The 57,671-nt window shown below is 37.0% G+C and carries 52 protein-coding genes, 1 pseudogene and 1 other annotated feature (1 of these 54 running past the window's edge); of the genes and pseudogenes, 16 read left to right on the top strand and 37 right to left on the bottom strand.

The features are described from left to right. The 3 genes from thiI to ezrA all read right to left on the bottom strand — a co-directional run. Positions 1-407, bottom strand: the start of a protein-coding gene (gene thiI, locus DVJ99_RS03515) for a tRNA uracil 4-sulfurtransferase ThiI (RefSeq protein ID WP_114603161.1). 817 nt of this gene lie to the left of the window's left edge; the window shows 407 of its 1,224 coding nt (coding positions 1-407); the start codon lies at positions 405-407; the stop codon falls past the left edge of the window. Then, the gene (locus tag DVJ99_RS03510; RefSeq protein WP_114603160.1) at positions 404-1,543 is read right to left on the bottom strand and encodes a cysteine desulfurase family protein; all 1,140 of its coding nucleotides are present in this window, start codon (positions 1,541-1,543) and stop codon (positions 404-406) included. Before DVJ99_RS03510 ends, thiI begins: the two co-directional genes overlap by 4 nt. A gap of 138 nt (positions 1,544-1,681) precedes the next feature. After that, positions 1,682-3,385, bottom strand: a complete 1,704-nt coding sequence (gene ezrA, locus DVJ99_RS03505) for a septation ring formation regulator EzrA (protein ID WP_114603159.1) — start codon at positions 3,383-3,385, stop codon at positions 1,682-1,684. A 173-nt stretch (positions 3,386-3,558) separates the two neighbouring features. Between ezrA and DVJ99_RS03500 the strand changes: the two genes are divergently transcribed. From DVJ99_RS03500 to DVJ99_RS03485, 4 genes are all read left to right on the top strand, one after another. Next, positions 3,559-4,032: a GAF domain-containing protein gene (locus DVJ99_RS03500; protein ID WP_114603158.1), complete on the top strand. Its 474-nt coding sequence runs from the start codon at positions 3,559-3,561 to the stop codon at positions 4,030-4,032. Between the two features lie 243 nt (positions 4,033-4,275). Then, positions 4,276-4,881 carry a 30S ribosomal protein S4 gene (rpsD, locus tag DVJ99_RS03495; protein WP_114603157.1) on the top strand — a complete coding sequence of 202 codons (606 nt, stop codon included), beginning with the start codon at positions 4,276-4,278 and terminating at the stop codon, positions 4,879-4,881. 332 nt (positions 4,882-5,213) lie between these two features. Then, the gene (locus DVJ99_RS03490; RefSeq protein ID WP_114603156.1) at positions 5,214-5,789 is read left to right on the top strand and encodes an Ltp family lipoprotein; all 576 of its coding nucleotides are present in this window, start codon (positions 5,214-5,216) and stop codon (positions 5,787-5,789) included. 205 nt (positions 5,790-5,994) lie between these two features. Continuing rightward, positions 5,995-6,459 carry a hypothetical protein gene (locus tag DVJ99_RS03485; RefSeq protein ID WP_114603155.1) on the top strand — a complete coding sequence of 155 codons (465 nt, stop codon included), beginning with the start codon at positions 5,995-5,997 and terminating at the stop codon, positions 6,457-6,459. Between the two features lie 80 nt (positions 6,460-6,539). Here the strand turns inward: DVJ99_RS03485 and DVJ99_RS13095 are convergent, their stop codons facing one another. Next, entirely contained in the window at positions 6,540-6,680 is a 141-nt protein-coding gene (locus tag DVJ99_RS13095; RefSeq protein WP_162912132.1) for a hypothetical protein, read from the bottom strand. Positions 6,681-6,784: 104 nt separating this feature from the next. After that, positions 6,785-7,534, bottom strand: coding sequence for a glycerophosphodiester phosphodiesterase (locus DVJ99_RS03480; protein ID WP_114603154.1), 750 nt, complete (start codon positions 7,532-7,534; stop codon positions 6,785-6,787). A 70-nt stretch (positions 7,535-7,604) separates the two neighbouring features. Here DVJ99_RS03480 and DVJ99_RS03475 point away from each other — a divergent pair, with 70 nt between their 5' ends. The 3 genes from DVJ99_RS03475 to serA all read left to right on the top strand — a co-directional run bounded on the left by DVJ99_RS03475 (position 7,605) and on the right by serA (position 10,966). Continuing rightward, positions 7,605-8,045, top strand: coding sequence for an SACOL1771 family peroxiredoxin (locus tag DVJ99_RS03475; RefSeq protein WP_105993047.1), 441 nt, complete (start codon positions 7,605-7,607; stop codon positions 8,043-8,045). Positions 8,046-8,223: 178 nt separating this feature from the next. Continuing rightward, entirely contained in the window at positions 8,224-9,381 is a 1,158-nt protein-coding gene (locus DVJ99_RS03470; RefSeq protein WP_114603153.1) for a pyridoxal-phosphate-dependent aminotransferase family protein, read from the top strand. After that, on the top strand, positions 9,374-10,966 hold the full coding sequence (serA, locus tag DVJ99_RS03465; RefSeq protein WP_114603152.1) for a phosphoglycerate dehydrogenase: 1,593 nt from the start codon (positions 9,374-9,376) through the stop codon (positions 10,964-10,966). The genes DVJ99_RS03470 and serA overlap by 8 nt, the downstream gene beginning before the upstream one ends. Positions 10,967-11,050: 84 nt before the next feature. Here the strand turns inward: serA and DVJ99_RS03460 are convergent, their stop codons facing one another. The 3 genes from DVJ99_RS03460 to DVJ99_RS03450 all read right to left on the bottom strand — a co-directional run bounded on the left by DVJ99_RS03460 (position 11,051) and on the right by DVJ99_RS03450 (position 14,475). Then, positions 11,051-12,172, bottom strand: a complete 1,122-nt coding sequence (locus tag DVJ99_RS03460; protein ID WP_114603151.1) for an HAD family hydrolase — start codon at positions 12,170-12,172, stop codon at positions 11,051-11,053. A 111-nt stretch (positions 12,173-12,283) separates the two neighbouring features. After that, on the bottom strand, positions 12,284-13,753 hold the full coding sequence (nagE, locus tag DVJ99_RS03455) for an N-acetylglucosamine-specific PTS transporter subunit IIBC (protein ID WP_114603150.1): 1,470 nt from the start codon (positions 13,751-13,753) through the stop codon (positions 12,284-12,286). Positions 13,754-13,863: 110 nt separating this feature from the next. Further along, on the bottom strand, positions 13,864-14,475 hold the full coding sequence (locus DVJ99_RS03450) for a lysophospholipid acyltransferase family protein (RefSeq protein ID WP_114603149.1): 612 nt from the start codon (positions 14,473-14,475) through the stop codon (positions 13,864-13,866). Positions 14,476-14,674: 199 nt separating this feature from the next. Between DVJ99_RS03450 and DVJ99_RS03445 the strand changes: the two genes are divergently transcribed. Beyond that, positions 14,675-15,856, top strand: coding sequence for a S1C family serine protease (locus tag DVJ99_RS03445; RefSeq protein WP_114603148.1), 1,182 nt, complete (start codon positions 14,675-14,677; stop codon positions 15,854-15,856). Positions 15,857-15,925: 69 nt separating this feature from the next. Here the strand turns inward: DVJ99_RS03445 and tyrS are convergent, their stop codons facing one another. Next, the gene (gene tyrS, locus DVJ99_RS03440; RefSeq protein WP_114603147.1) at positions 15,926-17,188 is read right to left on the bottom strand and encodes a tyrosine--tRNA ligase; all 1,263 of its coding nucleotides are present in this window, start codon (positions 17,186-17,188) and stop codon (positions 15,926-15,928) included. A gap of 363 nt (positions 17,189-17,551) precedes the next feature. Here tyrS and DVJ99_RS03435 point away from each other — a divergent pair, with 363 nt between their 5' ends. Beyond that, positions 17,552-18,457: a biosynthetic peptidoglycan transglycosylase gene (locus tag DVJ99_RS03435; protein ID WP_114603146.1), complete on the top strand. Its 906-nt coding sequence runs from the start codon at positions 17,552-17,554 to the stop codon at positions 18,455-18,457. A gap of 66 nt (positions 18,458-18,523) precedes the next feature. Here DVJ99_RS03435 and DVJ99_RS03430 read toward each other — a convergent pair whose 3' ends face one another. Beyond that, positions 18,524-20,191: a formate--tetrahydrofolate ligase gene (locus DVJ99_RS03430; protein WP_114603145.1), complete on the bottom strand. Its 1,668-nt coding sequence runs from the start codon at positions 20,189-20,191 to the stop codon at positions 18,524-18,526. A 382-nt stretch (positions 20,192-20,573) separates the two neighbouring features. Next, a complete protein-coding gene (gene acsA / locus DVJ99_RS03425) occupies positions 20,574-22,289 on the bottom strand; it encodes an acetate--CoA ligase (protein ID WP_114603144.1) in 1,716 nt (571 codons plus the stop codon). A gap of 213 nt (positions 22,290-22,502) precedes the next feature. On the opposite strand from acsA, the gene DVJ99_RS03420 reads away from it, so the two are divergent. Both DVJ99_RS03420 and DVJ99_RS03415 read left to right on the top strand, forming a co-directional pair. Next, on the top strand, positions 22,503-23,135 hold the full coding sequence (locus DVJ99_RS03420) for a GNAT family N-acetyltransferase (protein WP_114603143.1): 633 nt from the start codon (positions 22,503-22,505) through the stop codon (positions 23,133-23,135). A gap of 13 nt (positions 23,136-23,148) precedes the next feature. Then, positions 23,149-24,303: an acetoin utilization protein AcuC gene (locus tag DVJ99_RS03415; RefSeq protein WP_114603142.1), complete on the top strand. Its 1,155-nt coding sequence runs from the start codon at positions 23,149-23,151 to the stop codon at positions 24,301-24,303. A gap of 72 nt (positions 24,304-24,375) precedes the next feature. On the opposite strand, the gene ccpA is transcribed toward DVJ99_RS03415, so the two are convergent. From ccpA to DVJ99_RS03365, 10 genes are all read right to left on the bottom strand, one after another. Further along, on the bottom strand, positions 24,376-25,365 hold the full coding sequence (gene ccpA, locus DVJ99_RS03410; RefSeq protein ID WP_114603141.1) for a catabolite control protein A: 990 nt from the start codon (positions 25,363-25,365) through the stop codon (positions 24,376-24,378). A gap of 207 nt (positions 25,366-25,572) precedes the next feature. Next, positions 25,573-26,661, bottom strand: coding sequence for a bifunctional 3-deoxy-7-phosphoheptulonate synthase/chorismate mutase (locus DVJ99_RS03405; protein ID WP_114603140.1), 1,089 nt, complete (start codon positions 26,659-26,661; stop codon positions 25,573-25,575). Between the two features lie 230 nt (positions 26,662-26,891). Then, positions 26,892-28,052 (bottom strand): hypothetical protein, encoded by a 1,161-nt coding sequence (locus tag DVJ99_RS03400; RefSeq protein ID WP_114603139.1) that lies wholly within the window; start codon positions 28,050-28,052, stop codon positions 26,892-26,894. 126 nt (positions 28,053-28,178) lie between these two features. Then, positions 28,179-28,619: a DUF948 domain-containing protein gene (locus DVJ99_RS03395; protein WP_105992532.1), complete on the bottom strand. Its 441-nt coding sequence runs from the start codon at positions 28,617-28,619 to the stop codon at positions 28,179-28,181. Positions 28,620-28,689: 70 nt separating this feature from the next. Further along, complete coding sequence (gene murC / locus DVJ99_RS03390) at positions 28,690-30,003, bottom strand: UDP-N-acetylmuramate--L-alanine ligase (RefSeq protein ID WP_114603138.1); 1,314 nt, start codon at positions 30,001-30,003, stop codon at positions 28,690-28,692. Positions 30,004-30,021: 18 nt separating this feature from the next. Next, positions 30,022-33,657, bottom strand: coding sequence for a DNA translocase FtsK (locus DVJ99_RS03385; protein ID WP_114603137.1), 3,636 nt, complete (start codon positions 33,655-33,657; stop codon positions 30,022-30,024). Between the two features lie 23 nt (positions 33,658-33,680). After that, the gene (ytpR, locus tag DVJ99_RS03380; protein ID WP_114603136.1) at positions 33,681-34,280 is read right to left on the bottom strand and encodes a YtpR family tRNA-binding protein; all 600 of its coding nucleotides are present in this window, start codon (positions 34,278-34,280) and stop codon (positions 33,681-33,683) included. A 12-nt stretch (positions 34,281-34,292) separates the two neighbouring features. Beyond that, a complete protein-coding gene (locus DVJ99_RS03375) occupies positions 34,293-35,159 on the bottom strand; it encodes a DUF1444 domain-containing protein (protein ID WP_105992528.1) in 867 nt (288 codons plus the stop codon). Between the two features lie 93 nt (positions 35,160-35,252). After that, on the bottom strand, positions 35,253-35,561 hold the full coding sequence (locus DVJ99_RS03370) for a thioredoxin family protein (protein WP_114603135.1): 309 nt from the start codon (positions 35,559-35,561) through the stop codon (positions 35,253-35,255). A 25-nt stretch (positions 35,562-35,586) separates the two neighbouring features. Then, on the bottom strand, positions 35,587-36,663 hold the full coding sequence (locus DVJ99_RS03365) for a M42 family metallopeptidase (protein ID WP_114603134.1): 1,077 nt from the start codon (positions 36,661-36,663) through the stop codon (positions 35,587-35,589). 84 nt (positions 36,664-36,747) lie between these two features. Between DVJ99_RS03365 and DVJ99_RS03360 the strand changes: the two genes are divergently transcribed. Continuing rightward, positions 36,748-37,059, top strand: a complete 312-nt coding sequence (locus DVJ99_RS03360) for a hypothetical protein (RefSeq protein ID WP_105992525.1) — start codon at positions 36,748-36,750, stop codon at positions 37,057-37,059. A 103-nt stretch (positions 37,060-37,162) separates the two neighbouring features. Here the strand turns inward: DVJ99_RS03360 and DVJ99_RS03355 are convergent, their stop codons facing one another. From DVJ99_RS03355 to DVJ99_RS03320, 8 genes are all read right to left on the bottom strand, one after another. Further along, on the bottom strand, positions 37,163-37,987 hold the full coding sequence (locus DVJ99_RS03355) for a YtnP family quorum-quenching lactonase (protein ID WP_114603133.1): 825 nt from the start codon (positions 37,985-37,987) through the stop codon (positions 37,163-37,165). 107 nt (positions 37,988-38,094) lie between these two features. After that, a complete protein-coding gene (gene trmB, locus DVJ99_RS03350; protein ID WP_114603132.1) occupies positions 38,095-38,733 on the bottom strand; it encodes a tRNA (guanosine(46)-N7)-methyltransferase TrmB in 639 nt (212 codons plus the stop codon). Positions 38,734-38,746: 13 nt separating this feature from the next. Continuing rightward, positions 38,747-39,538, bottom strand: coding sequence for a phosphotransferase family protein (locus DVJ99_RS03345; protein WP_162912131.1), 792 nt, complete (start codon positions 39,536-39,538; stop codon positions 38,747-38,749). A 269-nt stretch (positions 39,539-39,807) separates the two neighbouring features. After that, positions 39,808-40,656 carry a D-amino-acid transaminase gene (gene dat, locus DVJ99_RS03340; protein ID WP_105992521.1) on the bottom strand — a complete coding sequence of 283 codons (849 nt, stop codon included), beginning with the start codon at positions 40,654-40,656 and terminating at the stop codon, positions 39,808-39,810. A gap of 2 nt (positions 40,657-40,658) precedes the next feature. Next, the gene (gene pepV, locus DVJ99_RS03335; RefSeq protein WP_114603131.1) at positions 40,659-42,068 is read right to left on the bottom strand and encodes a dipeptidase PepV; all 1,410 of its coding nucleotides are present in this window, start codon (positions 42,066-42,068) and stop codon (positions 40,659-40,661) included. Between the two features lie 201 nt (positions 42,069-42,269). Next, entirely contained in the window at positions 42,270-42,686 is a 417-nt protein-coding gene (locus DVJ99_RS03330; protein ID WP_114603130.1) for a YtxH domain-containing protein, read from the bottom strand. Positions 42,687-42,714: 28 nt separating this feature from the next. Next, positions 42,715-43,410, bottom strand: a complete 696-nt coding sequence (locus DVJ99_RS03325) for a pseudouridine synthase (protein WP_114603129.1) — start codon at positions 43,408-43,410, stop codon at positions 42,715-42,717. Further along, positions 43,410-45,044, bottom strand: coding sequence for a putative polysaccharide biosynthesis protein (locus DVJ99_RS03320; protein WP_114603128.1), 1,635 nt, complete (start codon positions 45,042-45,044; stop codon positions 43,410-43,412). The genes DVJ99_RS03325 and DVJ99_RS03320 overlap by 1 nt, the downstream gene beginning before the upstream one ends. A 263-nt stretch (positions 45,045-45,307) precedes the next feature. On the opposite strand from DVJ99_RS03320, the gene DVJ99_RS03315 reads away from it, so the two are divergent. Further along, positions 45,308-46,573 carry a BaiN/RdsA family NAD(P)/FAD-dependent oxidoreductase gene (locus DVJ99_RS03315; RefSeq protein ID WP_114603127.1) on the top strand — a complete coding sequence of 422 codons (1,266 nt, stop codon included), beginning with the start codon at positions 45,308-45,310 and terminating at the stop codon, positions 46,571-46,573. A gap of 78 nt (positions 46,574-46,651) precedes the next feature. On the opposite strand, the gene DVJ99_RS03310 is transcribed toward DVJ99_RS03315, so the two are convergent. From DVJ99_RS03310 to DVJ99_RS03295, 4 genes are all read right to left on the bottom strand, one after another. Next, positions 46,652-46,969, bottom strand: coding sequence for a rhodanese-like domain-containing protein (locus DVJ99_RS03310; protein WP_114603126.1), 318 nt, complete (start codon positions 46,967-46,969; stop codon positions 46,652-46,654). Between the two features lie 20 nt (positions 46,970-46,989). Next, a complete protein-coding gene (gene leuS / locus DVJ99_RS03305) occupies positions 46,990-49,404 on the bottom strand; it encodes a leucine--tRNA ligase (RefSeq protein WP_114603125.1) in 2,415 nt (804 codons plus the stop codon). A gap of 51 nt (positions 49,405-49,455) precedes the next feature. Beyond that, positions 49,456-49,642, bottom strand: a binding site (T-box leader). 51 nt (positions 49,643-49,693) lie between these two features. After that, positions 49,694-50,410 (bottom strand): sugar transferase, encoded by a 717-nt coding sequence (locus DVJ99_RS03300; protein ID WP_114603124.1) that lies wholly within the window; start codon positions 50,408-50,410, stop codon positions 49,694-49,696. Positions 50,411-50,555: 145 nt separating this feature from the next. Beyond that, positions 50,556-51,734, bottom strand: coding sequence for an MDR family MFS transporter (locus DVJ99_RS03295; protein ID WP_114603123.1), 1,179 nt, complete (start codon positions 51,732-51,734; stop codon positions 50,556-50,558). 271 nt (positions 51,735-52,005) lie between these two features. Between DVJ99_RS03295 and mnmL the strand changes: the two genes are divergently transcribed. Both mnmL and mnmM read left to right on the top strand, forming a co-directional pair. Beyond that, positions 52,006-52,968 (top strand): tRNA modification radical SAM protein MnmL/YtqA, encoded by a 963-nt coding sequence (gene mnmL / locus DVJ99_RS03290; protein ID WP_114603122.1) that lies wholly within the window; start codon positions 52,006-52,008, stop codon positions 52,966-52,968. Continuing rightward, on the top strand, positions 52,965-53,522 hold the full coding sequence (gene mnmM, locus DVJ99_RS03285; RefSeq protein WP_114603121.1) for a tRNA 5-(aminomethyl)-2-thiouridylate-methyltransferase MnmM: 558 nt from the start codon (positions 52,965-52,967) through the stop codon (positions 53,520-53,522). Before mnmL ends, mnmM begins: the two co-directional genes overlap by 4 nt. 90 nt (positions 53,523-53,612) lie before the next feature. Here mnmM and DVJ99_RS03280 read toward each other — a convergent pair whose 3' ends face one another. Together DVJ99_RS03280 and DVJ99_RS03275 are read right to left on the bottom strand one after the other, a co-directional pair. Further along, positions 53,613-54,569 (bottom strand): L-lactate dehydrogenase, encoded by a 957-nt coding sequence (locus DVJ99_RS03280; RefSeq protein ID WP_114603120.1) that lies wholly within the window; start codon positions 54,567-54,569, stop codon positions 53,613-53,615. Positions 54,570-54,749: 180 nt separating this feature from the next. Next, complete coding sequence (locus DVJ99_RS03275) at positions 54,750-55,580, bottom strand: alpha/beta fold hydrolase (RefSeq protein WP_114603119.1); 831 nt, start codon at positions 55,578-55,580, stop codon at positions 54,750-54,752. A 265-nt stretch (positions 55,581-55,845) separates the two neighbouring features. Between DVJ99_RS03275 and DVJ99_RS03270 the strand changes: the two genes are divergently transcribed. Further along, entirely contained in the window at positions 55,846-56,835 is a 990-nt protein-coding gene (locus DVJ99_RS03270) for a proline dehydrogenase family protein (protein WP_114603118.1), read from the top strand. A 164-nt stretch (positions 56,836-56,999) separates the two neighbouring features. Here DVJ99_RS03270 and DVJ99_RS03265 read toward each other — a convergent pair whose 3' ends face one another. Both DVJ99_RS03265 and DVJ99_RS13460 read right to left on the bottom strand, forming a co-directional pair. Further along, positions 57,000-57,380 carry a transposase gene (locus tag DVJ99_RS03265; protein WP_114603117.1) on the bottom strand — a complete coding sequence of 127 codons (381 nt, stop codon included), beginning with the start codon at positions 57,378-57,380 and terminating at the stop codon, positions 57,000-57,002. Next, a pseudogene (locus tag DVJ99_RS13460) lies at positions 57,377-57,671 on the bottom strand (IS30 family transposase); the annotation flags it as partial. The gene DVJ99_RS03265 and the pseudogene DVJ99_RS13460, both read right to left, overlap by 4 nt.

Here is a 57,671-nt window from a genome sequence, read left to right as displayed (position 1 = left end):
TTGCTTTCTAATACAGCACCGCCTAAAATTCGCTGTAATTGGTAAGTATCATATGGATACTGTTTATCAGAACGTTTCACATCGATTTTAAATGAATCGCCTTCATCATAAGCTTTTGCAAATTCGCTTGCTTGCGCTTTTGCATGTTCTAAATCTTTGTCTAATTTCATAACAGGACTGATAGATTTTACACCGAAGACTTTGCTGATACGCTGCATAATTTCTTCGATATCCGCTTCCGGCGTAACTTCTATATACATTCTGTCTCTGTTCGCTTTAACGTGATAGCCTTGAAGCGGCATTAACGCTTGTTTCACATTAGAACGAAGTTTATTCACAAACATTTTACGGTTGGCACCTTTAAGCGTCAATTCGCCGTAACGCACTAAAATATGATCATAGATCATTTCTTCAACAACTCCTTCATTTCTTCATATACTGCTTTAAAAGCTGCTTTAAATCCTTTGATATCCTCTTCTGTCGTCACAGCACCCATTGATATACGAATACTGCCTTCTATTCTTGATTCACTAATACCCATAGACAGCAAGACTTCATTCAAATGTCCGCGTTTTGATGAACATGCACTTGTAGTAGATAACATGACATCTTGCTTAGAAAAGGCATTGACTAATACTTCACCTTTTACACCGTCAAAACCGACATTTAAAATATGAGGTGCACTGGTATCCGGAGAATTCACTTTCACACCTGGATAATCATTGAAAAATCGGCGCAATTGCTGATTCCATTCTGTTAAACGCTGGTGTAAATCATCTTGTTGATGTATCGCATGCTTCAAAGCTTTAACAATCGCAATATCTATCGGTAAATTAACTGTACCGCTTCTCAATCCATATTCTTGGCCTCCGCCATGGATCACAGGTTCTAAATTATGGATATTATGCACGAGCAACAAACCTTGGCCTTTTAAACCATTGAATTTATGCCCGCTGAAACTCATGCTGTCGATACCTTTGAATGTTAAAGGTATTTTACCAATGGCTTGCACAGCATCAACATGAAAATGCGCTTTAGGATATGCTTCTAAAATTTCAGCCATTTCCGCAATCGGTTGAATTTGTCCCGTAATATTATTCACGTGCATACACGTAACTAATCCAACATTCGAATTCATCAAACTTTCAAAATGTTCAAGATCGATTTTGCCTTCCTTCGTCACATTCACATAACGCAGTTTAAATCCTTCTGTTTCCAAATGACGCATTACCTCTAATACAGATGGATGTTCAAGCACTGAAACAATAATTTCATCAGCATACGGTTTGCGGTTGTACGCTGCACCTTTTAACGCCATATTATTAGATTCCGTAGCGCCGCTTGTAAAAATAATATCGTATCTGTCTTCAAGATTCAGTATTTGATTAATCTGTGCTTTGGCTTGATTTAACAATTGCTCTGCTTGCAAGCCGGCTTGGTGCGGACTATTCGGATTAAAATATAAATTCTGATTCACTTTGACATAAGTATCCAGTACATCTTGTGCTGGTCGAGTTGTCGCCGCATTATCTAAATAAATCACTTTTATGTCACTTCCACTTATTTGATTCTCTCTTTTTGAGTCTTTTCTTCCAATTTTAATATTTTACCACATCTGACTAAATTCTCAATATGCAAAAAAAGACAAGAACAACGAATGTCCTTGTCTTTTGTATAACACTTATATTTTGCTTTGAGATACAACTTCATCCTCAATGCGTTGAGAAATGCCAGGATCGACTGAATCTAAAGCTTGCTCTGCAATTTCAATCGCACGTTTGTAGCGGTTATTCTTGAATAAGCGTTCTGCTTCATTCAAGCTCTTATCAATGCTGCTGTCGTCTTTACGGTAACGGTTGCCGTATTGGATAAGTTTTTCAGCAAGCACTGCATTCACTAAAACGTCCATCGCTTCATTTTCAAAGTTGTTCATGTGAAGTACGACTTTTGTCACTTTATCTTTAAGATGTTTGACATTAATCGGTCGTTGATCAAACTGTGCATTGATTTCACGTACTTCATGATCAATTTCATTCTTCATGATAATGAAACGTTCAGGTACGCTTGTTAAGTTAGAAGCTAATAACTTACGATAAATCTCTTCTTTTTTGCTTTGAACACGTAGAAGATTATCTTCAGCTTCCGCTTCATCTTCACGTAATTGAATTAAGTGGTTTTGTAATTTTTCTTGTTTATCATTAATTACTTTGACATGTTCTTCAATATACGCAAGATTATCTTGTACTTCGCTGTAGCGTACAGCAGATTTTGCCATTTCTCTTAAAATTTCATCGTAAACTGAAATCAAGTTTTGAATTTCATTTTCGAATTGACGTACATTTTGAACATCTGTTTCATTGATGTAGTAATTTTCACGTACATATTCGATTTCTGTTTGTAATGTATAATTGGTATCTTTCGCACGGAATAAATCATTCGTAATGACTTCTTTCGTTTCATCCACTTTGTTTTTAGATTTTACTTCATGCTCGATTAAATCATACATTTCATCCAACTGATCATTGATAGCGATGAGCTTATCATTCGCTTCTTCTAATTCCAAACGGCTGATCATCGGTTCAACGAAGCTTAATTCTGTTTTCATAGATTGAAGATTGCTGTCGACTTTAACATGATCTAAGTCGTACCCTTCGACTTTCAAGTCGCGGCAACCGTATTTCAAATCTTGGAATTGCCCTGGAAGTTCTTTTTGTGCTTCGCGAATCAATTCAGGGATTTCTTTCATATCTTTTTGCAGATAATTGATATCTTCGTTGAGTGTTTTAATATGCTCATGCGCTTGTTTGTAGTTCCCCTCTTCTCTTAGTTCTGTGTACTTAACAAGCTCAGGTTCGAATGATTCAATTTCTTTTTCAAGCGGTGCAGCTGCTTCGCCGAATTGGTGTCGGTTAGCCAGCACATCACGCTTCATTTCACGATATGAAACTTTGCTGTCTTCAAACAAGCGATCGCTTTCTTTATGAAGCGCCAAGATATCCTCAACTTCATCACCTAGTTGTGCATGGCGTTCTTCATAACGATCTAATAATGCGTTCGCATCATCTAATTCAGTTTGAGCAGCAGTAAATTTGAATTTATCGAAATATTCGTCAGCATTATGAATTTTCTCTTCAACCGGACTTAAATTATCATTAGTATTCTTTAATGATTCGCGCTTTAAGCGGTCATATTCTTGTTGTGTTTCACCCTGCAGGGTTAAATCGTCCAACGCTTTCAGACGATCATCTAGTGTTAGTTTCTCAACCTCTATCTTGCGCTCTTCGGTTTTTTCGACCACCTGACGTTTTGAAGAACGGAGATAGAACATGATACCGACAATTATAAGTGCAATAACTATAATTGCTAAAATGATATACAATGCCATTGTTTTCTCCTCCTATTTAATCACTTCTCATTATAGCGTAATTTTGGGTCGCATTAAAATAAAAATATTAAGTTTCTTTATACAAACTTTGATGAAAGTACTCTAAATTGAAGTTTCTTAATAGAACATATTATAATATGGAAAATGCAAGAGAGAAAAGAGGTCAATTATATATGGGCAGCAATACTACAAATTACAACACCATTCTTCAGCAATTAGAAGGCTTGAATGCGGATGAACGCTATTTGATTACTTTATTAAGCAACACATCTGCTTTATTAAATGAAAATTTATCTGATATCAATTGGATTGGTTTCTATCTTATGGAAGACGGCCAGCTTATTTTAGGTCCTTTCCAAGGCCGTCCTGCTTGTACCCCTATCCAATTAGGCAGCGGCGTATGCGGTACTTCAGCACAAAAAGATATTGTTCAGCGTGTAGATGATGTACATGCTTTCCCTGGTCATATTGCATGCGATGCACGCAGCCAATCTGAAATTGTTATTCCGCTGCATCAAGACAATAAAGTCATCGGATTATTGGATATTGATGCACCGATCAAGTCGCGCTTCTCACAAGAAGATGAAGATGGCTTGATTCAATTAATGAAAGTATTAGAAAAACAAATTGCACAAACAGTGAAATAATTATTTATATGAAGAAAAAGAGATAAAAGCTTGACTTTATCTGCCAGAATGGTAGAATATTCTTTGTGTGAATTAACGAAAGTAGCAGTTGTATATTATTAGGCGCTATGTTATTCCCGATGCGGACGTGCCGTGTAACCGGAGCTATGAGGCGAGGACACATAAAATAACATATCTTAATAAGTATACAACACTCTTTTTTGTTTTTTCATAACAATTAAAAACAAAAGGAGGAGTCTTAACATGGCTCGATTCAGAGGTTCAAACTGGAAAAAATCTCGTCGTTTAGGTATCTCATTAAGCGGTACTGGTAAAGAATTAGAAAAACGCCCTTACGCACCAGGTCAACATGGTCCTAACCAAAGAAAAAAATTATCAGAATATGCAATTCAATTACGTGAAAAACAAAAATTACGTTACTTATATGGCGTAACTGAAAGACAATTCCACAATACATTCCTTATTGCTGGTAAACAATCTGGTGTACACGGTGAAAACTTCATGCGTTTATTAGCACGTCGTTTAGACGCTGTTGTATATGCTTTAGGTTTAGCACGTACACGTCGTCAAGCACGTCAATTAGTAAACCACGGTCACATCGAAGTTGATGGTGCTCGCGTAGACATCCCATCATACACTTTAAAACCAGGTCAAGTGATCTCAGTTAGAGAAAAATCTCAAAAACTAGATATCATTGCTGAATCTGTAGAAATCAACAACTTCGTACCAGAATACTTAGAATTCGACGAAGAAAAATTAACAGGTACTTTCGTACGCGTTCCAGAACGCAGCGAATTACCAGCTGAAATCAACGAACAACTTATCGTTGAGTACTACTCAGGTAAATAATAGATCTATTATTTCAATACTGCATTCCTTGTTTTCAAGGATGCAGTATTTTTTTGTTTTCTCCCCTTTTTACTAAAACTTTATCCCTCACCTACTATAATTACTACCAATACTCCATTGGCTATAAAAATCAATCTTTAAAAATATTTCCGACTAGAAAGCGGGTTGAAGATTTTTATTGCATTTAACTTTTGCTAGATTATATAATAAATTAGTAAAATGTTTAATACAATCAAATCCACATACATTAGAAGAACAGTATATATTTTGAACTTTTACTTACCTACTGTTTGTTGATTCGAGATTAATTACATCTAAGGAAGTGACATCGTATGTTTACAACATTATTATTAGTTTTTTGGTTAACAGCTTCTGTAGCCTTTTTAGTACTACTCACCCTCATGATTATTAAAATATCCCAAAATAAAAAGTATAAAGTTTTCTTATTCACCTCCATCGCTACTTTTATCATTGGCTTAATCTGCTTTATTGCAATGATTAATGTAGTACCAAAAGAAGAGGCTTCGATTAACAGTACCAGAAATACACAACCAAAAGTAGTAACTAATTCACCAAATAAGAAACAAGAAAGTAAAGTACCTCGTGAATATATCGCTGCCTTAAAAACTGCTGAAAGCTATAAACGTTCTGTTCCAATGTCTAAAAAAGGATTATACGAACAACTAACATCTGAAAATGGCAATAAATTCCCTGAAGCTGCTGCTAAATATGCAATGGAACATGTAACAATTGATTATAAAGAAAATGCAGTAAAAAGCGCAAAAAGTTATGCTAAAAATCTACATCTTTCTGACGCTGAGATTTTAGAACAGTTACAATCTGAAAATGGAGAAAAATACACTCCAGAAGAAGCAAAATACGGTGTAGAACATATGAATGATAAATAAATCGATCTATCTTTTCAATACTGCATGCCTTATTTTCAAGGATGCAGTATTTTTTTGTTTTCTCCCCTTTTTACTACAACTTTATCCCTTACCTTCTAACATTCAACATGTGTCCATTTATTCCATTTTTATATTGCGAAAAGCCTAGTTTTATCGTTGTTATTACTGCATAATAAAACTATTAAGGTAAGGGAGAAAATAATCATTGAAGAATTGGCTGAAAAATAATAGATTCATTATGATACTTGTTGCGTTGTATATCACCGGAGGGTTTTTATTATTGCCGAGTTTGGGAGACTATTTTAATAAAAGTTATTTTGATCACTCCATACTAAAAGTCATTATAGATTCATTTATGGCTAATGTTGGATTTGCGTTGTCGCTATCACTTGGTATTTCTTTCGTACTATCTGTCTTCGTCATGACTTATCAGTATTTTAAGAATGATAACGTAGAAAATGTTATTAAAGAATTTGCATTTGTAGTAGTTGTTATTAACGTTTATGTATTCATTTGCACTTTAGCTTTGCTTTCAATCACAACTGATAATGGTGAAGCCATTTTTGCACTATTTGGATTCATCTACGGATTTACAAAGTACTTGCCTTGGGCTTACAATCTCATCAATAATTACTTTAAAAAACAACCTCTCCAAGCGGATAAAAAATAAGGGCGTTTGAATCACACAAACACCCTTTTTCTTTATCCGATTTGATTGTATTTTCATCAGTATATACAAACCGGTTGATCTTATTTAGTTTTTTGCGCTTTTTTTCTTTTGACTACTCTATAAATAGCAACACCAATAATCACAGCAATCCAATTTATCAGTTCTTTTTTGTCGATTTCTCGGATACGCTTTATTGGATGAATATCAAAATTTAGTTTCATAAATAATCGAGGAAAGCCTGTTGCTGATGACAGTCATGATGTTCCCTCTTGCCTTCCCTTCTGCATTTTAGATAATTTAATTATACAGTTGCGTCGTTTCCATTTCAATCTAAATCAAAGTAGTAGTTCGGACCATCTGTAATTATACCGTCTACCCCATCAATGATTAATTTCCGTATATCATTAATGTCGTTAACTGTATACGGCATTACTTCTAATTTATGAATATGCGCTCTTTCAACAAATTTTTTGTTGACCAATTCGAAATTCGGGTTCGCATAATCACAAAACTTAGCCAATTTGTTAAAGTTCGGCATTCTAAATAGATATTTCTTCTTGCTCAGTAGCACGCCTAATTTAAATTTGTTTGTTAACTGTGCTATTTTTTGAATACTTTTATCATCAAACGATTGAATAATTGTTTTTTCTGCATCTAAACGATTTTCTTCTATTTCTTTTAGCAGTAATTCTTCGATATTTGGATATTTGCTCGGCTTTTTGATTTCAATTAATAGTGTTGTTTTATAGGGTTTTACAAGTTGCGCCACTTCCTTAAATGTCATAATACGTGCACCCGCAAATGTACTGTCTTTCCATGAACCGAAATCATAGCTTTTTAATTCATCTAGCGTATAATCTTTTACATAACCTGATCCATTAGAGGTTCTATCTATTTTATCATCATGGATAACAACAAGTTGCTGATCTTTAGTTAAATGCACATCGATTTCAAGCATATCTATATGTGCACTGAGTGCTGCTTTATATGCTAATAAGGTATTTTCGGGATAATCGATTGAAAATCCGCGATGTGCAATGACTTGCAGGTCTTCGCTTGGGATTACTTTTTCCATGGTATTCACCCTTTATCAATTTTTAGTTTCAGAATTAATCTATCATATTCAAAACGGAGGTCAAAGAAATATGACAAACCACGATTTTATAGTTACGACGCAATGGAGCGGCGGCAGAGATGAAGTCGGACTTGCTAAAGGCGATGTGATTAATGAATCTATTTCTATTCCTTCATCGCTCGGCGGTGTCGGAGAAGGAACCAACCCAGATGAAATGCTGGTAGCAGCAGCTTCATCTTGTTATATTATTTCGCTTGCTGCGACGCTTGAACGTGCACATTTCAACGACATTTCTATTAACCAGGAATCGGTTGGAACAGCCTCTTTAACCAATGGTAAATTTAAAATGGAGCAAATCAAACATCAACCTAAAATCTCAGTAGAAGCGTCACAAAAAGAAGCGCTTGAAAAGAGATTAGATAAACTTTTAAAAATCGCAGATAACAATTGCATGATTTCTAACTCTATTCGCGGTAATGTCGACATCAAGATTGAACCATACATTTTATAATCTTCTACCCAACTTTTTGAGTTGGGTAATTATTTTTAGTATTTTTTCTTTAAAAACGCTTACAATTCATATATTTTGTTAAATTATCGTAAAATCAGTGAAATAACACTGAAATACCCTTTCTTATTTTCAGAATATTTGATAAAATTAAGAAATCTTACGTTAGGGGGAAATCTATATGTATCATCATCCATTGTTATTAACACCCGGACCAACTCCAATTCCTGAACGCATTCAACGCGTCATTCAAGAACCGATGATTGGTCACCGCACAAAAGAATTTGAAGCTATTGCTGAAAAAGCTTATAAAGGGCTGCAACCTGTTTTCGGTTCCAAAAATGAAGTCATGATCTTTACATCCAGCGGTACAAGCGCACTTGAAGCAAGTATGGTCAATATCTTAAATCCAGATGACCATGTGGCTGTCATTGTTTCGGGAGCGTTCGGCAATCGCTACAAACAAATTGCTCAAACATACTTCCACAACGTTCATGTCTTTGATGTCCCGTGGGGAGAAGCAGTTGATGTGAATGCCTTTATTGATTTCTTAAAATCACTGCCAGAACAAGTGACTGCAGTTTATAGTCAATATTGCGAAACATCTACATCTGTACTCCACCCTATTCATGAATTAGGTCATGCATTGCACGAAAATTATCCGGAAACTTATTTTGTCGTTGACGGCGTAAGTTGTGTCGGTGCTGTAGATGCTGACTTAGAACGCGATCATATCGATGTATTGGTTTCAGGAAGCCAAAAAGCAATTATGCTGCCGCCAGGATTGGCATTTGCAGCGTATTCAGACCGTGCTAAAGCACGATTTGCTGAAGTCGAAACACCGCGTTTCTATTTAGATTTTAATAAATACATTGCTTCAGCAGAAAACAATTCAACACCATTCACACCGAATGTCAGCCTTTATAAAGGCGTTGCTGCGTATGCAGATTTTGTTGCTGAACAAGGTTTTGAGAATGTAATTCAACGTCATTATGTTATCAGAGACGGTTTAAGAGCTGCATTAAAAGCTTTAGACTTGCCTTTACTTGTTAAAGACGAATATGCATCTCCTACAGTAACAGCATTTGTACCGACTTCACCTACTGAAGTTTCAACAATTAAAAATGAATTACTTAACCGTTTCAACATCACAATCGCCGGCGGACAAGGCAAATTAAAAGGCCAAATCCTTCGTATCGGTCATTTAGGACAAATCGATACAGCTGATATTTTACAATGTGTCAGCGCACTTGAAATTATCCTTTCTGAATTACGTCACGAATCATATGTCGGAAAAGGAACTACAGCATACTTAGAGGTGGTAAAAGCATATGTATAAAATTCTAGTATCTGATCCAATCGCAAAAGACGGTTTGCAAACACTTTTAGATGATCCAGACTTTGAAGTCGATATTGATACAGGATATTCACCTGAAGCTTTAATCGATAAAATCAAAGACTATGATGGACTTATTGTACGAAGCCAAACGCAAGTAACGCCTGAAGTCATTGAAGCGGCTGACAACTTGAAAATTATTGCACGTGCCGGTGTCGGCGTAGACAATATTGATCGCGACGCAGCCACAAAACGCGGTGTGTTAGTAATCAATGCCCCTGACGGCAATACCATTTCAGCAACAGAACATTCAATGGCTATGATTTTAGCTATGGCACGTCAAATTCCAGATGCCAACCAATCACTTAAAGCAGGAAAATGGAACCGCTCATCATTCAAAGGTACAGAATTATACCATAAAACATTAGGTATCATCGGTACAGGACGTATCGGTTTAGGTGTAGCTAAACGCGCTAAAAGCTTCGGTATGAAAATCATTGCTTTCGATCCTTATTTAACAGCTGAAAAAGCAAAAGAATTAGATATTGAACGTGCAACAGTAGAAGAAATCGCACAAAATGCAGACTTCGTGACTGTGCATACACCGTTGACACCGAAAACAAAAGGTATGATCGGCAAAGAATTCTTTGCTCAAGCTAAACCTAACCTTCAAATTATCAACGTAGCACGCGGAGGCATCATTGATGAAGAAGCCTTGATTGAAGCATTAGATAAAGGTTTGATTGCACGTGCAGCCATTGATGTATTCGAAAATGAACCTGCTACAGATTCACCTTTGACAAAACACGATAAAATCGTTGTGACACCGCACTTAGGTGCATCTACTGTTGAAGCACAAGAAAAAGTAGCCGTATCCGTTTCGAATGAAATTGAAGAATTCTTCCATACCGGCAATGTGCGCCATGCTGTCAATGCACCGAAAATGATTTTCGGAGAAGAAGCGGAAGAACTTCAAGAATACTTGAACCTTTGCGACATGGTCGGCAAAGTATGTATTCAATTATTAGGCAAAGCACCGCGTGAATTAAAAATCAAATTCAGCGGGGAATTGGTTAAAGAAGATACAAACATTTTGACACGTACAATCGCTAAAGGTATTTTATCTCAAGACTTAGGCGATCGTGTCAACTTAGTCAATGCCCTCTTCCTTCTTAACGAACAAAATGTAGTTTACAATGTTGAAAAAGATGCGAAGTCTCGTTCTTTCAGCAACTACATTGAATTAACAATGGTCAACAGAGATCGTAAAGTTACTGTCGGCGCAACTGTCTTAAACGGTTATGGTGCACGTATTGTTCAAATCAATGACTACCCTGTTGATTTCAAACCTGAAAAATATCAACTTGTTATCCATCACCAAGACCGTCCTGGTATTGTAGGACGTACAGGTCAAATTTTAGGCGAATATGATATTAACATTGCCTCAATGCACTTAGGCCGTACAACTCAAGGCGGTAATGCAATGATGATTATCTCTGTAGATATGCCTGTCTCAGAAGAAGTTATTGATGCACTATACAAAATCGATGGATTTGAATCTATTCAATTCGTTGACTTAAACAAATAAAATTATAAAAGCAACACATAAATAAAGACCAGCTGACTCAGATTCTAATATCTAAGGTTGCTGGTCGTTTTATTTCGGTGTATTTTATAATAAGATTTTACGAATATCTAAGACATTATCAACAATATAATCTGCATGATGCGCTTCAAGCTCTGATTGCGCTGCTTTTCCTTTTAAACCTGTCAGCGTACCGATAAATGTAGCACCTGTTGTTTCTGCACTGAATAAGTCTGCGAGAGAGTCTCCTACTATGTATATCTCTTCATCTCGGAATACTTGATCTTGCTGCTGTGCATAGTTTTGGTACTGGTCTAGCTGATTACCGTTGTATGCTGCAATATAGCAAAACGGATTCGGTTTGCCTAAAGGTTTTAATTCAGGGAACTGTTCTTCAGCTTTCAATACTTCAGAAGCTGACACGATATGCGATTCATCAAAGTACTTTAAGAAGCCTTTGTCTTCAAACGGTACGAGTGTTTCTGTTCTAGGACGGCCAGTAGCTACTGCTAGTTTATAACCCGCTTCTTCTAAATCTTTCAACAAGACCTGAATTTCTTTTGCATCAGCCAATTCTTCTTCTTGATAAATATAGCCTGTTTTAAAATCGCTTCTCGGTGTTTTTTCTTCTACTTTTCGATATAAACGATGGCCTAAATACCATTCTTGGAAGACCTCTTGTGAAATTTCCCATAAAGGACTGCGGATTTCAAACAGCTCTGTATGTTCTGTATCTAACTGTTCTGCCGCATAATTGCGCAAATCACGATAAATTTGAGTTTTACCAGATTCCGCATTTTCAATAAAATGCAGCGGCTTGATAAAATCAACCTGCTGTTTTGAAACTAAATCTCCAACCTCTTGAAGCGTGACATCTGTAAAAGGATGTGCTGTTAAAAATGCTTCTCTGTCTTCTGCTGAGAGTGTTTTAAGCAAATCAATCAAATGGATTGATAACACAATAAACAACATATCCCAGTTGGAATTCAATCCGCGCGACTTCATCGCATTCAAAATCTGATCTTGTTCAAACACAACTTGACGAATAAGATTAATTTCACTGTCATTAATCGTGTTGAATTTAACTGACGGCATCAACTTCAAGAAATGCTGGCTCATCAACATTTCATAGACAGTCAAAGCAGATACGTCAAAACATCTTTCCTCACTTAAAAATACACCATCAACATCAAATAATACTGCTTTCATTTCTCCACCTACTTCGGAAAATTCAGAATAATTAATATTATACAAATTTATACACAAATAAGCAATAGAGCGAAAGCACACTCTAAAGAATGCTTCCGCTCTTTAAGTCTATCATGACTCCATTTGTTTCTCTACTTCATCCGCAACTTGTTGCACATGTGTCCCTATAATAACTTGGACATTATGTTTACCGCTTGTAGTTACACCAGCTGCGCCTGCTTGCTTGATTTGATTCTTATTCAGCTTTTCAATGTCATCCACTTCTAATCGAAGTCTGGTTGCACAATTAGTTAACGTAGTAATATTTTCTTTTCCGCCTAATCCATCAATAATTTGTGCAGACATTGCAGAATACTTTCCTGCCGGCTTCGCTGAATTCTCATCAGATTCAGAAGGATCTGCGACAGGGTCTGCAATTTCTTCATCACCGCGGCCTGGTGTATTCAAGTTAAAGATTTGAATCGCAGCTCTGAAGACTACATAGTAAATCACAAAGAACACGATTCCTTGAACCATTAACATCAACGGATAATTCGACACAGGATTGACGAGTGATAATAGGAAATCAATCAGTCCTGCACTAAATGAGAATCCTGCTGTCCAATGGAATAATGCTGCAATAAAGAGTGATAAACCTGTTAATAAGGCATGAATCACAAATAATACTGGTGCCGCAAACATAAAGGCAAATTCAATCGGTTCAGTCACACCTACAAAGAATGCTGAAATTGAGCCTGCTAACATTAAACCAGCTACACGTTTCTTTTGTTTTGAAACAGCTGTTTGATACATAGCTAAGGCTGCTGCCGGTACACCAAACATCATGACTGGGAAGAATCCTGCCATGTAACGGCCTGTAATTCCTTTAATAGCGCCATCGCCTGACTGGAATTTAGCAATATCATTTATACCTCCTAAATCAAACCAAAAGACAGCATTTAATGCGTGATGCAAACCTGTCGGAATCAGCAAACGATTAAATACACCATATAAAAAGGCTCCAAATGGACCAAAATTAATAATCCATTTACCGAAAGCTACAATGCCATCATAAACGAATGGCCATACGAAAAATAAAACAAGAGACAACAATACTGATAAAAATGCTGTCATAATCGGAACTAAACGCTTACCGCTGAAGAACGATAATGCAGTCGGCAATTCTGTAGCACTGAATTTGTTATAACAGAATGCTGCAATTAAACCGATTAATAATCCGACAAATACGTTTTGGTTATTCATTTGATCAAAACCGATGTTGATTGCGTCCTCTTTGATACGCAGAATACCTGCAAGCTTTTCTGGTTTTAATACTGATGTTACGACAAAGTAGCCGACAACTGCTGCTAAAGCAACAGAGCCGTCATTCTTCTTCGCCATTCCTAAAGCAACACCGATTGCAAAGAGTAAACCGAGCTGTTCTAAAACAGCCAAACCGCATTGGAAGATGAACTCTGCCACAGTCGGTGCTGTGTTCATTGCTTTTAAGACGTTAGCAATTCCGATAATAATGGCAGCTGCTGGCAATACAGCAACCGGCAGCATTAAAGAACGCCCTAAGCGTTGTAAAAAGTTATACATATGCTTATCCTTCTTTCTCTCTATGGATCTATAAATAACGGCATGAAAAAGAGATAAAGCCAGATGACTTTATGGTTTCTCTTTATTTCATCTCACTTTATCTCCGTACATTACTTAGGCAAATGCTTTAATTCTTCTTGAAGTGCTCTTGTGCGTTTTGTAAGCTCTTGCGTAATATAATCAACTTTTTCATGACGTTTTTTCAAATGTTCAGGTAAAGCGGCAGTATCAATCGGTTCGCCGAAGATAATTTTCGCTTTTCCAGTTACCATACCTAAAATTTTGTCTGGTCCTTCATAAGCAGCTGGTACAATCGGTACTTTTGCCATCATTGCAATCGTTGCAGCACCACGTTTCAATGGTGTTTCTTCTGCAGTACGATGCCCTGCTGGGAACATGCCGATCGTTTTGTTTTTCTTCAATAAATTCACCGGTGTTTTAATCGTACTCGGACCTGGGTTTTCACGATCAACCGGGAAGGCATTTAATGATTTTAAAAAGCTGCCGAACGCTTTATTATAGAACAATTCTTTTTTAGCCATATAATGAATTTGGTTAGGATACATTGCCATGCCAAGCATTATAACTTCGTTGTAACTCTCATGGTTGCATGTCACGACATAACGATTAAGCTGCGGTACATTTTCTTTACCGTATACCTTAAGCGAATGACTCAGCTTTACAATGATTCCGTATAGAATACTACTGATAAATTTATACATTGGGTCACCTACTCAATTGTTTATTTAACTATCCAAAGTTTATCACTTCCAACCTCTGTCAACAAGCCTATTTCAGTGCATTATATATGTCAGACAGTTCAGATTTTGTTATGTTTTATATTGCATACATAGCAAAATGCTAGAAAATATTAACAAAACATATGATAATAATAGAAAGAAACATTCTGGGAGGAATTCAATGACTGAATACTATAATGAAAATCAAGAACGACGTCAACAGCCGCCTAGAAGGTCATTCCCTTGGCTGCGCGTCATTTTACTTGCCCTGCTTGCTGGTATTATCGGCGGGCTGCTTGTATTAGGTATCGGCAAGCTGGTAGAGCAATCTAATGACGGTGCCACAGTACAGCAAGCTAAAGACAGTAAAGGCGGCAATGTCTTAGATGGCAAAAGTTCAAAATATAAATCTGTCAATCAAATGATTACAGATGTCTCACCTTCTATTGTGGGTGTTATCAATATGCAGAAGGCACAAAGCTTAGAAGATTTCTTCAGCGGCAATGCTGGAAAGTCGCAAGAAGCGGGTATCGGTTCTGGTGTGATTTATCAAAAATCCGGAGGCAATGCTTATATTGTTACGAATAACCACGTTGTAGACGGTGCGAGTGAAATCAAAGTCCAATTACATGATACGAAACAAGTAAAAGCAGAACTTGTCGGTAAAGATGCTTTAACAGATATAGCCGTATTGAAAATTGAAAATGCGCCTGGTATCAAAGCGATTCAATTTGCGGATTCTTCAAAAGTCAAAACCGGCGACAGTGTATTTGCGATCGGTAATCCATTAGGCCTAGAGTTCGCTAACACTGTGACATCAGGTATTATTTCAGCAAACGAAAGAACAATTGATACACAAACTTCAGCCGGCTCAAATAAAGTGTCTGTGCTGCAAACGGATGCGGCAATCAACCCCGGCAACTCCGGCGGTGCTTTAGTCAACTTGAACGGTGATTTAGTAGGTATCAACTCTATGAAGATTTCAATGCCTCAAGTTGAAGGTATCGGTTTTGCGATACCAAGCAACGAAGCGAAGATTATCATCGAACAGCTTGTAAAAAATGGTAAAGTCGAACGCCCTTCTATCGGTATCGGCACAATTAATTTAAGTGATATTCCTGAGCGCTATAAGAAAGAATTGCACACAGACCGTAATGACGGTGTGTACGTCGCAAAAGCGCAAAGTGATAGTGCATTACATGAAGGCGATATTATCATTGAAGCAGACGGACAAAAAGTTAAAGATGACTCTGAATTAAGATCTTATCTTTACTCACATAAAAAACCAGGTGAAACATTGAAAGTCAAAGTCATTCGCGATGGCAAAGAAAAAGAAGTTTCTGTTCACTTAGGTAAGAGATAACATAAAAAATAAATGCTTGTGCTTTGGAATTCTTTTCCTTAGCACAAGCATTTTTTAATGTTTATTGAATTATTGGTATTTCACCATGAAGTATTTCTTTTTACCTCTGCGGACAATTGTAAATTCATTATCGATTTTATCTGCATCGCTGATTTCATATTTTAAATCTTGTTGGCGTTCGCCGTTAATGTAAATCGCACCATTTGAAACATCTTCGCGTGCTTGGCGTTTAGAAGATGAAATGCCTGCTTCTACAATGAAGTCTACAATGTTTGTAGTGTCATTGCTGACAGAAGCTTGCGGTACATCTTTAAAGCCTTGGCGCAATTCTTCGCTGCTTAATGATTTCAAGTCTCCGCTGAATAATGCTTCTGAAATACGAATTGCATCATCTAACGCTGCTTGACCATGAATGAAACGTACAACATTTTCAGCTAAAGCTTTTTGTGCTTCACGCAAATGCGGTGCTTCTTCTTTAGATTGTTCTAATTTTTCAATTTCAGCTTTGTCTAAGAAAGTGAAGTATTTCAAGAACTTGATTACATCAGCATCTGATGTATTAATCCAGAATTGGTATAGCTCATATGGACTTGTTTTATCTGCATCCAACCAAACTGTACCTGATTCAGATTTACCGAACTTTTTACCATCTGCTTTTGTGACTAACGGAATTGTGAAGCCGAATGCTTCAGTTTGACCGTACATACGGCGCATTAATTCGATACCGCTTGTGATGTTGCCCCATTGGTCTGATCCGCCGATTTGAACTTTACAGTTGAATTCGCGGTTTAAATGACCGAAGTCGATAGCTTGTAAAATCATGTAAGTAAATTCAGTGTATGAAATACCTTTTTCTAATCGAGATTGTACTGAGTCTTTACCCAGCATGTAGTTAACACCTACGTGTTTACCGTAATCTCTTAAGAAATCGATTAATGAGATTTGGCTTAACCAATCTTTGTTGTTTACAAGCTGTGCTGCTTCTTCTCCTGAAAAATCAAAGATTTTATCCATTTGTTCACCGATACCGCGTACGTTATCTTCTACTTGTGCTTCAGTTTGCAATACACGTTCATCCGTTCTGCCTGAAGGGTCGCCGATCATACCTGTTCCGCCGCCGATTAAAACAATCGGTTTATGTCCGTATTCTTGGAAACGGCGTAATGTTAATAATGGTAATAAGTGTCCGATATGCATACTGTCTGCAGTCGGGTCTACACCACAGTATAAAGTGACTTTCTCTTTGTTAAGTAAAGCTTCCAAACCTTCTGCATCTGTTTGTTGATAATCAAGTCCACGCCATTCTAAGTCATTTAATAATTCATTTGTCATCTATTGTTCCTCCTCTGAATTGTTGTTAATATTTTGCTTTGGATATTTAAGGAAATAAAAAAACCCTTACAGCATTCACTGTAAGGGCGCATCTATTGCACGGTACCACCATACTTAAAGGTTTCTATCATTAATGATACGTTCATCAAGTCAAACGTTGGATACTTAAATATAAGGCAGCAGGTGTATTCGCTTATTTGTTGTTACCGGTTCGCAGCACCCACCAGCTCTCTGAAAACAATCAAATCAGTTACTTTTCCTTATCCAAAACTTATTAATTTGATTTCATTATAATCAACAGTTTTTTAAAAGTCAACTTGAATACAATTATGCTATACTATTGTTAATTATTGGAGGCAAAATATGAAACATACTCAAACAACACATACAGCCGCTTCTCCCCCATTACATTACTTTGAAAAATGGTATAAGCGGACCAAACATTTCTTTGTCATCCTATTTGTTATTATTCTTTTAATAATCAGTTTATCGACCGGACTTTTGATTGGTTTCTTCATGAGCATGACCTCTGATTCAGAAAATTTATCAGACGCTGAATTGAAGCGCGCAGTTTTAAATGTACCTGGCGATGAACATATAGATTATAGTCAAAAAGATTTTTTAACACAATATGATGCATCTAATAACCCTCTGCTTGTGGGACCGAAAAGCGTGAATGTTATAATACCGAAGGCATTAATCGCATCGGAAGATTCTTTGTATCTAAAACATGACGGTATCTTGCCTAAAGCATTGCTGCGTGCAATTTATCAAGATATTTTCGAAACAGAAGTTTCTTCAGGCGGCAGTACAATCACGCAGCAGGTCATTAAAAATCAAGTGCTGAACAATGATAAAACTTATAATCGAAAAGCTAATGAAATTGTTCTGGCTTTAAAACTTGAACGTATCTTGACTAAAGAAGAAATCATGTATACGTATTTAAACATCGTCCCATTCGGCCGCGACTATAACGGGGATAATATTACAGGTATCGGATCCGCTTCCTTCAGCTTATTCGGCAAACCGCCGAGCGAGGTCAATCTGCCTGAGGCTGCCTATTTAGTCGGCTTAGTACAAAGTCCTTACACATATACACCTTATGAAGCAGACGGAACGTTAAAACCAAAAGACGAACTGAAAATCGGATTACGACGCCAGCATTATGTTTTATGGAGAATGCGTGTTGAAGGCGAAATTTCCGAAAAGGCATTTAAAAAAGCAGAAAAATACGATATTGTTTCACACTTAATGACGAAAAAACCCTAAAGCTGAGCGTATCATCACGCACAACTTTAGGGTCGTTTTTTAGATTATTTTAAGTTTTGTTGTGAATTAGAATAATCCTTTAGCATGTCCGTCTTCAGTTACGTCCATGTTTAATGCAGCTGGTTTTTTAGGAAGTCCAGGCATTGTCATAATTGCACCAGTTAATGCAACGATGAAGCCTGCACCTGTTTTCGCTTGTAATTCTCTGATTGTAATTTCAAAGTCGTTTGGTGCACCTAATAAGTCTTTGTCGTCAGAGAATGAGTATTGTGTTTTAGCCATACATACTGGATAGTTGTCCCAGCCGTTGTCTTTGATTTGTTTCAATTGTTTTTGGGCTTTGCTTGTGAATGTTACTTTATTACCGCCATAAATGTTCTTAACGATTTTTTCGATTTTTTCTTCGATTGGTTCGTCAAGTTCATAAGTGTTTTTGAAGTCTTGGTCTTCATTAATAACTTCTTTCACTTGTTTAGCTAATTCAACGCCGCCTTTGCCGCCTTTTTCCCATACTTCAGTTAAAGCGATACGTACGTTGTTTTCTTTTGCCCAGTCTTCAACAACTTTTGTTTCAGCATCTGTATCATTAACGAATGCGTTTAATGCAACTACTGGTTCAACACCGAATGAACGGATGTTTCTGATGTGACGTGCTAAGTTTTCTAGTCCGTCTTTAACCGCTTGTACATTTTCTTCTTTCAAGTCGTCTTTTGCTACGCCGCCATGCATTTTCAATGCACGAACTGTCGCAACAACTACTGCAGCGCTAGGTTCGAAACCAGCTTTGCGTGACTTGATGTTCATGAATTTCTCAGCACCTAAGTCAGAACCGAAACCAGCTTCTGTCACAACTACATCAGCTAATTGACGTGCTGTTTCAGTAGCTAAGATTGAGTTACAGCCGTGTGCAATGTTTGCGAATGGTCCGCCGTGGATTAATGCAGGCGTACCTTCGATTGATTGTACTAAGTTAGGTTTGATTGCATCTTTAAGAATCATTGCAATTGCACCTTCGACTTTCAAGTCTTTAACTGTAACTGGTTTGCGATCGCGAGTATAAGCAATTGTAATATTCGCAATGCTTTCTTTTAAGTCTTTTAAGCCTGTGCTTAAGCAAAGAATTGCCATGATTTCTGATGCTACTGTAATGTTGAAGCCGTCTTCACGAGGTACACCTTGTGTCGGGCCGCCTAAACCTACAACAACTTGTCTTAAAGCACGGTCGTTCATGTCTAGAACACGTTTCCATTCGATACGGCGTTGATCGATACCTAATTCATTACCTTGGTGAATATGGTTGTCGATGAATGCTGATAAAGCATTATTTGCTGTAGTGATTGCGTGGAAGTCGCCGTTGAAGTGCAAGTTGATATCTTCCATCGGCAATACTTGTGCGTATCCGCCGCCTGTTGCACCGCCTTTAATACCGAAGACTGGACCTAATGCAGGTTCGCGTAATGCCATCATGACATTTTCGCCTAATTCGTGGAATGCATCCGCTAAACCAACTGTAACTGTTGATTTACCTTCGCCTGCTGGTGTAGGACTCATTGCAGTAACAAGAACTACTTTACCTTTTTCCCCTTTATCTTCTAATTTGTTGATGTCAATTTTAGCTTTATAATGACCGTAAGGTTCTAAAGCATCTTCTGGAATACCAACCTTTTCCGCGATTTCTTTAATTGGTTGTAATGTTGCTTGATTAGCAATATCCAAATCTGATAAATGACTCAATTCATTCAGCCCCTTATTAAGTATTTTATTTACAGTTGCGCAACAGTCTCTTTGCTTTATTTCATAGCAGCAGTACTCAAGCTCCCTCATAAACGAAAGCACTTTTCAATGAAGCATCACAAACAGACCTTGTTTCAACTGCATGAAAACCTTTTACATCATCAATCATATCGAAATATAGATTTAATGTCGAACATATTCATCTATATTTTTTTAGTATTCATACTTTTTTGGTAATTTTACAAAAATCGTAGATATTATTTTATGAAAACCCTTTATATTGCAATAATGTAAGCGGTACCGAAATGCTTTAAGCCACATTCCGATACCGCTTTGATTGATTGCCTATTCAATTTGAAATATATTATGGCAGAAAAGGGAATTAATCTTCCATTGTACTTAAATCGCCTTCAGGCAAATCAAGTTCCCAAGCTTTTAATACACGTCTCATGATTTTACCAGAACGTGTCTTAGGTAATTTTTCTTTAAATTCGATTTCTCTTGGTGCTGCATGTGCAGATAAGCCGTTTTTAACGAACTTTCTGATGTCTTCTTTTACTTCATCGCTTGCTTCATAACCATGATTTAAAGCGACAAAGGCTTTGATAATTTCACCGCGGACCGGATCAGGTTTACCGATAACCCCTGCTTCAGCCACTGCTGGATGTTCTACTAATTTAGATTCTACTTCGAATGGTCCGACACGTTCGCCTGCTGTCATAATGACATCATCCACACGACCTTGGAACCAGAAGTAGCCATCTTCATCTTGGTAAGCAGAGTCGCCTGATACATACCAGTCGCCGATGAAATAAGAATCATATTTTTCTGGATTCTTCCAGATTTTACGCATCATTGACGGCCAGCCTTTTTTAATGGCTAAGTTGCCCATGCGATTCGGCGGCAGCTCATTGCCTTGGTCATCTACAATCGCAGCTTCAATACCTGGTAATGGTTTACCCATTGAACCAAGTTTCACGTCCATTGAAGGATAGTTGACAATCATATGACCGCCTGTTTCTGTCATCCACCAAGTATCAAGTACTGTATGGCCTAACACTTCTTTCGCCCATTTAATTACTTCAGGGTTAAGCGGTTCACCTACTGAATATACTTCGCGTAATGATGATAAATCGTATTTCTTCACGATATCATCACCCGCACTCATAAGCATACGCAGTGCAGTCGGTGCTGTATACCAAATTGTAACGTCGAATTCTTCAATCATTCCATACCAAGCTTCTGGTGAGAAACGACCGCCTGCGATACAATTTGTAACACCGTTTAACCATGGTGCGAAAATACCGTAAGATGTACCTGTTACCCAGCCTGGGTCTGCAGTACACCAGTAAACATCATCTTCTTGCAAGTCTAATACATATTTACCAGAAATATAATGTACAATCATTGCGTCTTGGACATGCAATACCCCTTTTGGCTGTCCAGTTGAACCAGAAGTATAATGCAAGATTAAACCATCTTCGCGGTCTAACCATTCGATATCAAATTCGTCGCTCGCATCTTTGAGTGCTTTGTTGAAGTCTACATCTTCTTCTTCAACATCACCATTTTCATCAACAACGACGATTTTTTCTAACTTCGGTAAATCATCTTTCGGAATTCTGGATTTTAAATCTTTCGTCGTAACGATTACATTCGCATCACTATTGTCTAAACGGTCTGCGACTGCTTTTTCCATAAACGCTTCGAATAGCGGACCAACAATTGCACCCAATTTTAAAATCCCGAAAAATGCGAAATAAAGTTCCGGTGTTCTCGGCATAAAGATAAAGACACGATCCCCTTTTTCTACGTTGGCTTCATCTTTTAAGACATTGGCTGCTTTATTTGTCAGTTCCTGCATTTCTTTGAATGTATAGCTTTCTTTACGTTTCGCATCTTTGTAGTTTAAGGCCGTTTTATCCCCGAGACCATTATCTACATGACGATCAATACATTCATAAGCCATGTTGACCTTTCCACTTTCGTACCAAGAGAATGCTTTCTCTACTTCCTTCCAGTCAAAATTATTATATGTTTCTTCGTAGTTTTGAAGGTTGTAATTACCTTCTCCCCCTTTATAAATATCGACTTTCATTTGAATTGCCCCCTTCGTTTGAAATCGTTTTCAAAAACCATTATACAAAAGTTATACCCATTATTCAAAAATTATTGCGATAATTCTGATTTGTGTGTAAATTACTGCTTAAAACTATTATAATAAGAATTAATACGTAGATTTATATCAATTTACTTCAAAATCGGAATTACACATTACAACTAAGAAGAATATAAAAAAGGATGTGGCAATATGGAACATGTCAAAACGTATGTCAAAAATACCTATACACGCAACGATACTACGTATGTCATTGAAGGCCCTGTACCACGCAAACAACTAGAACAAATGTATTATGATGATGGGTTAGATGCGTTCAGAAGGCCGATAGAACAATTTGAAGCCATTCAAGAGATCAGTGAACTGCCTGAAGGGCGTATTTATGTTTTGCGCTTAGATAACACAATTGTAGGCTATGTTACTTACCATTATCCTGATCCGTTAGAAAGATGGTCGACAGGTAATCTGCCCTATTTAATTGAACTCGGGGCAGTTGAAATCGCCTTGCCGCACAGAGGCACAGGTTTAGGCAATGAATTGATTAAACTCAGTCTGAGCGAGGATGAATTCGAAGACTATATCGTCCTTACGACAGAATATTATTGGCATTGGGATTTAAAGAATTCGAAATTAGATGTATACGAATATAAGAAATTAATGCAGAAACTGATGGCGCATGGAGGCTTAGAAATCTTTGCGACAGATGATCCTGAAATTGCGGGTCATCCTGCAAACTGTTTAATGGCAAGAATCGGTTCGCGCATTACATTAAACCAGATGGAAGCGTTTGATGATATTCGCTTCATGAACCGCTTCTTCTACTAAAGGGGAGAATGATATGAGTCAAAATTATAAACAAACGGGGTATGTCTATTCCAATCAATTAATGCAGTACCGCTTCAGCAACGAGCACCCTTTCAATCAGATGCGCTTAAAGCTGACGACGGAACTCTTGATTGATGCCGGCTTGCTGCATTCAAGCCAAATTATCACACCAAGAATCGCCACAGATGAAGAACTTACATTGATTCACACATATGATTATGTCAATGCAATCAAACATGCATCCCGCGGCATTCTCAGCGAAGTTGAATCTAAAAAATATGGATTTGCGAACGAAGATACTTCGCAATTCAAACATATGCATCAGCACAGTGCACGCATTGTAGGCGGTGCCTTGAAATTAGCAGATATGATAGTCAATGGCGAAGTCAAAAACGGCTGTCATTTAGGGGGCGGTCTGCATCATGCATTGCCTGGGCGGGCTAATGGATTTTGTATCTATAATGATGTCGCTATTACCGCAAAATATCTTTCAGAGAAGTATCATATGAAAGTCATGGTCATTGATACAGATGCACATCATGGGGACGGTGTGCAATGGAGCTTTTATACACAAAATGAAATCTTGAATTATTCTATTCATGAAACAGGCAAATTTCTCTTTCCTGGTTCTGGCCATTATACAGAACGCGGTAAAGAACAAGGTTTCAGCTATTCTGTAAATGTACCATTAGAACCTTATACAGAAGACGCTTCTTATATCGACTGTTTCAAGCGCACTGTTACACCTGTGATTCAGTCATATCAGCCTGACATCATTTTAAGCGTGCATGGTGTTGATATTCATTACTTAGATCCGCTCACACATATGAATTGCACACTTGATTCTTTAAACGCTGTCCCCTATTACATTAAGTCTCTTGCTGACGAATATACCGACGGCAAAGTTTTAATGTTCGGCGGCGGCGGTTATAATATCTGGCGTGTTGTGCCGAGAGCATGGAGCCATGTCTTTTTAAGTTTAATGGATGTCCCGATTCAACATGGTGATCTGCCGAAAGATTGGGTCGACAAATGGAAACAGTATTGTCCGACAGACCTGCCGACGACCTGGGATGATCAGCGTTTAGATTATATGGAGATACCAAGAACTAAAGAAATTACTGAGAAAAATTTAAAACATGCCAATCAAGTCGCCAGCTGGTTTTAAAGACTTGAGACAAAACAAAAATGTCTGGAGGCACGCTGCATATTGCGCTGCTTTTCCAGACATTTTTAATTATCATTTCGTTGTTCCGCGATATTCTACGCGATATGGCAAAATGACCGTTGAATCTTCAATTGTTTCATTATTCATATACTTAGTAAGTAAACGCATACCTACTGCCCCGATGTCATAAAGCGGTTGAATTACGCTTGATAATTGCGGGCGTACCATTTCTACAAGACGTGTATTATTAAAGCTGACAATCTGCATGTCTGAAGGCACATTAACATTCGCATCTTCAGCCGCATGCACGATACCGATAGCTTGTTCGTCACTGATAGACAATACTGCATCTGGTTTTAAGTCTTTGATTTCTTCAAAAGCTTTAAGTCCGTCTTTATACGTTTCTTTACCTCTGAATGTAAGTTTGTCATCTAAATTCAAGCCGTGTTCTGATAATGTATCTTTTAATCCGGATAACACGTCATTCTCAGCTTTTTCTGAGTTATTGCCGCCAACAAAGGCAAATTTTTCTGCACCGGATTCAATTAAGTGATTCGTTACTTCAGCAGCAGCTTGTTTATAATCGATGTTGACAGAAGCAACTTTATTGTCGTCATCGCTTGTACCTGAAACAACTACAGGAATCGAAGAATTTTCAATCATAGATTCTAATTCTTCATCTAATGTGCCGCCAAGGAAAATAATACCATCTACTTGTTTGCTTAAAAGATTATTAAAGATCTCTTTCGCTTTTTCAGTATCATTATCTGAATTTGAGATAATAGAATGATATTTATACATTGTCGCAATATCCTCAAGGCCCCTAGCTAATTGAGAATAATAGACATTTGAGATATCTGGAATGATAACTCCGACAGTTGTTGTCTTTTTACTTGCTAAACCTCTGGCAACTGCGTTCGGTCTATAGTTCAGCTTTTTAATGACTGCGTTTACTTTATCTCTTGTTTCTGGTTTGACATTTTGATTGCCATTCACAACACGAGAGACTGTCGCCATAGAAACACGCGCTTCTCTTGCAACATCATAAATCGTAACGGTCATATTATTCACCCTTTCTGAAAGCGTTTCAAACACTATTATAATAAGTTTTCATAACATTTTCAAAGTTTACCATAAATCGTTAAAAACTCAAAATAAAAGTTTCTGATGTCACTGTTTTGTCACTGAATATTTATTTTACCACATCAAAAAGCCCTCTGGGTCAACAAAAATTACATTGACCGAGAAGGCTTAATTTCAATTATCTGATTAGCGTAATTGATTATTATCGTACATATCAGCTAATGGTTTCAATTCGTTGTAGAATTTATCGAATTGATCTAAATCCATTTGTTGTCCGCTGTCGCTTAATGCTACTGCAGGGTCTGGATGTACTTCTGCCATAACCCCATCTGCGCCAACCGCTAAAGCAGCTTTTGCTGTCGGAAGCATGATGTCTTTACGTCCTGTACTGTGTGTAACATCGACCATTACAGGTAAGTGTGTACCTTGTTTTAAAATAGGTACTGCAGAAATATCTAATGTATTACGTGTAGCTTTTTCGTAAGTTCTGATACCGCGTTCGCATAAGATAATATTTTGGTTACCTTGAGATGCAATGTATTCAGCCGCAAAGATGAACTCTTCGATTGTTGCGGACATTCCGCGTTTTAATAAGATAGGTTTGTTTGTACGTCCTGCTTCTTTTAATAATTCGAAGTTTTGCATGTTGCGCGCTCCGATTTGGAACACATCCAAGTATTGATCTGCTAATTCGAAGTCGGCAGGTGCTACGATTTCACTTACAACATTCAAGTTGTACTTATCTTTCACATTTTTAAGGATTTTCAAGCCTTCTAATCCTAAGCCTTGGAAGTCATATGGAGAAGTACGCGGTTTGAATGCGCCGCCTCGGATGAATTTCAAGCCTTTGCCTTGCAAGTCCTGTGCTACAGCGTCCACTTGTTCTTGTGATTCAACTGAACATGGTCCGAAGATGAATGATTTATTGCCATCGCCGATAATACCGCCGTTATCAAATTGAACGATTGTATCTTCCGGTTTTAATTTTCTTGAAACAATAAGATGTTTTTCGTTTTCTGATTTTTGTAAGTCAGTGGATGCTTTAAATATTTCTTTGAATAATTGTTTAATTACATTGTCGTTAAATGGACCATTATTTTTCTCGATTAAAGCATTCAACATCTCTTTTTCACGTTCAGGATCATAAACTTTTGTTCCTTGTTTACGCTTTTCTTCACCGATTTTTTGCGCTAAATTACCACGCTTTTCTAGTAAATCTAAAATTTGTTCGTTAATGTCTTGAATTTCACTTCTGTACTGTTCTAATTTATTCATTACTGGTCACCTCTATGTAATTATTTGCATCCAACTTATTACACTTTAAAGCGATAAAAAATTGAATTTATCAGTAATTCTAGCAAGAAGTTCCAAATTTATCAAGTAGGTTCATCCAATTTTCTTCACTTTTTTGATTATTTTTAATTTTCTTACAATAATGTTACCAAGTTCATTAATAATTAAAGAAGATCAACCTCAAAGAACAAGGTTGACCTTCTTGAGAGACATTATTTATTATCGAATGTTTTCTTTTCTATTTTCTTCTTAGTTGTTTCCCCTTTTGGCTGGCTGCTTGATTTTGCATTTGATTTGCTGCCGGCTGACTTAGTTGTTTTCGTTGTTGTTTTTTGTGTTGTTGTTTTGCTGCCTTTAGCTGCAGGCTGCTTAGTTGTCTTTGTTGTTGTTTTTGTAGCATCTTTTGCTGAAGCTGCTTTCGCAGTTTTAGTTGTTGATGATGGCTTTTTCTTAGGTGTGTTCGTCGTTTTTGTTGTTTCTGATTTTGTAGTTGTTGCATTGTTGACTGTTTTAGTTTCTACTTTGCCTGATGCTTTTGGTGCTTTAGATTCATCCGCTGAATGATTAGCTGTTGCTTTATCATGCGTGATAACACCTTTATCAAATGATGCTTTTTCGTGTGTTTGGTTAGTACGTTTTTCAGCATCTTTTGGTTTTGAAACTGCTTTGTCTGCTTTCTTAGCATCTTTAGTATCTGCTTTTTTAACTGCAGCTGTTGCAGCGGCTGCTGAAACTAATACCGGAACTGTTGCATAAGCACTTGATTTAATCGGGCTTGCTTTGAACAGTTCAGCAACTTTTGCTGCCACTGTGTTATCATTTTCAATTAATTTTGCCTTGTCATGTGCTGCTTTGGCAATACCTGTTGCTGTGAACTCATGTGCAGGCGTTGTTACTGATTGAGATGATTTTAATGGATTGTTATCCACTTGTGCTTCTTGAGCTTTTGGAGACACATTAGATAAATCATGTGCAGCTGCTTCATTACGAATCGCTTGTTTTTCAGCTCTTAAAGCTTTCGGATCTGTTTCTTGTTCATCTTTGTTGAACTTCTGTCTTACATCTGATTTAAGCTGTTGCGCTTTATCTTTAATATCTTGCAATTGGTTTTGCGCATTCGCTTTTAATGCGTCAGTTTGAGCTGCCACTTTATCTTTGACAGATGCTTTGTTTTCATCTGATTCTTGTTGTACTTGCTGTTCTTGTTGTTTTTCGATTGCTTTGCGTCGTTTCACTTGATTGATGACGAATCCTGCTGCTGTACCGATAAATGCACCTGCAATAAATCCGTATACAAAGTCTTTGCGCACTGTATCAGACATTGCTTCGACTTCATAAATCTCTAATTTTGCTTCATCGTTTTTCTTTCTCATGTATTTGCCTCCTAGTAAAATAAAAGCACTTAAACAAAGTTGATTAACCTCATTTAAGTGCAATTTGTTCGTCTATTAATTGATAATGTGAGCTGACTGATAAGGTATCAATTCAATAATGCCTTATTAGCCTCTGTAGTTTGCACTTTCTCTGCGTTGCTTTCTGTATTGCCATTTATCAGCAATTTCCATTGCAACATTTGACCATTGGATGACTTGTGAAATCTTGTCTTCGTTTTGAGAAATGTTATGTGCAATTGAGTTAGTTACTCGGTCCACTGATCCATCTAAGTCTTGGATAGAGTCACCGATGCCTTTCACTCCGTCAACTACAGAGTTTAAGCGATCCACTTTATCTTGAATATCTTCAGTTAAGCGGTTAGCTTTATGAAGTAAATCAGTTGATTCTCTTGTAATACCTTGTACTTGTCCTTCAATTCCGTCAAGAGTCTTAGCTACATAGTCTAAGTTTTTCTTAACTGAGAATAGGACAGCTACAATACCGATTACTAATACTAAAAATGCTATAGCTGCAACTAAACCAGCTACAGGTAAAATCCAATCCATTAAAAACGCCTCCTAAATTGCTTATGTCTTATTTTTTCATAATACCCAAACATATTCTAACATAAACATATTAAAATTCACTAGTAACGCCGTGATTGTCTAAATATGCACGTTCGATTTTTTGGATATCTCCTGCACCCATAAACAATATAACTGCGCCATCTAATGATTTTAAGATATTAACGTTATCTTCCCCGATTAATTGCGCACCTGGAATGCGATCAATTAAATCTTGAATCGTTAAGCTGCCCTCATGTTCACGAATTGAACCGAAAATATCACATAAGTAAACACGGTCCGCTTTATTCAGACTTTCAGCAAATTCATTTAAGAATGCTTGCGTTCTTGAATAAGTGTGCGGTTGGAAAACAGCAACTACTTCTTTATGCGGATATTTTTTTCTTGCTGTTTCAATTGTAGCATTAATTTCTCTAGGATGGTGGGCATAATCGTCTACAATTACTTGATTATTAACTTTTGTTTCGTTAAATCTACGTTTTACACCACCGAATGTTTCTAATGCTTCTTTGATGTTATGAACATCTAAGCCTTCTAAGTGGCAAACCATGATTACAGAAAGTGTGTTTAAAATATTATGATCCCCATATTGCGGTGATAAGAATTGATCATAAAATTTTCCATCGATATATACGTCGAATTGTGTACCATGTTCAGTAATTTGGATATTATCTGCATAGATATCTTCATCTTTTTCTAATCCATAGTAATAAATCGGTACATCTGCTTTGATTTTACGCAAGTGCTCATCTTTGCCCCACGCAATGATAGCTTTTTTAACATTATGCGCCATTTCTTGGAAAGCACTTGTAACATCATCAACATCTTTAAAGTAATCAGGATGATCAAAGTCGATATTCGTCATAATTGCATAATCAGGATGATAACTTAGGAAGTGACGTCTGTATTCGCATGCTTCAAATGCAAAATATTCACTTTGAGGAATTCCTAAGCCTGTGCCATCTCCGATTAAGAAAGAAGTTCTTTTATCTCCATTCATCACATGCGAAAGCAGTCCTGTTGTAGAAGTCTTACCATGAGCCCCTGTCACAGCAACAGATGTATATTGTTCAATCACATGTCCTAAGAATGTCGGATAGTCGATAATTTCTAGTCCTAATTCTTTTGCACGTACAATTTCTTCATGTTTATCTGAAAAGGCGTTGCCTTGAATAACAACCATGCCTTTTTGAATGTTATCTGGATTAAAAGGTAAGATTTTAACCCCTTTATTTCTTAATGCTTCTTCAGTGAACACATATTGGTCGATGTCGGAGCCCTGAACTTCGTGGCCTAAATCGTGCATGATTTGAGCCAACGAACTCATACCAGAACCTTTAATTCCGACAAAATGATAGTGTGTCATACTTAAACTCCTTCTTTCTTATTCCTCATTAATTTCAGCTGCAGTTAAATAAACTTCTCGTGGTTTAGAACCGTTTGGACCTGAGATATATCCCAATTCTTCTAATTGGTCAACAATACGTGCCGCTCTATTGTATCCGATTTGGAAGTGGCGTTGGATAGATGATGTAGAGATATTGCCTTCTGAAACCATAAATCTGCACACATCATCAAACAAATCGTCTTTCGGCTGCGCTTTTGTTTGTTTTAGTAATTCTTTCTCTTCAAATAAATATTCAGGTTCGCGTTGTTCTTTAATAAAATCAACGACTGCATCTATTTCTTCATCCGAAACGAAGCTGCCTTGTACACGGATTGGTTTATTCATACCATTACCTAAATATAGCATATCGCCATAACCAAGCAGACGTTCTGCGCCTCCGCTGTCAAGTATCGTTCTAGAATCCACACTAGATGATACCATAAATGCGATACGAGTTGGAATATTCGCTTTGATTAATCCTGTAATTACATTTACAGATGGTCGTTGTGTTGCGACAAGCATATGAATACCGCAAGCACGTGCTTTTTGCGCTATTCTTGCTATAGATTGTTCTACTTCTTGCGGTGCCATCATCATTAAGTCTGCTAACTCATCAATAACAATGACGATTTTCGGCAATCGGTGTTCATATGGTGCTTTTTTATTAAACGCTGTAATATTGCGCACATGATATTTCGCAAATAATTTATAGCGTTTTTCCATTTCATCTACAGCCCATTTTAAACTTTGTGTAGCTGCTTTGACATCAGTAATAACCGGTGAAACCAGATGCGGTAATCCGTTATATGGTGCAAGTTCAACCATTTTCGGATCAATCAGCAGCAGCTTCAATTCTTCAGGGTGATTTTTATACAGTAACGATAATAAAATACTATTAATGCATACTGATTTACCTGAACCTGTTGCCCCTGCAATCAAGGCATGCGGTGTTTTCGCAATATCCATTAATAATGGCTCGTTATTAATACGATTACCCATTGCTACGGTTAATTTAGATTCCGCATTCTTGAATTTAGAACTTTCAATGATTGATTTTAAATTGACCTTAGTAGGAGATACATTCGGTACTTCTATACCTACCAAGCTTGTACCTGGAATCGGTGCTTCTATACGGATATCTTTAGCCGCAAGCGCCATCTTCAAGTCATCATGCAAAGCAGTAATTCTTGAAACTTTCACACCTTTTTCTACTGATAATTCAAAGCGTGTCACACTTGGACCTTCCGTAACATTTTTAACTTCAGCCGGTACATTGAAATAGAAGAACGCATCATTAAGTTCTTGTTTCTTCTCATCAATCCACTCTTGGTCGACTTCATGCACTTCCAGTTCGTCTAAAAGGTCTAGGCTCGGTAATTTCAAATTAGGTCCTCTGCGAATACCTTCGTGATGGTGTTCATTAGGCGCATTTACTGAAACTGCTTTAGGGCCATTCACATGTGCATTATCTTGTTGAGCAGCTTGTGCTTTGCTTTGATCATGACGTTCACCATTTTGTGTTGTTCTTTGGGTATTCACACTTGTTGTGATGTGACCTTGTTCACCTTGCTGGTCTTTGTCTTCAGTTTGATGCGTTTGTGTTTCAGAAGACGATTGTTCAGCTTGTGGTGCTTCTGTTTGTTTGTCTGTTTCTTGTGCTGATTGCTGTTGAGTTGTCTTATCCTTGTCATCAGGTCTTAATACAGGTTCAGCTTTTCGTTTACGCGCATCCATCATTCTGCGTTTGTCTGATGGCGTCATCATCACATTGAATGGTTTTGCACCTTTACGAATTGGTTTTGAAACCTTCGGCTTTTCTTCAGCTTTTGAAGCCTGTTCAGATACTTGTGAAGCCGTGTTTTCAGATGATGTTTCAGCATTATCTTGTACATCGTCTGCAGCGTGTGTTTCTGATACATCTTCATCATTTGCTTTCGGCTGTGCTTCTGTCTCATTTGATACAGGTATATCTGGTTTAAGCTGCGGTTCATAATTCGGTTTTTCTTCTTTATGTTCTGACACTGCTTCTGATTCATCTGTGTTTGAAATAAATTGTGATTGATCTTCTTTATTGTCAGGTGCTAACACAGGTTCATGTGTTGCTTGATTATCTTCTTGTGCTGCATGCTCTGTATTTGAAGTTTCAGTTGTATCAATTTCTTCTTCGTCAGAAGATGTTGCTGGTTCTGTTTCATCCTCAAGTTCCGCAGTTTCAGCTTCTGCCTCTGCAGCCGCTTGTGTTTCTGCGTCACTATCCTCTTCTGATGCTTCTAACTCAGTATATTGCGCATCTGCTACTTCTGGTTGAACTTGAGAATCTGTTTCTTGAGTTTCAGATGATGCATCAGATTCTGCTAACACTTCATCTGAAACGTTTTGTGCTTTAAATGGTTCATCATCCACCACTTTAACATCTTCTTCATTTAATGTTTGCACACTATGAACTTGGTTCAAGTCTACCTCTTCATAATCAAAGGCATCTTGCGGTTCTTCTGAAGTTTTATTTTCATCTGAAGGATGTGAAGCTGATACATCAGCCTCAGATGGTGTTTCAGACTGATTAGTTTCTTCTGACTCATTAGTTTCTTTTGTTTCAGCTGGTGTTTCTTGTTGAGCTGATTCAGCTTCCATCTCTTTTTCTTTTTCAAAGCCGTTTTCTTGGAAAACAGGATCTTGGACATACTGTTTAGCTTGTTCAGCATACATATCATCAATGGCTTTTTGAATCGAGCTTGTATCTTCTTGTTCACGCTTTTGCTGCAGTGCTTCTTTGAACTTTTTACGCTGCAAGACTTTACGTTCACGTTCGCGTCGGATTTCTTCAACGATTTGAGAAGCATAAATATTATTGATGTTAATCGTGTTATCTGCCTTAGAATAATTAGGTGTACGATTTGTTTTCGCATTGTTAGTATGTGTTTTTGCTGACTCATGCTGTTCATCTTTAGATTCATGCATTTCAGTCTGTGCATCAACTTGAGCTTTTCTCATACCATTTAAAGGATCTGTCGGAATCTTGCCTTGTTGTTTTGATGTTTCTTCAGATGGTTGATTTGAACGTTGAATTACACCATTTTCTAATGGATGACGCTTTTTCGTACCGAAAATTGCCGAAGGTACTTCTTCTGCCTTAAATTCTCCGCTTTTATAATAGATATCTTTTGTATCATAGCGTGTCGAATAATTTTGCACACGTCTGCTTTGGTTTTCTCTTTTCTGAGGTTCTGATGCAGGTTGTGTGCGCTGTGCAGACGCTTGTGATGACTTGCGTGAACTGCGTGTAGTTCGAAATGAACTATCTTCTTGTGTATCATCATGAAATGTACGTCGTCTTCTATGACGGCGATGGTCGGGCTTTTGGTAAGCAGCTTCTTCAGAATGTGCTGCTTGTTCATAACCTGGTTCAGAATGATTGGATGCTGTCTCTGATTCATCACTTTGATTATCGTCATCATTGACATGCAGCGGAAATCTGAAATTACCTTTTGGACGTTCGTAAATATCATTATTTTCTGGCAGCAATGCATGACGGCGACGTTCTTTTTCTTCTAACTTTTGTCTGCGTTGGCTGTATTTTCTTTGATAGACTTCTTCTTCGTCTTCATCGCTGAATAATTTATCAAACCAGTTCATAATGTCACTTCCTTCCAATCATTTTATTCTTCGAAAAATGGTTGCCCAACTTGGTAATCATCAGATAAAACCATAATACCTTTTTCTTGCGGTGCATTCGGCAGATTCAATTCTTTCATTGAGCACACCATACCGCTTGATGGTACACCGCGAAGTTCCGCATCTTTGATCACCATACCGCTCGGCATTACAGCACCTACTTTAGCAACAACCACTTTTTGGTCAGCTTCAACGTTTGGTGCACCGCAAACGATTTGCAGTGTTTCGTCTCCGACATCAACTTTTAAGATGCTTAATTTATCCGCATTCGGATGTTTTTCTTTTGTTTTAACATAACCTACTACAAATTTAGGTGATAAATCTGAGTCTAATTGATCTTCAACACCTGCATCTGCTAGAACTTTTTGAAGACTTTCTAATAATTCAGGTGTTAATTTAATAAAGCCGTTGCCTTCAATTGATAAATGCTTAGAAGCATTAAAGATATTATAACCGACTGCTTTATTGTCTAAAGTAATTCTGACAACATCGCCATGTGTCGTATATTCAAAGTCGCCTTCTGCAGGTTCAACTTGTAAAAATGCTACATCTCCAACACCGTTTAAGTTATAAAATAAATTCATAGTATGATCTCCTTATTTCTTGTCATTTTTCTTATTATCTTTAACTGCGCTTAATTCTTGAACCACATTAGGACTTTTTCCTTTTTTGTCTTTATTGTTTTTCGCAAGAATAAAGATAGGTTCAAAGTGTCCTTTTTCATAAGCTAAGGACAATGAAGTAATCGGTACAAGACCGTTTGTGAAGAATTCCATAGTTAAGTGTGCCATGACATCATAACCTGTTTTGTTTCTGATATCAGCAATAATCAAAACATCTTGATGGGGAACGGCCACTAACATTTCGCCTTCGCATTTTTCTTCAAATTGATTCAATAATGGTGTGTTGAGAATGCGGCTTGCATCATATCCATCATTGGTATTAATGAAATAGAAGATATTGCCTTTAACTTCATCAGTTTTATAAGGCGTATCTAATTTTCTGATATTGAATAATGCCATCTCTTTAATTTGCTGAGCCGTGACATTTAATTGTTTTAACATTGATTCATCGATTAATCGATAGGACTTTCCTAAATCTAATGCGTAATAAACATTGGTTTCTGCTGTATGTTTATCGATTACAAACGGATGGCCCTCTTTTGTTTCTTTTTCAAAGCTTGCTGCACGTATGACAGGCATAATTTTTAAATCTTTCATATCTTGATGTGCTTGATCGCTCATTTGATGAATTGTCTCGTTAACATAATAAACAATTTCATCTACAATCTTCTCTTTGTGATCGTTATATTTTGCAACGATGGGTGTTAATCTAATCGTTACACCTTTCCCATTATCTTTACGTGCAATGCGCAAGGTATCTTCTTCTCTATTAAATGTAAAGTTTACGTCTAAATGGTTTAAACGTTCTTTTAATTTATCTCTCATTTGAAAGACATTCATAATTAACACTCCTAATTACATACCTTTTTATAGTTTACCGTAAAAATACCCTTAGGAACAGAAAAAATGTTAATTTCCTAAGGGTATTTTTATTTAAATATTCGCGATAAATTCATCTATTTGTTCAATTGTTTTTCTGTCTTTACTTACATAACTTCCCACTTGTTCGCCATTTTCATAAACTAAAAAGCTTGGGATACCCATAATACCGAGTTCTGCAGCTAAATCAATAAATTGGTCGCGGTCTACAGATACAAATGTATACTCAGGATGTTTTTCTTCTAATTCTGGAAGTCTAGGTGCGATAAAACGACAATCGCCGCACCAATCTGCTGTAAACATAAAGATGGTTTTACCCTCTTTCAATTCATTAAATGCTTCTACTGATTCTAATTGTTTCATAAATCCTTCACTTCTTTCTTATATTTTATGAATATTTTAAATGTTCGATTGTTTCATCATCTAATGCAGAAATAGATGCTTTGAGCAGCGCTCTGGCAGAATAATAATCTCTGATATCAAATACAGAGTCAGAACTGTGAATATATCTTGCACATACACCTATAACCGCAGTTGGAATACCAATGTTGGCTTTGTGAATTTCACCGCCGTCAGTACCGCCAGGAGAAATGTAATATTGTGTTTTAATATCATGTTGCTGAGCTTGTTCTAATAAGTAGTCTCTAAATGCAGGTTTCAGAATCATTGTACCGTCTTTGATACGAATTAGAGTACCGCCGCCTAATTGGCCTGACAACTGTTGTACACCTTTCATATCATTCGCTGGCGAACAATCTACCACAAATGCGATATCTGGATTGATTTGTTCAGCTGCTGCGCGGGCACCTCTTAAACCAACTTCTTCTTGAACATTTGCGCCGACATATAAATCTACATCAAGTTCTTGGTCTTTAAATAATTTTAAAATTTCAATAGCCAATAAACAACCATAACGATTGTCCCATGCTTTACCAGCAAAGCGATGCTCGGATAATTGAATAAATTCAGTATCAGGTACGATTGAATCTCCGATTTCAATACCTCTCGCTCTGACTTCTTCAGCTGAATCACTGCCGATATCTAACATTAGATCTTTAATCTGCGGCTGTCCTTCATTTCCTGTTCTGAAATGTTTTGGAATACTCGCAACTACACCAGTAATGATCTCATTCTTGCGTGATTTGACTTTTAAACGTTGTCCTTGCCAAATATCAGCAGCAACGCCTCCTAAGTTCGTAAAGTGCAGCATACCGTTTTTTGTAATATCTGTAACCATGAAACCTACTTCATCCATATGTGCTGCGACCATAACTTTTTTAGCATCTTCTTTTTTAGATTTTTTTACCGCATAAAATCCGCCCATATGATTATAAATAAATGTATCCGCATAGGGTTCCATTTGTTCTTTTATGTACGCTTTAAGATCTTGTTCAAAACCTGGGGCACCATGAAATTCTGTTAAAGCTTTAATATGTTTTAAAGTATCTTGTCTTGCAATTTCCATTATGTCATCGCTCCTTAATAATTCATTATCTCCCTTATGTTATGGTAGAATATTAATATAACGTAAGTGGAGGTATAAATTGAGATGTCTCGAAGAAAAATTTTGTTATTGATAGTATTACCAATTACAGTTTTATTGGGCAGTGTAATAGCTTACCTCACTATTTTAGGCACTAAAAAGTATAACCCTCAAAAGCTGATTGAAGAAGTAAAAAGCTACTTCATGAATGTCACAGGGTCATACATTGTCTCAGAACCTCAACCATTTGAACAAGACGGGATTCAATACGAAATCTATCGCGGCGGTGTAACAACTGAAAACCGCGGCAAAGTTAGTAATTATGAATTCATCGCCGATGCCGCAAATGGTAAAATCATTAACATAAAAGAAGTTTAATGATATTGGTATGCATACTTATTACTGCAATGTTTCCGAAAAACGGAAACATTGTTTTTTTATGACCTTTTCTAACCTTTCCACCCTTTAATTGCTATTTCCACTATTTTCGCTCAACCGCTGCTTTGATGGAATGGTCGTCTTTATCAAATTTTACCGCAAAATACGCAGCATCATGATAATATAAGAACCAATAATCCTGCATTATCAGCCAAGGCAGCCATCTTTCTTTCTCTCTTATAGACTGCATCGGATAATCATCGTAAGAAGTTACCCATAACGGATTTAAATGCGCATGAGATGGGAAAATATCAGCCATGTGTACCGCCTTTTCTCCTTCACTCTCAATCGTAATAATACTATGACCGAAACTGTGCCCGCCTGTATGATACATATGAATACCAGGCACGACTTCAATATCGTCTTCGAATAAAATCATGCGTTTTTGGTAATCGCCTTGATTCATCGGCCAATATGTAGCTTTACTTCTAAGATTTGGTGCTAAAAATTCATGCCATTCATCTTGTTGAATATAATGTACTGCATTTTTAAATATTGCATTGCCGTCTAAATCCGCTAATCCTGAAGCGTGATCATAGTGCAAATGCGTCATTAATACAATATCAATATCTTCCGGCTTAAGACCCAGCTTTTTCAAATCTTGAGCAACGAGGCTTTCATTCTCAACCCCGAAATTGCGTTTTTGTTTGTCTGTAAGTTTTCCTTCTCCAAGTCCTGTATCAATAAGGATATTCTGTTCGCCGGTACGAATTAAAATAGGATGTGTTGTCATCGGAACTTGGTTTTTGTCATTAACCGGTATTTTTCTTTCCCATAATGGTTTTGGTACAGGTCCGAACATCGTACCGCCATCCATATTTGTCATTCCGCCATTTAAATAATGCAATTCGTATTTACCTAATTTCACCTGCATCACCCTTACGTTCAGTTATATAGTATAAGTATAGGGCGATTATAGCGTATTTTCAAACTTTATCAACGCATAAAAAAACTGCATTCATAAGAATGCAGTGCTTATTGATGAAATTTTGCTTCCATTCGATAAATACGAGAACCTTTGTCCGCAAATTTTCTTTCATATTCAGTTTCAATATTATCTTCATCATCTTCATCATGAAGATTCAAGTTGATTTTTGTAAAATACATGCCGAATTGGGACATGCTTTCTAAACTATAAGCAAATAACCCTCTGTTATCTGTCTTAAAGTGAATTTCGCCTTCTGCTTTCAAAATTGCTTTATACAACGCTAGAAATGTGTGATATGTCAATCTGCGCTTTGCATGACGTTTCTTAGGCCATGGGTCTGAGAAATTTAAATAAATGCGATCAATTTCGCTTTCTTTAAAGTAATCTGTCAGTTCCATTGCATCATTGCAGATCAATTTAATATTAGTTAAGCCTTTTTCTAGTACTTTATCTAAAACACGAATCATGACGTTCTTGTCTCTTTCTAAAGAAACAAAATTGATGTTCGGATGCAAGGCAGCAAGTTCAGTAATGAACTGCCCCATTCCAGAACCGACTTCGATATAAATCGGCTGTTCTTTATCGAACCAAGCAGACATCTCGCCAGCATGTGTGCCGTCTATATCTACCACATTATCATGTTTGCGCAAATAATCCTCTGCCCAAGGTTTATTTCTTAATCTCATTTAATTTGTCTCCTCAAATAAATACGTTGCTGTTCATTACTTCATTTAAGAATTTCAGCCAAATATTCATATCTTTAAAGCGTTTTTGTTCTTCAGACCATTCTACAAGACCGATTGCTTGTATCACTGTATACCATTTCATTCTCTTGCTTAAATCAATAGACTCTTTACAGCCGTATTTTTCTAGCCACTCTGACCACTCGCTGTGAGGAACGTAATTGTAAAGCAGCATTCCAATATCAATGGCCGGATCTGCCAACATTGCGCCTTCCCAGTCTACTAAATAAAGTTCATCTCGATCTGATAGTAACCAATTATTATGATTCACATCACCATGAACAACTGTATAAAAGCGAGGGTCCAAATGAGGCTTGTGTTCTTCAAGATAAGTCAAAGCTTTTCGTATGACATGATGCGAAAGCACTTGTCTTGAAAGCGAGGTATTGATTTTATTGTAAAGAATGTCAGGTGTGATTGGTTCCATTTCCATTCTTTTTAACATTGTTAACAATGTTTTTGAGCTGTGAATTTTCTTCAACAGCTTGGCAACTCTTGTTTGTGTCATCTCTTCGAATGTTAATTCTCTGCCATTCTTCCAATGCTGCGCTGTGACAACTTCACCTGTTTCTATTCGTTTCGTCCAAACTAGCTTAGGGACAATACCCTCAGCAGACAATGCTGCTATAAATGGATTTGAGTTTCTTTTCAAGAACAGCTTTTGGCCATCTTGTTCAGCCATGTAAGCCTCTCCGGAAGCTCCTCCAGCAGAATCTAAAGTCCATCCTAACTGATAGAACTGCTCCAACACGTTCACCTCGCTTTCAATTAGAAAATGGCTCTAGAATCGTAGATCAAGAGCCATATTTTACATTTCTTTTAACAATTTTTAACAATTATCCGTCCGTAGCACTCATTGTTAATTCTATAATTTTTAACATTTCTTTTCAACCAAAAATGAGAAACAAAAAGACACATTTTACTTTCTTATTCGCTAATGAAAACATTTCAGTTTTTTAGCGGCGACAATTAAAAATTATACCATAAATTTAATGTCAGTTGGTAAAAATCACTAAATTAATGACTCTCATTTATTTTTTGTTCAAATCCTTTTTGCAATTGGCGTGTAATTGGACCGACTTGTCCGTTTCCAACCGCTTCTCCATCCAATTTAATTACCGGCATCACTTCAACTGAAGTACTTGAAACAATTACTTCATCCGCTTGTTTCAAGAAATCTACAGTAAACGTTTCTTCTTTGAATGGGATATTTTGCTCATTTGCAATACGTTTGATTACTTTTCTAGTAATACCATTCAAGATGAAATTATCAGTCGGATGAGTATAGATCACACCGTCTTTAATTGCATACACGTTGCTTGATGCACCTTCAGTGACAGTTTCGCCGCGATGTTGGATTGCTTCTGAAGCATTGTATTTCACAGCATATTCTTTTGATAATACATTACCAAGCAAATTCAAGCTTTTGATATCGCAGCGCAACCAGCGGATATCTTCAACTGTTACAGCGTTGATTCCGTTTTCTAATGCTTCTAACGGTCTGCCGTAACTTCTTGTGAATGCCATCATTTGCGGTTTGACGTCCGGACCAGGGAACGCATGGTCGCGCGGTGCAGCACCGCGTGTCACTTGCATATAAACACCGCCGTTTTCTACGTTGTTTTCTTTAACAAGTGCTTCTGCTTTTTCTGTTAGTGATTCGATCGTTTCATCTAAATCAATATTCAGTTCAGATGCACTTCTTAAAAATCTTTCAAAATGTTCTTGTAAAGTAAAGAAGTGTCCATCATAAATTCGGATGTATTCATAAATACCGTCTCCGAAGTTATAACCTCTGTCATTATATGGCACAAGTGCCTCTTGTTCCTCTACAAATCGGCCGTTTAGCAACACTTTATTCGTCATAGTCATTCCTCCACACATAATGCGTACAATGCTTCTAAATAAATACTTGTAGCATTAAATAATTGTTTTTTAGTGATGTATTCGTTTCTTTGATGCATTAAGTCCTCTGAGTCGCTGAACATCGCTCCGAATGCTACGCCTTTATCTAGATTACGTGCGTAAGTACCTCCGCCGATTGTGTATGGCTCAGTCATATCGCCTGTTTGGTTGCGATATGCTTGAACTAAAGATTGTACAAACGGATCATCTTTATCAACATAATGAGGACGTTGTACTTTGCCTAATTCAAGTTCGAATCCTAATTCATTTACTTCGTGTTTGAAGCCTTCGATAGCTTCATCAAATTCAAATCCTTCTGGGTAGCGCAAATTAATACCATATTCGCCGCCTTTTCCTTTTTCATAAGAAATAATACCGATGTTAGTTGTTAAATCTCCCATTTTATCGGTATGGAATTTCATGCCCATTTTTTCGCCGAAGTGTGATTCAAATAAATAACGTTCACTTAAATCCACAAATTTTGCAGCGTTTGCATCTAATTCCAAGCCGTTTAAAAAGTGAATTAAATATAACCCTGCATTAAGTCCGATTGAAGGGTCCATACCATGTACGGCTTTACCTTTTAAACGTAGTACTAATGTATCTCCTTCTAATTCGCTTGTGCCTGTTAATTCATGCGCTTCCAGATATTGCTGGTAGCGTTCTGTTACATCAGAATTGCTTGTTTTAACACTAAGTTTTGCCACTGCTTCATCAGGAACCATGTTGTATCGTTGGCCTGATTCAAGTGATAAAAGTGTCACTTCCGCTTCATCATCTGAAGCAGCATCAGCATTGAATTTGATGTCGAAAGTAGTAATCCCTTTCTCACCATGAATTGCTGGGAATTCAGCATCAGGCGCAAAACCTAATACCGGCATTTCTTCAGTTTTGAAATAACGGTCGACACATTTCCAATCAGATTCTTCATCTGTACCGATGATAATATGCACACGTTTTTTCCAATCTACATTCATTTCATTTAAGATTTTAACAGCATAATAAGCTGCGATTGTAGGTCCTTTATCATCTAAAGTACCACGTGCGATAATTGCATCATCAGTTACAGTAGGTTGAAACGGCGGTGTATCCCAACCTTCGCCTGCAGGTACTACGTCGACATGGCATAATACACCGAATAAGTCTTCTCCTTTACCTGCTTCGATTCTGCCTGCAATATGATCGACATCGTGGACAGTGAATCCATCACGTTCAGCAATTTGATACATATAATCAAGTGCCGCTCTTGGACCCGGACCGACTGGTGCATCAGATGTTGCTTTACTATCGTCTCTTACACTTTCAATGGATAGTAAGCCGCTTAAATCAGCAATAATTTGATCTTCATATTCTTGCACTTTTTCTTTCCACATTCGTGATCAACTTCCTTCTCGTTTTTTAGTTCACTATTTATTTTACCCTAACTGATTCTTAAACAACAGTGGGAACCCCATAAATTTTCTGTCAACTTTTCAAAAATGTTGTCATTGCAAGCCTTAAAACACAAAAATAATTTTCGGTATCAAAAAAAGCACCTTAGCGAATCCGCTAAGGTACTTAAAATAAAAACTGTCTTATTTGTTGTCGTTAGAATCTTTGTTTTCGTTTTGTTTTAAATCTTCATCAGTAACGATTCTGATGTTGTTTTGCGCTTCATCTGAACCTTTAACATCTTTCAATGTTGGTGATGGCGCATCTCCTGAATTAGAGAAACGATTTTTTTGTTCTTGCAAGAAACCTTTAGGGTCTTGTTTTACTTTTTCAGCATAACCTTTAGGATCTTGTTTTACTTCGTTGAAAGTTTCAGTTGCTTTTGATGCAACTTGGTTTGCTAATTCTTTAGCATTTTCTTTATATGATTCAGGGTTTTCTTTGTATTTATCATATTCTTGTTTTAAACGATCTCTGCTTTCTTTTCTGCTTAACGCTACAGCAACTGCTGCTGCGCCGATTCCTAGTACTGCTTTTAAGAAGTTATTTGATTTAGCCATAAATAATCACCTTGTCCTTTTTAAAATTTTAGCTTTTAACTAATTCCAATTCTGTTTCGGTTAATTCGCGATACTCGCCTTTTAACAGATTGTCATCTAGTTTTAAATTTCCGATTTTAACTCGCTTTAACTTAGTTACCTCATTATCAATCGCATGAAACATCCTTTTTACTTGATGGTAGCGACCTTCATGAATTGTCACAAATACAATTTGAGGATCTTCTGTTATTTCGAGTTTTGCCGGTTTGACTTTACCATCCGATAATTCTATACCTTCTTTGAATCTTTGTACATCATCTTGCGTCACTGGTTGTGCTGCTTCGACTTGATATACTTTTGAAACATGCTTATTCGGACTCATTACATCGTGGTTGAATTGCCCATCGTTTGTAATCAACAACAACCCTTCTGTATCTTTATCTAATCTTCCAACAGGAAAAAGGTCTAAATATTGATATTGTTCAATCAAGCTAATGACTGTATTATGCTCTGCATCCTCAACCGCAGAAACATAGCCGGCAGGTTTGTTCAGCATTAAATAGATTTTATCAATATAAGCAATGACTTCACCGTTTACGCTGATTTCATCCGCTTCTGGATTGATTTGACGCTTGCTTTGTTTTTCTTTCTTTCCATTGACCATCACTGCATTTTTCTTTAACAGTTGTTTGACCTCGCTGCGTGTACCTGCACCCATATTTGATAAAAATTTATCTAATCTCATTATGAGATTCTCAACTTTCTGCGTAATTTGCTTGGCAATTCACCAAGGAATTGATCCGCAAGTCTTGTTTTCAGTGTGATACCGCCATAAACTGCCATACCAATCACAACTCCTACGATTAAAATAATTAAACTGCCGAATTTTGTTTGCGGCGATACAACCATTTGCATCAACCAATAACCGATTTCGACACAAATCATCATGATGAAGCCGTAGATAAAGATTTTCGCAAATTGAATCCAAGTTTCTGTAAATGTGAACTTCGCATATTTCTTCAAGATATAGAAGTTGCAGATGTTTGCGAATAATAAAGCGATACCCGTACTTAGTACTGCACCTGCTGTATGGAACATAACAATAAGCGGGAAGTTTAATACAATTTTCAATACAACTGCCGCTAAAATAACGAATACTGTCAGTTTCTGTTTATCTATACCTTGCAGCATAGATGCAGTAATACTTAATAAAGATATCAGCATTGCCACGGGTGCATAGAAGAATAACAAACGGCTGCCGTCAAAGTTATTACTGTAGAACACAGTATATAACGGAGAGGCTAACGCCATAATCCCTAAACTTGCAGGAACTGTAATAAACATTAAGACACCAAGCGATGTTCTGATTTGTCTGTGCATTTCGCTCAGTTCGCCTGATTCATATGTCTTTGTAATATAAGGAATCAAACTGATCGCAAAGCCTGCTGCTAATGAAGTGGGGATCATCACAATTTTGTTTGTTGTCATATTCAATATTGTAAAGAAATAGTCGTGTAATTGCTGAGGTACGCCTGCAATGCCTAAAGCATTGTTATGTGTCAGCTGATCCACAATGTTGAAGAGCGGGAAGTTTAAGCTGACAATAACAAAAGGAATACTATACGAAATAATTTCTTTATACATTTTTGAATACGGAACATCCAAACCGGTTGTGTCAGACGCAACCATTTCATCTATATATGGTTTACGCTTGCGCCAATAATACCACAGTGTAAAGATACCTACAATTGCACCGATTGCTGCCGCAAATGTAGCTACACCATTGGCCATTAAGACTGTACCGTTCATCACGTGCAAGACAACATAGCTGCCGCCTAAAATAAAGATAATTCTAGCTACTTGTTCAGTTACCTCTGAAACAGCTGTAGGACCCATAGATTTGAAACCTTGGAATACCCCTCGCCAAGTCGCTAATAGCGGAATAAAGATAACAACTGTACTGATAATACGGATAATCCATGTAATATCATCAACAGTCCATCCGCCTTTTACGTTTGATTTATGTGCCAATGTGACATTAGCGATAAACGGAGATAAAGTATATAAGATAATAAACCCGATAATACCGCTGATCGACATGACAATAAAACTTGATTTATAAAGCTTTTGACTTACATGATATGCACCGATTGCATTATACTTTGCTACATACTTAGAAGCAGCCAGCGGAACACCAGCGGTTGCTACAGCAATCGCAATGTTGTAAGGTGCATATGCATAGTTGAATGGGGCCAAATTCTCCTCACCGCCGATAATTGCGTAAAACGGTATAATGAACAGCACACCCAGTATTTTGGTAATCAAAATACTTACTGTTAAGAGAAAGGTCCCTCTCACTAATTCTTGACTTTCATTCATAACACTCTTCCTATCTGAAAATTAATTTAATCTTATCCCACTACCAACATTCATTAGCAGTTACTTTTTTTCATTAGTATTATAGCTTAAAATTGTGTTAACAGGAAAGATATTATAAAGAATTTAACAACAGAGTAGACTATGCCATATAATCTTACGAAAGTAAACGGAATACTAGTCTAAGCATTCACAATAACCTAAATACTTATTTCAAATCAAATCAAAGGAGGTAATCACGCTAGATTTAATGCGTGATAATCGATATGTACCAAACAATCATTATAGGCGGCGGTCCCAGCGGTTTAATGTCAGCTGCAGCCGCAAGCCAAGACAAACAAAAGGTTTTGCTGATAGAAAAGAAGAAAGGACTCGGCAGAAAACTGAAAATTTCAGGCGGAGGCAGATGCAATGTTACCAATCGATTGCCCTACGATGAAATTATCCGTCATATTCCAGGCAACGGAAAATTTCTTTACAGCCCCTTTTCAGTTTTCGACAATGAGTCTATTATAGAATTCTTTGAATCAAGAGGCGTAAAACTTAAAGAAGAAGATCACGGCCGAATGTTTCCGGTTTCTAACCGTGCACAAGATGTCGTAGATACATTGATTCAAGAATTAGCTCAAAATCATGTTGAAGTTAAAGAAGAAACAGCAGTCAAACACATCCAAAAGAACGATGATGGAAGCTTTAGCGTTACAGATCAAGACAACCGCGACTATTTAGCCAAATCAGTGGTGATCGCTACAGGCGGCACAAGTGTACCGCACACAGGTTCAACAGGTGACGGTTATACATTTGCGGAAAGTTTAGGCCATACCATTACAGAACTCTTTCCGACAGAAGTTCCGATTACTTCTAAAGAACCTTTTATAATCAGAAAGACACTCAAAGGTCTCAGCTTAAAAGATGTCGCTTTATCTGTATTAAGAAAAAACAAAAAACCGCGTATCACTCATCAAATGGATATGATATTCACACACTTCGGCGTCAGCGGACCTGCTGCTTTACGCTGCAGCCAATTTGTATACAAAGAACAAAAATCTCAAAAGAGACAAGACATCAAAATGCAGCTTGATGTCTTCCCTGAAGAGAAAGAAAATGAAGTGCAAGCACGCATTAAGAAATTAATTAAAGATGCTCCGGATAAATATATCAAGAACAGCTTTCGCGGCATCATTGAAGAACGCTATCTGAATTTTATTTTAGAACAAGCCGGCGTAGCTGAAGACACAACCGGACATCATATCTCTAATCAGCAAATCTTGGAAATTGCACATCTGTTCAAATCATTTACGTTTAATGTAAATGGGACCTTGCCGATAGAAAAAGCATTTGTCACAGGCGGTGGTGTCTCTATTAAAGAAATCGAACCGCATACCATGATGTCTAAAATTACACCTGGCCTTTTCCTTTGCGGTGAAGTACTCGATATACACGGTTATACTGGCGGCTATAATATTACCAGCGCTTTAGTAACCGGACGTGTTTCGGGTCTTAACGCAGGCATCTACAACAGCACAATGTAATGCATCACACAATGAAAATAGCCGAAACAGCACACTGATAAAGTGCCCTGTTTCGGCTATTACTATGTTAAAAACTTATTAAATACTATCGACTTCTAAACCTTCGTCGCCCCATGCTTTCATACCGCCTTCTACATTTACAGCATGAATGTTAGGGTTTTGTTCCTTAAGATAGTTGACTACATTTGCACTGCGTACACCGCCTGCGCAAATAATATAGTACGTATCATTTTCATTAAAGTCTTTGACATGGTCAGGAATTTGATTCATCGGAATTGTTGTTGCTCCAGGAATAATACCTGTAGCTGTTTCCTCATCTTCTCTGACGTCAACAATATGAACAGGTGAATGTTCTAGCATTTTCTTTTTAAGTTCATCTGTTGTAATTGATTCCATCACTTAATCACCTTCCTTAATTATTTAGCTACAATATTCACTAATTTATGCGGAACAGCGATGACTTTCTTGATGTCTTTTTCCCCTATATCTAATTTAACATTTTCATTTTTTAAAGCAATGTCTTCCATTTCTTCTTTTGACGCATCTTTTGGAATGAAGACTTTCGCTCTGACTTTGCCGTTGACTTGAACAACAATTTCAACTTCATCATCAACAAGTAATGATTCATCGAAATCTGGCCATGGTTGGTAACTGATTGTTTCATCATGTCCAAGTTTAGACCATAATTCTTCACCTAAATGCGGCGCAATCGGCGACAACATTTTCACAAACCCTTCAACATAAGGTTTGTAAAGCTGATCTGCTTTGTAGCCTTCGTTAATGAATACCATCAATTGACTGATAGCAGTGTTGAAGTTTAATGTGTCATAGTCTTCTGTTACTTTTTTCACAGTTTGGTTATATACTTTTTGTAATGATTTATCATCATTATCTACTATTTTAGAAGATAGTGTGCCATCTTCATTTACGAACAATCTCCATACACGGTCTAAGAAACGACGAGAACCGTCTAAACCTTTTTCGCTCCATGCGATTGCCGCATCTAAAGGTCCCATGAACATTTCATATAAGCGTAATGTGTCTGCACCGTGTGAACGTACGATATCGTCTGGGTTGACTACGTTGCCGCGAGATTTACTCATTTTTTCATTACCTTCACCTAAAATCATACCTTGGTTGAATAATTTTTGGAATGGCTCTTTCGTAGGTACAACGCCTAAATCGTAAAGTACTTTATGCCAGAATCTTGAGTAAAGCAAGTGAAGTACCGCATGTTCTACCCCGCCGATGTATAAATCAACAGGCAACCAGTGTTTTAATTTTTCAGGGTCCGCTAACATTTCGTCATTTTTCGGATCAATATATCTTAAATAATACCAGCAGCTGCCTGCCCATTGCGGCATAGTATTTGTTTCGCGGCGGCCTTTCATACCTGTTTTAGGATCAACCACATTCACAAACTCATCAATATTTGCAAGCGGTGATTCGCCTGTACCTGAAGGCTCGATTGAATCAGTTTCAGGTAATAACAATGGTAATTCTTCTGTCGGAACAGTTGTCATTGTACCGTCTTCCCAATGAATAATCGGAATAGGTTCGCCCCAATAACGTTGACGGCTGAATAACCAGTCGCGTAATTTATAATTGACTTTTTTCTCGCCGGCACCTTTTTCTTCAAGCAATTGGATAGCTTTAGGAATCGCTTCTGCATTGCTTAAGCCATCTAATACACCTGAATTGATATGCGGGCCGTCTCCTGTATATGCTTCTTTCGCAATATCTCCGCCTTCGATGACTTCTTTAATCGGCAAGTCGAATTTTTGTGCGAATTCATAGTCGCGTTCATCATGTGCTGGTACAGCCATTACAGCCCCTGTACCATAAGTAGACAATACATAATCCGCAATCCAAATCGGAAGTTTTTCGCCAGATAATGGATTAATCGCATACGCACCTGTAAATACACCAGATTTGTCTTTTGCTAAGTCTGTACGTTCCAAATCAGACTTCATAGATGCTTCTTTTTTATAATTTTCAACTTCTGCTTTATGATCTTCTGTTGTAATTTGATCTACTAATTCATGTTCTGGACTTAGTACCGCAAAAGTTGCGCCGTAAATTGTATCCGGTCTTGTAGTGAATACGTCGATTTTGCCATCATTATTTTCGATATCAAATGTAACTTTCGCACCTTCAGAACGGCCGATCCAGTTACGTTGCATATCTTTGATAGATTCAGGCCAATCTAAGTCATCTAAGTCTTCAAGCAAACGGTCAGCATATTCAGTAATACGCAATACCCATTGTCTCATCGGACGGCGATAAACAGGATATCCTCCGCGTTCAGAAACACCGTCTACAACTTCTTCGTTAGATAATACCGCTTTAAGTTCAGGACACCAGTTCACCGCAACTTCATCCACATAAGCTAAGCCTTTGTTGTAAAGTTGAATGAAAATCCATTGTGTCCATTTATAATAATCAGGATCTGTTGTACTGATTTCTCTATCCCAGTCATAGCTGAAACCGAGCTCTTGAATTTGACGCTTGAATGTTTTGATATTTTCTTTAGTAAATTCACGCGGATCATTACCAGTGTTCAATGCATATTGTTCAGCAGGCAAACCGAAAGCATCCCATCCCATAGGATGAAGAACATTATATCCTTGCATACGTTTGTAGCGTGAAATAATATCTGTTGCTGTATAGCCTTCAGGATGTCCTACGTGCAACCCTGCACCTGATGGATACGGGAACATATCTAATGCATAAAATTTCTTTTGACCTAAATTATCGCTAGTTTTAAACGTTTTGTGTTCAGCCCAATAATTCTGCCATTTCTTTTCAATTTCTTGATGATTAAAACTCACTTTGCTTTCCTCCTAATAAAAAAATACAACTCAAACTATTATGATTGCTTTATGAAGGACGACTGATGCCGCGGTACCACCTTCATTCGTATTTCTACGCACCTCATACATAATAGCTCGAGCTGTACTTATTCTTAATATTATTCGTTGGTAAGTTCACTTAAATTCCTAAACTGGTTCGCACCGACCACCAGCTCTCTTGATAAGCAATTTAAATTACTACTCCATATACATCTATAACTATATTTTATTCTATCCTTTAATGCAAGCCCTAAATATTTTGCCAGTGCTATCTGGAACCAGAACCTGTGAATAACACACCGATTGTTTTGAACGCGATAAATAATTCCAAAGGAATAGATGCATGGCGGATATAACTCATATCGTATTTCAGCTTTTCATTCGGTTTTAAATCATAACCGCCGCATACTTGTGCCCAGCCGCTTAAACCAGGCAACACTAAACAGCGTTGTTCGAATCCTTGATACTGTGAACTGAATAATTCCACAAATTCAGCACGTTCAGGTCTAGGACCGATAAAACTCATTTCGCCTTTTAACACGTTAAATAATTGCGGCAATTCATCAATTCTTGTTTTTCTGATAAAGTGGCCGACACGTGTGATTCTCGGGTCGTCTTTCTCCGCCCACTGCATGCCGTTTGATTCCGCATTTTTCTTCATGGATCTTAATTTATATATTTTAAACAGTTTCCCCATTTTACCCACACGCATCTGCGAATAAATCGGACTGCCGAAACTATCCAAACAAATGATAATCGAAAATAAAATCATAATCGGCAAAGTGATGAGTATCAATATGAAACTCAATACAATGTCTACGATTCTTTTTAATGCAAAGTATGGTTTTTCAACCGGATGTTGCAAGTTCAATTTCTTTTGAAATTGATACTCATATACACCTAAATCCAGTGTGATTTCGCCTTTATTGATCTTTAAAGGCGTATGCAGCACGTCGCTGTTAAATTCTTCAGTTGTTTTTGTCATGTTGTGTACCTCTAAGTTGTAATTAATATTTCCTAAAAGTAGCTTAACACTTCAACTCATTTAATACAATACTATTAATAAACAATTAAATGTTGTGAAATACTTTAGAAGTGCAAAAAAACAAGACATGGTATCCATATCTTGTTTAAATATCAAATTCACTTGGTGTTAAATGTTTATCATAAATATATAAAAAGAACATTGAAATGATTAATAAGCCCATCATTGACAAGAACATCACTTGCATATTGAAAGTATCTACTAAAATACCGCCGATTAATGGACCGAATGCTTTACCGACCGTTGACGCTGAATTGACAATACCTTGGTATGCACCTTGTTTTCCTTCAGGTGCCAACTGGTTCGCAATTGTAGGTACAGCCGGCCATACAAACATCTCACCTAATGTCAGGATAATCATACCGATTACAAATACAGAGAATTGATGCGCAAAGCTTGTAACGAAGAACGATAAAATAAAAATACAAATACCGACAAACATTTGTTTCTTTAAATTGCCTCTTAATAAGCGTATAACAGGATAAATCAAAGGTTGTGCAACTAAAATCATGATACCGTTGATAGTCCATAATACACTATATTGCGATAATGAAATGTTCATTTGCTGTGTAAATGATGCGATCGTACTCTCCCATTGAATATAAGCAATCCAACATATCGCAAACATTACACATAACAGTAATAATGCAACAAAGCGTTTGCGATATTTCTTTTGCGCCCATTGATTCGTCTCTGGGATTCTGACTTTCCCGCGATATTGTACATTAAATTGTGTCACAGCTACAATAAAGAACACGACATACATTAATAAGTTTGCGATAAAGATATAATTGAAACTAAGTTCTGCTACATAGCCGGCCATGGCTGCGCCGAAGGCCACACCTAAGTTTTGTGCTAAGTAAATCGCATTAAAGGTTTGACGTCCGCCATTCGGCCACACTGCTCCGGCCATCGCATAAATCGCAGGTACGATTACACCCCCGCCGAAACCTAACATTACAAGCCACACCGCATATAACGGCCAGCCGTGATAAAAGTTTAATAAAGTTGTGGCACATAAACAAATAACTGCACCGCTGATAATTGTTGTAAAGCCGCCTAACTTATCAAATAATAAACCGCCAAGCAAGTTGCCGATGACCATCCCTAATGAATTAATCATCAAAACTAACCCGGCAGTTGTTAAGCTTTTACCTAATTCCTGACTCATATAAATTGTATTTAAAGGCCATAAAAAACTGGCACCCATAATGTTGATTGCCATTCCTACAACAAGCCACCAAATTGATTTGGGCATGTTCATACTTATACACCTGCTTTCTCTTTTCTTTTTTCAGATTCAAGTTTTTAACCTCTGCTTTTTTGCCAATTAAAAATTTTCGCCTGCGCACCAAAATGAGCGAAGCGAAAACACATTTTACGTCTATTTATTTAGTACTTAGATTTTGCAACCAGACAATCTTACTATAATTTCTATATTAAGAAAAGACCTAATTCAGATTTTCTTCTCAACAAGTTACCTTAAATTATGGTAAAATCTTACAATGGATTAATTTAAGAAAGGAAAATGTCATATGGGTCGATATTTTACGTATGCATTTGAAGATAAACGCTATCATACATGGAATTACCATTTAAAAAATAAATTCGGACATAAAATTTTTAAAGTCGCTTTAGATGGAGGTTTCGATTGCCCTAACAGAGACGGTACTGTTGCACATGGCGGCTGTACATTCTGTTCTGCTGCCGGCAGCGGGGATTTCGCAGGCAATCGTGCAGATCCTATCGAAGTGCAATTCAAAGAAATCAAAGAACGTATGCATGAGAAGTGGCATGAAGGCAAGTATATCGCATACTTCCAAGCCTTTACTAATACTCATGCACCAGTAGAAGTCTTAAAGGAAAAATTCGAACCGGTTTTAAAAGAACCTGGTGTCGTTGGTTTATCTATCGGAACTAGACCTGACTGTCTGCCGGACGATGTCGTTGAATATTTAGCAGATTTAAACGAACGTACTTACTTATGGGTAGAACTTGGATTACAGACAGTACATCAAGAAACTTCAGATTTAATCAACCGCGCACATGACATGCAGACGTATTATGATGGTGTGGCTAAATTAAGAAAACACAACATTAATGTATGTTCGCACATTATCAACGGACTGCCGGGCGAAGATTACGACATGATGATGGAAACTGCTAAAACAGTCGCACAAATGGATGTACAAGGAATTAAAATTCATTTGCTGCACTTGCTTAAAGGAACACCTATGGTCAAACAATATGAAAAAGGCATGCTGAACTTTATGTCGCAAGAAGAATATGTCAGCTTAGTATGCGATCAATTAGAAATACTGCCTCCTGAAATGATTATCCACCGAATTACCGGCGACGGCCCTATCGATTTAATGGTCGGACCTATGTGGAGTGTTAATAAGTGGGAAGTATTGAATGCAATTGATGCAGAATTAGCACGAAGAAATTCAGCGCAAGGTCAACACTACCAACCTGCAAAGGAAGCGCATCAATCATGATAGTAGAACGTATTTTGCCGTTTGCAAAGTCCTTGATTCAGTCTCATATTAACAGTAAGAGTACAGTCATTGACGCGACGTGCGGCAACGGACATGACACGTTGTTTTTAGCACAGCATGTTCCGAATGGACATGTTTACGGGTTTGATATCCAAGCCGAAGCAATTGAATCAGCAAAACAAAAAGTCGCAGATTTCGATAATACAACATTGATTCATGATGGTCATGAAAATGTTGCGCAATATATTAAAGCAGCTGACTTGCCTGTAGATGCGGCTATCTTTAATCTCGGCTATTTGCCAAAAGGCGATAAACATATCGTGACGACATCAGAAACTACGATTCAAGCAATTGAAGCGATATTCGAAATGCTTTCAACAGAAGGAATTATTGTCTTAGTCATCTATCCAGGACATCCGGAAGGACAAGTAGAAAGCGAGACAGTTTTTCAGTATCTTCAAAACTTCGATCAGCAAAAAGCACATATATTACAGTACGGATTTATTAATCAGCAAAATAACCCACCTTATATTTGTGCAATTGAGAAGCGATAAACAAGTATTAAAATAAAGAATCCGGCAAAAAGATCAAAAATAAGAGCCATTACCGTGTTAAAGCGGCAATGGCTCTTGTTTTATATATAATTAGTTGAATAATTTATCTACACTTTTAGTTGTTTCTTTTAATACACTTACAGAGTGATTGAACTCTTCAGTTTCTTTTTCATTTAAAGGTGTTTCATAAATTTTAACAGCGCCGGCACGGTTAACTAATGTTGGTACACCAATGTACACATCTTTTTGACCATATTCGCCTTCTAAATAACTAGATACAGTTAATACGATGTTTTGGTTGCGTAAAATTGCTTTAGAAATGTGTAATAAGCCCATAGCGATACCGTAGTAAGTAGCACCTTTAGCTTTGATGATGTCATATGCAGCATCACGTGTGTTTAAGAAGATTTCTTCAATACGTTTTGCTCTTTCTGGATCGCTGTTTAAAATATCATATAAGTTTTGACCAGCAACGCTAGCTTGAGACCAAACTGCTAATTCAGAGTCGCCGTGTTCACCGATAATGCTTGCGTTTACACTGTCTGGTGAAACTCCGAATTCTGCACCTAATTCATATTTGAAACGTGCAGTATCTAAGATTGTACCAGAACCGATAACACGTTCTTTTGGTAAGCCTGATACTTTTTTAGTGACATAAGTAAGTACGTCAACTGGGTTTGCAGCAATTAAGAAAATACCATCGAAACCGCTGTCCATGATTTGACCTACAATTGATTTGAAGATTTTAGTATTTTTTTCGACTAAATCTAAACGTGTTTCACCTGGTTTTTGAGGTGCGCCTGCAGTGATGACTACTAAGTCAGCATCTGAACAGTCAGCATAAGTACCTGCAGAAACTTGAGTTGGTGATTCACCGTATGGCATACCATGATTTAAATCTAAAACGTCACCTCTTACTTTTTCTTCAACTAAGTCGATGATGACTAATTGATCAGCAACACCTTGTGCTACCATGGCGAATGCATAACTAGAACCTACTGCACCATCGCCTACTAAAACTACTTTGTTAGCTTTTACATTACTCATATTACTTACCCTCTCCATTATGGAATATCTTCATGTGATATATTTCACATATTAAAGATACCAACTTCATTGCATAATTGCAATGTGTTGAACTCAAAAATCTTCATACAAGTGAACAAATTTTTACAATGTGAATCAAAAAAGGTCAAGATACAATTAATATCTCAACCTCAAACGTTTTTAAATTTCAATTTGATCATCAATATCATTCGGAATAAACCCTAATGCATTAACTTTATTATTCAAGTAACTTAGGACATAACGCATAACTAATGGACGTTCCGGCTCATTATGAATCTCATGATATAAACCTTCCCAAGCTTTAAAATATAATTCTTCTGTTTTAACACGTTTCTTTATATCTATGATAGTTTCTGTATCTACGATTTGATCTTCTGTACCATACATCAGACACATTGGAATACTTTGAATATCTTCTAAGTGTTCCATAGTTTGTTTCATTATATTTACAACTTCTTTGTACCAATGGTATGAAACTTTTGTCAGCATCAATCCATCTTCTTTAGTTTCTTTAATCACTTCTTCATTTCTTGTTAAATGTTCGGGTTCAATCCCTAGATTGAAGCGCATATCTTTAACATTTGAACCGATATTAGATGTAAACATGTTTTTACGTGTTTTAGCATTTTTTTGGAATGCTGTTAAAGGCGAAATTAAAATGATGCCTTCAATCGGCAGTTCAGTACGCTCCATTAAATTCAAGGTAATCAGTCCGCCCAGACCAACGCCCATCAAGAATGTCGGAAGCTTATATTCACTCGCGATTCTTAGCCACTCTAAGATATGTTCGTGATAAATTTCAAAGTTGTCGATTTGGCCTTTATTAGATCTTGATGTCTGACCTTGTCCAGGCAAATCTCCCATGATGACATGATAACCGTTACGTCTTAATGATGTAATGACATATGCATATCTGCCTGTATGTTCTAATAAATTATGAGCAATGACTATAACGCCTTTTGCTTCGCTTTCTGTTTCCCACTTCCACATATCAACGACTACCCTTCTAATAAAATTAGTTTATTTTATTGTATCAAAAGCTGACATCTAAAATCTATTTAGAACTCACGCCAAAATAAGAAAGAAGTATTTTTGAATAGATTTCAAACACAATAACTACAGAAAAGATAATTACATTGTCTCCTCATTATGTAATTATTTATTATAGTGTGTATTATTATATATTGTTAACGTTTTCATACCTTAAAGAAACATGATACACTAATTGAAACAGAGTTGTATGGGAGGAATTTACATGTCACTAGTCAAAGATTTTTTTATAGGTTTGTCAAATAACACTTTTTTGAACAATGCAGCTAGAAAATACGGACCTGTACTTGGGGCGAACAAAGTTGTTGTCGGCAATTCCATTGATGAAGTCATTGAGACAATCAAGACACTAAACGATAAGGGGATTACAGTGACTGTCGATTGTCTTGGTGAATTTGTAGATTCAAAGGAGCAAAGTCTTAAAGAGAAAAACATTATTTTAACTGTGCTTCAAAATATTTACGACAATAATTTAAAAGCACATCTTTCAGTTAAAATCAGTCAATTGGGGGCTGAATTCGATTTAGGCTTAGCTGAAGAGAATTTAAGAGAAATTGCTGCGAAAGCAAAAGATTTAGGCAATATCCATATTAATATCGACACTGAAAAGTTTGCAGGGCTTTCCAATATTCTATATGTATTGGACAAATTATCTGAAGAATATGACAATATTGGAACTGTAGTTCAAGCATATTTATATTCTGCAGATAATATGATTGAAAACTATCCTCATATCCGCTTGCGTTTAGTAAAAGGTGCTTATAAAGAAAATGCGTCGATTGCTTATCAAACGAAAGAAGATATTGATGAAAACTACATTCGTCTTATCGAAAAAAGACTGAAAAGTGCGAAGAATATAACATCTATTGCGACACATGATGATAAAATCATCGATCATGTAAAGCAGTTTGTGAAGGACAATCATATCGATCGAGATAAATTCGAGTTCCAAATGTTATACGGCTTCCGCTCTGACTTAGCCTATGAAATTGCAGATGAAGGTTACCACTTCTGTATCTATGTACCCTACGGCGAAGATTGGTTCGGTTACTTCATGCGCCGTTTAGCAGAAAGACCGCAAAACTTGAATTTAGCATTGAAAGAATTCGTAAAACCAAAAACTTTATCTATCGGTGCAGGTATTTTATCAGTATTAATTGGGCTATGTTTTGTAATAAAAGGATTAAAAAAATAACGCTATAGCATGAGTTTGGTTTATGACTGATTATCCAAAATAAAAGCAAGGCCGTGCGGCCTTGCTCAGAGCGTAGACAAACACATTTATTTTTTAGGTGTTTGTCTATTTTTTTATGTATATTTTGGATTTTTAATGATAATTTTAAAAAGTGCAACGTATTTCTACGTTGTTATTGGTCCTGGAATGGACCACATCGCTAATTTCTTAAGGTTCATTGCACCAGTAATAAGCATCGTCTGCATTGACACTTTTTTAAGGCCTTTTAGCCGTGTCCAACGCATTCCATGCTGTTCTTTTGCATCACCAAATCTTCGTTCCACTGTTTGACTGCGCAATTTATACTTTTCTTTAAAGGTATCTACAAACCTTAAGTCTTCGACTATATCTAAACCGTTTTGCCAGACATGCCTTTGTATTTGTTTAATATGATCTCTATTTTCGGTACATTGATTAATCAACGGACAATTTTTACATTTATTTGGGTTTGACATGTATAAACGATAGCCTGTATTCGTGGTTCTTTTATAATCTTCAATTGTCAAATTAAGTGCAACACCTTATCATTGAAAAGCTCTGCTGGTGTTTTCCAATCAAATCGTTTACGAGGACGTGTATTCAACTTATAAACATAGTGTTCTATTTGTTCTTCTGTAATGTTATCAATATCAATACCTTTGGCTATTATTTTCTAATCAATCCATTTGTATTTTCATTAGTTCCACGTTGCCAAGGGGAATGAGGATCAAGAAAATAAAATGGAATGTTATCTAACTCTGACGTAATTTCTGGATGTTTAGAAAACTCTTTACTTCTATCTGGTGTAATAGATAATC

Source organism: Staphylococcus sp. EZ-P03 (assembly GCF_003344575.1).
GTDB classification, from domain to species: domain Bacteria; phylum Bacillota; class Bacilli; order Staphylococcales; family Staphylococcaceae; genus Staphylococcus; species Staphylococcus simulans_B.
The sequence above is the reverse complement of the archived record's forward strand: the minus strand, read 5'-3'. Positions and strand labels throughout refer to the sequence as shown.

Bases quoted from the DNA above. Each gene is read 5' to 3' on its own strand.
- dat (WP_105992521.1), bottom strand. From the start codon at position 40,656: ATGACGAATAAAGTGTTGCTAAACGGCCGATTTGTAGAGGAACAAGAG.
- DVJ99_RS03325 (WP_114603129.1), bottom strand. From the start codon at position 43,410: ATGAGATTAGATAAATTTTTATCAAATATGGGTGCAGGTACACGCAGC.
- DVJ99_RS03365 (WP_114603134.1), bottom strand. From the start codon at position 36,663: ATGGAAATTGCAAGACAAGATACTTTAAAACATATTAAAGCTTTAACA.
- DVJ99_RS03400 (WP_114603139.1), bottom strand. From the start codon at position 28,052: ATGAGAAAGAAAAACGATGAAGCAAAATTAGAGATTTATGAAGTCGAA.
- DVJ99_RS03315 (WP_114603127.1), top strand. From the start codon at position 45,308: ATGTACCAAACAATCATTATAGGCGGCGGTCCCAGCGGTTTAATGTCA.
- DVJ99_RS03375 (WP_105992528.1), bottom strand. From the start codon at position 35,159: ATGAATGTCTTTCAAATGAGAGATAAATTAAAAGAACGTTTAAACCAT.
- DVJ99_RS03435 (WP_114603146.1), top strand. From the start codon at position 17,552: ATGAAACATACTCAAACAACACATACAGCCGCTTCTCCCCCATTACAT.
- DVJ99_RS03490 (WP_114603156.1), top strand. From the start codon at position 5,214: ATGTTTACAACATTATTATTAGTTTTTTGGTTAACAGCTTCTGTAGCC.
- DVJ99_RS13095 (WP_162912132.1), bottom strand. From the start codon at position 6,680: ATGAAACTAAATTTTGATATTCATCCAATAAAGCGTATCCGAGAAATC.
- DVJ99_RS03320 (WP_114603128.1), bottom strand. From the start codon at position 45,044: ATGAATGAAAGTCAAGAATTAGTGAGAGGGACCTTTCTCTTAACAGTA.
- DVJ99_RS03395 (WP_105992532.1), bottom strand. From the start codon at position 28,619: ATGGATTGGATTTTACCTGTAGCTGGTTTAGTTGCAGCTATAGCATTT.
- rpsD (WP_114603157.1), top strand. From the start codon at position 4,276: ATGGCTCGATTCAGAGGTTCAAACTGGAAAAAATCTCGTCGTTTAGGT.
- ytpR (WP_114603136.1), bottom strand. From the start codon at position 34,280: ATGAATTTATTTTATAACTTAAACGGTGTTGGAGATGTAGCATTTTTA.
- DVJ99_RS03370 (WP_114603135.1), bottom strand. From the start codon at position 35,561: ATGAAACAATTAGAATCAGTAGAAGCATTTAATGAATTGAAAGAGGGT.
- pepV (WP_114603131.1), bottom strand. From the start codon at position 42,068: ATGTGGAAAGAAAAAGTGCAAGAATATGAAGATCAAATTATTGCTGAT.
- DVJ99_RS03385 (WP_114603137.1), bottom strand. From the start codon at position 33,657: ATGAACTGGTTTGATAAATTATTCAGCGATGAAGACGAAGAAGAAGTC.
- DVJ99_RS03280 (WP_114603120.1), bottom strand. From the start codon at position 54,569: ATGAGTAATGTAAAAGCTAACAAAGTAGTTTTAGTAGGCGATGGTGCA.
- DVJ99_RS03460 (WP_114603151.1), bottom strand. From the start codon at position 12,172: ATGAAAGCAGTATTATTTGATGTTGATGGTGTATTTTTAAGTGAGGAA.
- DVJ99_RS03445 (WP_114603148.1), top strand. From the start codon at position 14,675: ATGACTGAATACTATAATGAAAATCAAGAACGACGTCAACAGCCGCCT.
- tyrS (WP_114603147.1), bottom strand. From the start codon at position 17,188: ATGACAAATGAATTATTAAATGACTTAGAATGGCGTGGACTTGATTAT.
- DVJ99_RS03450 (WP_114603149.1), bottom strand. From the start codon at position 14,475: ATGTATAAATTTATCAGTAGTATTCTATACGGAATCATTGTAAAGCTG.
- DVJ99_RS03470 (WP_114603153.1), top strand. From the start codon at position 8,224: ATGTATCATCATCCATTGTTATTAACACCCGGACCAACTCCAATTCCT.
- DVJ99_RS03405 (WP_114603140.1), bottom strand. From the start codon at position 26,661: ATGAATAAATTAGAACAGTACAGAAGTGAAATTCAAGACATTAACGAA.
- nagE (WP_114603150.1), bottom strand. From the start codon at position 13,753: ATGTATAACTTTTTACAACGCTTAGGGCGTTCTTTAATGCTGCCGGTT.
- ccpA (WP_114603141.1), bottom strand. From the start codon at position 25,365: ATGACCGTTACGATTTATGATGTTGCAAGAGAAGCGCGTGTTTCTATG.
- acsA (WP_114603144.1), bottom strand. From the start codon at position 22,289: ATGAAAGTCGATATTTATAAAGGGGGAGAAGGTAATTACAACCTTCAA.
- trmB (WP_114603132.1), bottom strand. From the start codon at position 38,733: ATGAGATTAAGAAATAAACCTTGGGCAGAGGATTATTTGCGCAAACAT.
- DVJ99_RS03480 (WP_114603154.1), bottom strand. From the start codon at position 7,534: ATGGAAAAAGTAATCCCAAGCGAAGACCTGCAAGTCATTGCACATCGC.
- DVJ99_RS03295 (WP_114603123.1), bottom strand. From the start codon at position 51,734: ATGAACATGCCCAAATCAATTTGGTGGCTTGTTGTAGGAATGGCAATC.
- DVJ99_RS03420 (WP_114603143.1), top strand. From the start codon at position 22,503: ATGGAACATGTCAAAACGTATGTCAAAAATACCTATACACGCAACGAT.
- DVJ99_RS03360 (WP_105992525.1), top strand. From the start codon at position 36,748: ATGTCTCGAAGAAAAATTTTGTTATTGATAGTATTACCAATTACAGTT.
- ezrA (WP_114603159.1), bottom strand. From the start codon at position 3,385: ATGGCATTGTATATCATTTTAGCAATTATAGTTATTGCACTTATAATT.
- DVJ99_RS03300 (WP_114603124.1), bottom strand. From the start codon at position 50,410: ATGACAAAAACAACTGAAGAATTTAACAGCGACGTGCTGCATACGCCT.
- mnmM (WP_114603121.1), top strand. From the start codon at position 52,965: ATGATAGTAGAACGTATTTTGCCGTTTGCAAAGTCCTTGATTCAGTCT.
- DVJ99_RS03415 (WP_114603142.1), top strand. From the start codon at position 23,149: ATGAGTCAAAATTATAAACAAACGGGGTATGTCTATTCCAATCAATTA.
- DVJ99_RS03500 (WP_114603158.1), top strand. From the start codon at position 3,559: ATGGGCAGCAATACTACAAATTACAACACCATTCTTCAGCAATTAGAA.
- murC (WP_114603138.1), bottom strand. From the start codon at position 30,003: ATGACACACTATCATTTTGTCGGAATTAAAGGTTCTGGTATGAGTTCG.
- DVJ99_RS03275 (WP_114603119.1), bottom strand. From the start codon at position 55,580: ATGTGGAAGTGGGAAACAGAAAGCGAAGCAAAAGGCGTTATAGTCATT.
- DVJ99_RS03330 (WP_114603130.1), bottom strand. From the start codon at position 42,686: ATGGCTAAATCAAATAACTTCTTAAAAGCAGTACTAGGAATCGGCGCA.
- DVJ99_RS03310 (WP_114603126.1), bottom strand. From the start codon at position 46,969: ATGGAATCAATTACAACAGATGAACTTAAAAAGAAAATGCTAGAACAT.
- DVJ99_RS03270 (WP_114603118.1), top strand. From the start codon at position 55,846: ATGTCACTAGTCAAAGATTTTTTTATAGGTTTGTCAAATAACACTTTT.
- DVJ99_RS03475 (WP_105993047.1), top strand. From the start codon at position 7,605: ATGACAAACCACGATTTTATAGTTACGACGCAATGGAGCGGCGGCAGA.
- mnmL (WP_114603122.1), top strand. From the start codon at position 52,006: ATGGGTCGATATTTTACGTATGCATTTGAAGATAAACGCTATCATACA.
- serA (WP_114603152.1), top strand. From the start codon at position 9,374: ATGTATAAAATTCTAGTATCTGATCCAATCGCAAAAGACGGTTTGCAA.